This is a genomic window from Alsobacter ponti (assembly GCF_024294805.1).
In the GTDB taxonomy this organism is placed as follows: domain Bacteria; phylum Pseudomonadota; class Alphaproteobacteria; order Rhizobiales; family Beijerinckiaceae; genus Alsobacter; species Alsobacter ponti.
In genome coordinates, this window is sequence record NZ_JANCLU010000030.1 from 1 (window position 1) to 42,259 (window position 42,259).

Annotated in this window: 40 protein-coding genes and 1 tRNA gene; 14 read left to right on the top strand and 27 right to left on the bottom strand. The window is 70.5% G+C overall.

The genetic code is table 11. From position 1 onward, the window contains the following. Window positions 1-155 precede the first annotated feature (155 nt). The 9 genes from NK718_RS20470 to NK718_RS20510 all read right to left on the bottom strand — a co-directional run bounded on the left by NK718_RS20470 (window position 156) and on the right by NK718_RS20510 (window position 9,346). Window positions 156-1,484, bottom strand: a complete 1,329-nt coding sequence (locus NK718_RS20470) for a sensor histidine kinase (RefSeq protein WP_254746200.1) — start codon at window positions 1,482-1,484, stop codon at window positions 156-158. A 404-nt stretch (window positions 1,485-1,888) separates the two neighbouring features. Beyond that, window positions 1,889-2,212, bottom strand: coding sequence for a hypothetical protein (locus NK718_RS20475; protein WP_254746202.1), 324 nt, complete (start codon window positions 2,210-2,212; stop codon window positions 1,889-1,891). Window positions 2,213-2,222: 10 nt separating this feature from the next. Continuing rightward, window positions 2,223-2,687, bottom strand: coding sequence for a GNAT family N-acetyltransferase (locus NK718_RS20480; RefSeq protein ID WP_254746204.1), 465 nt, complete (start codon window positions 2,685-2,687; stop codon window positions 2,223-2,225). A 59-nt stretch (window positions 2,688-2,746) separates the two neighbouring features. Next, on the bottom strand, window positions 2,747-5,170 hold the full coding sequence (locus NK718_RS20485; RefSeq protein WP_254746206.1) for a PAS domain-containing protein: 2,424 nt from the start codon (window positions 5,168-5,170) through the stop codon (window positions 2,747-2,749). Window positions 5,171-5,172: 2 nt separating this feature from the next. Then, entirely contained in the window at window positions 5,173-6,735 is a 1,563-nt protein-coding gene (locus NK718_RS20490) for an ATPase domain-containing protein (RefSeq protein ID WP_254746208.1), read from the bottom strand. 72 nt (window positions 6,736-6,807) lie between these two features. Beyond that, window positions 6,808-7,548 carry a phosphoglycolate phosphatase gene (gene gph, locus NK718_RS20495; protein WP_254746210.1) on the bottom strand — a complete coding sequence of 247 codons (741 nt, stop codon included), beginning with the start codon at window positions 7,546-7,548 and terminating at the stop codon, window positions 6,808-6,810. A 156-nt stretch (window positions 7,549-7,704) separates the two neighbouring features. After that, window positions 7,705-8,337 (bottom strand): cysteine hydrolase family protein, encoded by a 633-nt coding sequence (locus tag NK718_RS20500; protein WP_254746268.1) that lies wholly within the window; start codon window positions 8,335-8,337, stop codon window positions 7,705-7,707. A gap of 91 nt (window positions 8,338-8,428) precedes the next feature. After that, a complete protein-coding gene (locus NK718_RS20505; protein ID WP_254746212.1) occupies window positions 8,429-8,914 on the bottom strand; it encodes a DUF421 domain-containing protein in 486 nt (161 codons plus the stop codon). Window positions 8,915-8,953: 39 nt separating this feature from the next. Next, the gene (locus tag NK718_RS20510; RefSeq protein WP_254746214.1) at window positions 8,954-9,346 is read right to left on the bottom strand and encodes a DUF1622 domain-containing protein; all 393 of its coding nucleotides are present in this window, start codon (window positions 9,344-9,346) and stop codon (window positions 8,954-8,956) included. A gap of 391 nt (window positions 9,347-9,737) precedes the next feature. On the opposite strand from NK718_RS20510, the gene NK718_RS20515 reads away from it, so the two are divergent. Beyond that, complete coding sequence (locus tag NK718_RS20515; protein ID WP_254746216.1) at window positions 9,738-10,844, top strand: FRG domain-containing protein; 1,107 nt, start codon at window positions 9,738-9,740, stop codon at window positions 10,842-10,844. A 198-nt stretch (window positions 10,845-11,042) separates the two neighbouring features. Here the strand turns inward: NK718_RS20515 and NK718_RS20520 are convergent. Together NK718_RS20520 and NK718_RS20525 are read right to left on the bottom strand one after the other, a co-directional pair. Then, window positions 11,043-11,118: transfer RNA gene (locus tag NK718_RS20520), tRNA-Glu, on the bottom strand. A gap of 110 nt (window positions 11,119-11,228) precedes the next feature. Continuing rightward, entirely contained in the window at window positions 11,229-11,615 is a 387-nt protein-coding gene (locus tag NK718_RS20525) for a DUF6476 family protein (RefSeq protein ID WP_254746218.1), read from the bottom strand. Window positions 11,616-11,630: 15 nt separating this feature from the next. On the opposite strand from NK718_RS20525, the gene NK718_RS20530 reads away from it, so the two are divergent. Both NK718_RS20530 and rpoH read left to right on the top strand, forming a co-directional pair. After that, window positions 11,631-12,647: an RluA family pseudouridine synthase gene (locus NK718_RS20530; protein ID WP_371877337.1), complete on the top strand. Its 1,017-nt coding sequence runs from the start codon at window positions 11,631-11,633 to the stop codon at window positions 12,645-12,647. A 145-nt stretch (window positions 12,648-12,792) separates the two neighbouring features. Then, window positions 12,793-13,704, top strand: a complete 912-nt coding sequence (rpoH, locus tag NK718_RS20535) for an RNA polymerase sigma factor RpoH (protein WP_254746220.1) — start codon at window positions 12,793-12,795, stop codon at window positions 13,702-13,704. Between the two features lie 24 nt (window positions 13,705-13,728). Here rpoH and NK718_RS20540 read toward each other — a convergent pair whose 3' ends face one another. From NK718_RS20540 to NK718_RS20550, 3 genes are all read right to left on the bottom strand, one after another. Further along, window positions 13,729-15,048 carry a histidine kinase gene (locus tag NK718_RS20540; protein WP_254746222.1) on the bottom strand — a complete coding sequence of 440 codons (1,320 nt, stop codon included), beginning with the start codon at window positions 15,046-15,048 and terminating at the stop codon, window positions 13,729-13,731. A 75-nt stretch (window positions 15,049-15,123) separates the two neighbouring features. Then, window positions 15,124-16,416, bottom strand: a complete 1,293-nt coding sequence (locus NK718_RS20545; RefSeq protein WP_254746224.1) for an adenylosuccinate synthase — start codon at window positions 16,414-16,416, stop codon at window positions 15,124-15,126. Window positions 16,417-16,558: 142 nt separating this feature from the next. Further along, a complete protein-coding gene (locus tag NK718_RS20550; protein ID WP_254746226.1) occupies window positions 16,559-18,232 on the bottom strand; it encodes a mucoidy inhibitor MuiA family protein in 1,674 nt (557 codons plus the stop codon). Window positions 18,233-18,532: 300 nt separating this feature from the next. On the opposite strand from NK718_RS20550, the gene NK718_RS20555 reads away from it, so the two are divergent. The 3 genes from NK718_RS20555 (at window position 18,533) to NK718_RS20565 (ending at window position 20,617) form a co-directional block, all read left to right on the top strand. After that, window positions 18,533-19,177, top strand: a complete 645-nt coding sequence (locus NK718_RS20555) for a DUF47 domain-containing protein (protein WP_254746228.1) — start codon at window positions 18,533-18,535, stop codon at window positions 19,175-19,177. 12 nt (window positions 19,178-19,189) lie between these two features. Beyond that, complete coding sequence (locus tag NK718_RS20560; RefSeq protein ID WP_254746229.1) at window positions 19,190-20,194, top strand: inorganic phosphate transporter; 1,005 nt, start codon at window positions 19,190-19,192, stop codon at window positions 20,192-20,194. 219 nt (window positions 20,195-20,413) lie between these two features. Then, complete coding sequence (locus tag NK718_RS20565) at window positions 20,414-20,617, top strand: YgaP family membrane protein (RefSeq protein WP_254746230.1); 204 nt, start codon at window positions 20,414-20,416, stop codon at window positions 20,615-20,617. Here NK718_RS20565 and NK718_RS20570 read toward each other — a convergent pair. Continuing rightward, window positions 20,614-21,756, bottom strand: a complete 1,143-nt coding sequence (locus NK718_RS20570) for a coiled-coil domain-containing protein (RefSeq protein WP_254746231.1) — start codon at window positions 21,754-21,756, stop codon at window positions 20,614-20,616. The two genes, NK718_RS20565 and NK718_RS20570, sit on opposite strands and share 4 nt — an antisense overlap. Before the next feature lie 113 nt (window positions 21,757-21,869). Next, window positions 21,870-22,526 (bottom strand): DUF1134 domain-containing protein, encoded by a 657-nt coding sequence (locus NK718_RS20575; RefSeq protein WP_254746232.1) that lies wholly within the window; start codon window positions 22,524-22,526, stop codon window positions 21,870-21,872. A gap of 182 nt (window positions 22,527-22,708) precedes the next feature. On the opposite strand from NK718_RS20575, the gene NK718_RS20580 reads away from it, so the two are divergent. From NK718_RS20580 to NK718_RS20595, 4 genes are all read left to right on the top strand, one after another. Further along, window positions 22,709-23,140 (top strand): YHS domain-containing (seleno)protein, encoded by a 432-nt coding sequence (locus tag NK718_RS20580; protein WP_254746234.1) that lies wholly within the window; start codon window positions 22,709-22,711, stop codon window positions 23,138-23,140. Window positions 23,141-23,230: 90 nt separating this feature from the next. Continuing rightward, window positions 23,231-23,884: a histidine phosphotransferase ChpT gene (gene chpT, locus NK718_RS20585; protein WP_254746236.1), complete on the top strand. Its 654-nt coding sequence runs from the start codon at window positions 23,231-23,233 to the stop codon at window positions 23,882-23,884. A 108-nt stretch (window positions 23,885-23,992) separates the two neighbouring features. Then, window positions 23,993-26,551: a hybrid sensor histidine kinase/response regulator gene (locus NK718_RS20590; protein ID WP_254746238.1), complete on the top strand. Its 2,559-nt coding sequence runs from the start codon at window positions 23,993-23,995 to the stop codon at window positions 26,549-26,551. Then, window positions 26,548-27,045: a chemotaxis protein CheW gene (locus tag NK718_RS20595; protein ID WP_254746240.1), complete on the top strand. Its 498-nt coding sequence runs from the start codon at window positions 26,548-26,550 to the stop codon at window positions 27,043-27,045. The genes NK718_RS20590 and NK718_RS20595 overlap by 4 nt, the downstream gene beginning before the upstream one ends. A gap of 64 nt (window positions 27,046-27,109) precedes the next feature. Here NK718_RS20595 and ctrA read toward each other — a convergent pair whose 3' ends face one another. After that, entirely contained in the window at window positions 27,110-27,811 is a 702-nt protein-coding gene (gene ctrA, locus NK718_RS20600) for a response regulator transcription factor CtrA (RefSeq protein WP_254746242.1), read from the bottom strand. 498 nt (window positions 27,812-28,309) lie between these two features. Here ctrA and fliI point away from each other — a divergent pair, with 498 nt between their 5' ends. After that, a complete protein-coding gene (gene fliI, locus NK718_RS20605) occupies window positions 28,310-29,650 on the top strand; it encodes a flagellar protein export ATPase FliI (protein WP_371877339.1) in 1,341 nt (446 codons plus the stop codon). Between the two features lie 68 nt (window positions 29,651-29,718). After that, window positions 29,719-30,135, top strand: coding sequence for a flagellar export protein FliJ (gene fliJ / locus NK718_RS20610; protein WP_254746243.1), 417 nt, complete (start codon window positions 29,719-29,721; stop codon window positions 30,133-30,135). An 88-nt stretch (window positions 30,136-30,223) separates the two neighbouring features. On the opposite strand, the gene NK718_RS20615 is transcribed toward fliJ, so the two are convergent. Beyond that, window positions 30,224-30,844: a GNAT family N-acetyltransferase gene (locus NK718_RS20615; protein ID WP_254746244.1), complete on the bottom strand. Its 621-nt coding sequence runs from the start codon at window positions 30,842-30,844 to the stop codon at window positions 30,224-30,226. Between the two features lie 133 nt (window positions 30,845-30,977). Here NK718_RS20615 and NK718_RS20620 point away from each other — a divergent pair, with 133 nt between their 5' ends. Together NK718_RS20620 and NK718_RS20625 are read left to right on the top strand one after the other, a co-directional pair. Next, complete coding sequence (locus NK718_RS20620; protein WP_254746246.1) at window positions 30,978-32,039, top strand: lysylphosphatidylglycerol synthase transmembrane domain-containing protein; 1,062 nt, start codon at window positions 30,978-30,980, stop codon at window positions 32,037-32,039. Then, window positions 32,036-32,860, top strand: coding sequence for a class I SAM-dependent methyltransferase (locus tag NK718_RS20625; protein WP_254746248.1), 825 nt, complete (start codon window positions 32,036-32,038; stop codon window positions 32,858-32,860). Before NK718_RS20620 ends, NK718_RS20625 begins: the two co-directional genes overlap by 4 nt. A 4-nt stretch (window positions 32,861-32,864) precedes the next feature. Here NK718_RS20625 and flhA read toward each other — a convergent pair whose 3' ends face one another. The 9 genes from flhA to NK718_RS20670 all read right to left on the bottom strand — a co-directional run. Then, window positions 32,865-35,003 (bottom strand): flagellar biosynthesis protein FlhA, encoded by a 2,139-nt coding sequence (flhA, locus tag NK718_RS20630; RefSeq protein WP_254746250.1) that lies wholly within the window; start codon window positions 35,001-35,003, stop codon window positions 32,865-32,867. 234 nt (window positions 35,004-35,237) lie between these two features. Next, window positions 35,238-36,599: a sigma-54-dependent transcriptional regulator FlbD gene (gene flbD / locus NK718_RS20635; protein ID WP_254746252.1), complete on the bottom strand. Its 1,362-nt coding sequence runs from the start codon at window positions 36,597-36,599 to the stop codon at window positions 35,238-35,240. 17 nt (window positions 36,600-36,616) lie between these two features. After that, on the bottom strand, window positions 36,617-36,970 hold the full coding sequence (fliN, locus tag NK718_RS20640; protein ID WP_254746254.1) for a flagellar motor switch protein FliN: 354 nt from the start codon (window positions 36,968-36,970) through the stop codon (window positions 36,617-36,619). Between the two features lie 2 nt (window positions 36,971-36,972). Next, a complete protein-coding gene (locus NK718_RS20645; protein WP_254746256.1) occupies window positions 36,973-37,599 on the bottom strand; it encodes a FliH/SctL family protein in 627 nt (208 codons plus the stop codon). After that, complete coding sequence (locus tag NK718_RS20650; protein WP_254746258.1) at window positions 37,596-38,603, bottom strand: flagellar motor switch protein FliG; 1,008 nt, start codon at window positions 38,601-38,603, stop codon at window positions 37,596-37,598. The genes NK718_RS20645 and NK718_RS20650 overlap by 4 nt, the downstream gene beginning before the upstream one ends. 4 nt (window positions 38,604-38,607) lie before the next feature. Continuing rightward, window positions 38,608-40,221: a flagellar basal-body MS-ring/collar protein FliF gene (gene fliF / locus NK718_RS20655; protein WP_254746260.1), complete on the bottom strand. Its 1,614-nt coding sequence runs from the start codon at window positions 40,219-40,221 to the stop codon at window positions 38,608-38,610. A 179-nt stretch (window positions 40,222-40,400) separates the two neighbouring features. After that, window positions 40,401-40,676, bottom strand: coding sequence for a CtrA inhibitor SciP (gene sciP / locus NK718_RS20660; RefSeq protein WP_254746262.1), 276 nt, complete (start codon window positions 40,674-40,676; stop codon window positions 40,401-40,403). Between the two features lie 115 nt (window positions 40,677-40,791). After that, complete coding sequence (locus NK718_RS20665; protein ID WP_254746264.1) at window positions 40,792-41,460, bottom strand: flagellar hook assembly protein FlgD; 669 nt, start codon at window positions 41,458-41,460, stop codon at window positions 40,792-40,794. A gap of 11 nt (window positions 41,461-41,471) precedes the next feature. Then, the coding region (locus NK718_RS20670) for a flagellar hook-length control protein FliK (protein ID WP_254746266.1) at window positions 41,472-42,259 on the bottom strand (788 nt) is incomplete at its 5' end.

A 42,259-nucleotide genomic window follows, 5' to 3' on the forward strand; every position in this document is an offset into this window, starting at 1 on the left:
TGCTGGCGTGAAGTTGGTGCTTCGCAACCCCAGCCTCTCAGCCCAGTCCCGGATGAACAACCTCTATAGCTTCGACAGCTAGGCCCCGGACACCCCTCCGCTCACGCTCCGGGGTTCCGGCGACGGGGTGCGGCTTGCGCCGCACCGGGTTGGGGCTAACCCTGGCTCCGCGCCTCGGGTTGGGCGGTGACGAAGCTGATGTCGCACTCGACGCCGTCGGGGAGGTAGCGCAGGTCGGTGCGGGTGGGGCTGCCGGACATGCCGCTCTTGAGCAGGCGGGAGCCGAGTCCGTGGCGCTCCGGCTGGGTAACGGGCGGGCCGCCGCGCTCGCGCCAGCACAGCAGCGCCTCGCCCTCCGCGGGCTGAGTCCAGGTGATCTCGACGCGCCCTTCCGGCGACGACAGCGCGCCGTACTTGGCCGCGTTGGTGGCCAGCTCGTAGAGCATCATGTTGAGGCTGATGGCCGATTCCGGCGAGATGGTGAGGCGCGGCCCCGACCATGTCACCCGCCGGTAGGGCTCCAGCGTCTGCGCCACGAGGTCCTCCAGCAGCGCGCCCTCCCAGCTCTCCGTCATCAGCAGGTCGTGCGCGCGGCCGAGCGCGCCGATGCGCGCCATCAGCGCGTCGCGGTACTCGCGCGCCGTGCCCTGCGTGGAGGTGAGGCGGGCCAGCGACATCGCCATCATCAGCACGTTCTTGACGCGGTGGTTCAGCTCGCGCAGCAGAAGGTTCTGCTGGCCGATGATCTGCTTGGCGGCGGTGATGTCGCGGAAGGTGATGGCGATGCGCTCGGCATCGATCCGGGCTGCGACGTTGTAGACCCAGAGCCCGCCGTTCTCGAACAGGAACTCGTCCTCGGCGCGCACGCCGGTCTCCAGCACGCGGAGATAGTTCTGGAACAGCTGCTCGCGGTGCGCGGTGGGGGAGGTCGCGAGATAGGTCCGGCCGACCATCTCCTCGGCGGGGCCGATCATCTTCTCGGCCGCCCGGTTCATGAAAATGCGCTCGAAGTCGATCACCCGGCCCGCCTGGTCGCGCATGGCGCGGTAGATGACGAAGCCGTCCAGCGCCAGCGCGTGAACCACGCCGAACAGGCGCTCGGCTTCGGCCCGCTCCGCCCGCGCACCCCGCATCGCCGCGCCCAGCAGCGCGACGCAGCCGCCGGAGAGGAGGAAGACGCCGAAATTGACAAGGCTTTTCAGCGGGATCGGCGTCGCCGCCATGTCCGGAACGAACAGCAGCGCGGAGACGACCGCGCTCGACAGCAGGGCGAACAGGCCGGGCCCGAGCCCGCCGGCGGTGGCGCTGAACAGCACGGCGATGAAGAACGTTCCGAACGGCACGATGTCGGCGAGGAACGCACCGAGCGCCAGCCGCACGAGCGTCATCGCGGCGACGCTGGCCGCGGCAAGAAGATAGGCGTCGCGGGCGGACCGCGGCGCGAGCAGCCACCTGCCCACGTCCAGTCCCCGTTCGGTCGGCATGGGCAGTCCCGGCTATGCCCGCCACAAGCGGGGCTTCCCTCGAGGGAGGGTCAATCTAGCAAAGGCCGGCGGCGAATCGCCAGTCTGTTCACAACCAGACGGTGCGGAACTGACGGAGTCTCGGGCGCTGCGAGCGCCCGTCCGCGGGCTGGTGCGGCGAAGCGCACCAAGTGGACTGGCGTCCGCCCTTTGGGATTGCGGGCCTCCGGCCCGCCCGTCCCCGGACTGGCGCAGCGAAGCGGAACCAGATCCGGGGCCCAGCGCAACAATGTCGCGCGCAGCGCGTCCTGATGAAAAGGCTTATGAAGCGCCGCTTCGCGGCAGCATCCATGCGCTAGGCCCCGGACATGCCTCCGCTCACGCTCCGGCATTCCGGGGACGGGGCGGGGAGGCCAAGCGGACCCTCAGCGCGGGCGGTTGATGATGACCTTGCGGCGCGGGGCGCGCTCGACGACCACGACCTGCGCGGCGCGACGGCCCGAGACGGAGATGGTCTCCGGACGGCCCCTTGTCTGCAGGCGGCGCATTTCCTTGCGGACGTCGTCCACCGGCACGCCCATCAGGCTGGCGGCCAGCTCGGCCTGCTGCTCGGGGTCCGAGGTCAGGTCGCGCGCGGCCTCCAGCGCCTCGGCGAGGTCCGGCGGCGCCTGCCTCACGCGCCGCTTGCCGTACTTCGTGTCCCAGACCGGCCCCATGGCCTGCTCCCGATCGCTTTTCGTCTTCGTCATGAAAGAAATCTTACCACATTTTGTTGCACTGCAACATAGAATGATCGTTCCGGGACGCCGGAGCGCCTGGAACGGAGCGGCCGGTCGTCCGCGCGGCGGGCCGAATCATCACCGGCTGCCCGGTGGGGGAAAACGCTCCGCTCATCCGAAACCCCAGCCTTTCGTACCAGCGCTCCAGCTCCGCCTGGCCGGGGCCGCCGAGATCCGCCGCCAGGGCGTAGACCTGGAGGCGCACCGGCTTGCCGAAGCGGTCGGCGAGGGCCAACAGCGCGCGCACGAGCATCGTGCCACGGCCGCGCCGGCGCAAGGGGGCCGCGACCTTGACGAGGTCGAGATGGATGGCGCCCTCGACATAAATCGCCACCAGCATCGCATCCTCGCCGGCCGAGGCGCGCAGCGCGCGCAGCGCCGCCGCGATGTCGTCGTCGTCCGCCGCCGTCGTGGCGGCGCGCGGCAAGGGCTCCGGCGCGTCCATGCGCTCTCCTTCACCCCCGGTCGGCAACGCGCCGCGGGCGGAGTCGTTCGTCGCCGGATTTAGCTATCAGCACGGCTGGCGCGCACGTCGGCCAGCCGCACCACGGTCTCCTCGCGTGCCAGCAGGCGGGCCATCTCGCGGGCGAAATCGGCCTCGCGGAAGGGCTTGGCGAGGCGCGGAACGCCCGTCGCCTCGCCCTCGCCCAGCTCGGCGTAGCCGGTGACGAGCAGGGCCGGCAGGTCCGGCACGATGCCGCGGGCCTCGGCGATCAGCGCCGAGCCGCGCATCTGCGGCATCAGATAGTCGGTGACGAGCGCGTCGACCCTGGCCTCGCTGCGCAGCACGGCGAGCGCCGCGGCGGCCGAGCCCGCCTCGATGACGCGGTGCCCCATGTCCTGGAGCATGGCGGCGGCGGCGGAGCGCACCAGCTCCTCGTCGTCGACCAGCAGGATGGTCGCCTGCCGGGGCTGCGCCGGCGCCTCGCCGGCGGCGTGGGAAAGCCGGATCGCGGCGGCCTCGGTGGCCGGCAGCCACAGCTCCGCCGTGGTGCCCTGGCCGGGTGTGCTGCGGAGCCGCAGCTCGCCGCCGAGCTGGGCGACGAGGCCGTGCACCATCGACAGGCCGAGCCCGGTGCCCTTGCCCAGGCCCTTGGTCGTGAAGAACGGCTCGACGGCGCGCTTCAGCGTCGCCTCGTCCATGCCCGCGCCGGTGTCGCGGACGGCGAGGCGCACGTAGCGGCCGGGCTCCAGCCCGCCGGCGCGCCGCTCCAGCGTCGCCTCGTTGACGTCGACGACGAGGCGGCCGCCGCCGCTCATGGCGTCGCGCGCGTTGACCGCGAGGTTGAGCACGGCCAGCTCGAGCTGGTTGGGGTCGACGCGCGCCGCCGGCAGGCCGGGCTGGATGCGCAGGTCGACCGGGATGTGCGGGCCGATGGAGCGCTGCACCATGTCGCGCATGCCCGCCACCAGCGCGCCGACGTCGATGGCGTGCGGCTCCAGGTGCTGCCGCCGCGCGAAGGTGAGCAGGCGCTGCACCAGCAGCGCGGCGCGCTCCGCCCCCTGCAGCGCGCCGGAGATCAGGCGCTCCGAGCGCGGGTCCGCGCTGTGGTTGCGGCGCAGCAGGTCGAGCGCGCCGACGATGGGGGTCAGCAAATTGTTGAAGTCGTGCGCGACGCCGCCGGTCAGCTGGCCCAGCGTCTCCATCTTGGCCATCTCGTGCATGCGGGCGGTCGCCTCGGCGAGCCGCTGCTGGTCGCGCAGCCGCTCGGTGACGTCATGGACGAACTGGTAGGCGGCGACGGGCCGGCCCTCGGCGTCGCGCAGCACGTTGAACTTCATTTCGTAGTGGCGGCGGTCGCGCGCCGGGTCGCCCAGCTCGGCGACGTGGGTGAACTCCTCGCCGGCGAGCGCGCGCGCCCACACGGCCCGCAGCGCCTCGCGCTGGGCCGGAAGGCCGTCCAGCATGTCGAGCATCGACGCGCCGGGGCGCGGACGGACGCCAAAGATGCGCTCGAACTCGTCGCGCGAGGCCTTGTTGACCGCGAGCCAGCGATAGCTCCGGTCGAGGACCTGCACCAGCGCGTCCGTGCCGTCGACGATGTCGGCGAGGATCTTGCGCTCGGCCATGGTCTCGGCGACGCGCCGCTCCAGCGTCTCGTTCAGCTCGCGCAGGCTCGCCTCGGCCCGCTTGCGCGGCGTCACGTCCTGGAACAGCACCGCCACCTGCCGGCGGCTCGGCGGCTCGATGCGGAAGGCGGCGAGCTCGAGGTGGCGGCTGGTGGCGACCAGCTCGCGCTCGAAGCGGATCGGCTTGCCGGTGCGCAGCACCTCGCCGTAGAGCTCGATCCACCCGTCGGCCTCGTCGGGCACCATGTCGCGCACCTTGCGGCCGACGACGTTCTCGATGCCGGCGTGGCGCGCATAAGCCTCGTTGGCCTCGACATGGACGTAGTCGCTCAAGGGCCCGTGCGGTCCGTCGAGGAACTCGATGACGCAGAAGCCCTCGTCCATCGAGGAGAACAGGGTGCGGTAGCGCGCCTCGCTGTCGCGCAGCGCGCCGCGCTCGCGCGCCAGCTCCTCGACGTGCAGCTCCGCCAGATGCTGGCGGGCGCGGGCGCGCAGGGCGGCGCGCACGGAGGAGACGAGCGTCGAGGGGTGGATCGGCCGTTCCAGCACGGTGACGTTGCCGAGCCGCGTCATCAGCCGCGCGTGCGATGGCGACAGGCCCTGCCGGCGCGCCAGCAGCATGATCGGCAGGTCGGACCACGGCGGCTGGCGTTCCAGCCAGGCCTCCAGCACCGCGAGCTCGGACTCCGGCAGGGATTCCTCGGTGACGACCAGCGCGCCGACCTCGCCCGCGCCCAGCCCCGCCACCACCGACGCCACGCCCCGGTGCTCGGCGCAGGCGACCGCGGCGCTGGCGAGAATTCCGGCGATGACGCGCGCGTCGCGGCCCGCGGGGGCGAGGATTGCGACGCCCTCCATGATCAGGCCGTCGCGTCCTGGCCTGTTGCGTCCTGGCTCCGCATCAGGTCGGCGTCGCGCCCCGCGAAGCGCGGCACGCCGGTGAGCACCCCCGTGAACTGCCGCAGCGGCTCGCCGACCCGGATGCCGGACGTGTCGATGCGGTATTCGCGGATGCTGGCCTCGTGGCCGCCGGTGCGCTTCTTGAGCACGGAGATGGCGCGCTTCAGCTCGCCGCCCGCCTCGAAGAAGCGCAGCAGCAGCACCGTGTCGGAGAGGTAGGTGAGGTCGACGGGCGACTGCATCTGCCCGACGAGGCCGTGCTGGGCCAGCACCAGGATGGTGAGCACGCCCTGCTGGTTCAGGTAGGTCAGCATCTCGTGCATCTGGAGCAGCATGAACTGCTCCTCCGGCATGGCGTTCTGGTAGCCCGAGAGGCTGTCCAGCACCACCATCCGCGCGCCCTTGTCCTCGACGCAGCGGCGCACGATGCTCGCCAGCTCGCCCGGCGACAATTCCGCCGGGTCGACCTGCTGGAACTCGAACAGATCGCCGTAGCGGTCGAGATCGAGCCCCAGGCCTCGCGCGCGCTTGAAGAAATTGCGCCGCGTCTCGTCGAAGCTGATCGACAGCACGCGCTCGCCCCGCTTCAGCGCGGCGACGGCGTATTGCAGCGCCAGGGTCGACTTGCCGGAGCCCGCGGGCCCGAGGATCAGCGAGCTGGTGCCGCGGTCGAGCCCGCCGCCGAGCATGCGGTCGATCTCCGGCACGCCGCTCGGCGCAGGGCCGGCGTCGACGAAGCCGTCATTGTGCTCGGCCGCCACCAGGCGGGGGAAGATGTCGAGCCCGCCGGTGCGGATCACGTAGTCGTGGAAGCCGCCCCGGAAGGCGCGCCCGCGCATCTTGAACACCTGGAGCCGCCGCCGCTCGGCCCCGTAGGCGATGGTCAGCGCCTCGAGGCGCACCACGCCGTGGACGAGGCTGTGCAGGTTGGCGTCGTCCATCGCCTCGGTGAGGTCGTCGACGAAGACGGTGGTGCAGCCGTGGCGGTTGAAGAAGTGCTTGAGCGCCAGAACCTGGCGGCGATAGCGCAGCGAGCCGCCGGCCAGCAGCCTGATGTCGGACAGCGAGTCGAACACCACGCAGGTGGCGTGGGACTCCTCCACCGCGCTGGTCACCAGCTTCACCGTCTCGCCGAGCTCGAGGTCGGACGAATAGACGACCGACTGCTCGAACGAGGGGTCGAGGCTCAGCTCCGGCGGCACCAGCTCGTAGATGCCGACGCCGTCGAGCGACCAGCCATGCGTGGCCGCCGCCTGGATCAGCTCGTCGCGGCCTTCGGAGAGCGTGATGTAGAGCGTGGGCTCGCCGCGGTCGCGCGCCGCCATCAGGAATTGCAGGGCCAGCGTCGTCTTGCCCGAGCCCGGCCGTCCCTCGATCAGGTGGACGCGCGAGCGCGCCCATCCACCCGCAAGGATGTCGTCGAGCGCTGCCACGCCCGTCGGTATCCCCTCTTTCTCCAATTGTCCGCTCCCGCACACTTCCGGTCGTTGCCGAAAATGTCCGGCGCGTCGAAAAAGTTGCATCGACGCGAATCATTTTTGCGCGCCGCATCGGTCAAGCGGAGGCGCGGCCTTGGCGGGCGCCTTGCGGCGGGTTCAGGCCCGGGCGGCGGGGAGCAGCAGGCCCGGCAGCTCCAGCATGGCGTCGATCAGCGCGTCGGCGCCGAGTTCGCCGTGCGGGCGGTGGCTGTAGCCGTAGGTGACGACGACGGCGGCGAGCCCGGCGGCGTGGGCGGCCTCGACGTCGTGGAAGTTGTCGCCCACCATCAGCGCGTCGCCGGGCGCGACGCCCATCGCCGCCAGCGCGGCCAGCAGCGGGTCGGGATGCGGCTTGCGGCGCGGCGCGCTGTCGCCGCCGACCACCGCCTCGAACAGCGGCGCGAGGCCGAGGCTCTCCAGGATGTGCAACGTCACGGCGCGCGGCTTGTTGGTGACGACCGCGAGGCGCAGGCCCCGCCCCGCCAGCTCGCGCAGCGTCTCGGTCACGCCGGGGTATGGGCGCGTGAAGCGCACCGCGTCGCGCGTATAGATGGCCATGAAGCGCTCGACCGCGCGCGGCAGGTCGGCGGCGTCGCCGCCCGTCGCCGCCAGCGCCCGCTCGACCAGTCTGGCGACGCCGTCGCCAATCATGCCGCGCGCCTCGTCGAGGGACAGCTTCCGCAACCCCCGCTCGCCCAGCGTCGCGTTCGCCGCCTCCAGCAGGTCGCGCGCGCTGTCGACGAGCGTGCCGTCGAGGTCGAAGACGACCGCCCGGACGGCGATGCCAGGGGTGCGGGGCCGCCGCTCGGCCAATGGCCCGACCGCGTCCATCGCCCCGGGATCGTTCGCGCGCGCCATGGTACGTTCCCTGTTTCGTATTCCGTGGAGGTGCGGCCATCGCGCCGTCTCGGGCGCCATGTCCGCGTGCTCGCGTCCAGCCCGGAAGATCGCGCCTCGCGCGGCCCGACGCAAACGCCCTCTGCGCATGTGCGGGCGCTTTCCTGACCGCCGCGCCTACAGCGCCGTTCGGGCGCTCCCCCGCCATTGCCGTAGAAGCTCGTCGGTCGCCACGGTCTCCACCTGCTCGCCGAACCGGTTGGCGTAGAGGCTCATGGTCGCGTCGTGGGTCTCGTCGGCGGAGCTGCATAGCGCATCGGTGACGATGATGACGCGGAAGCCCCAGTCGATCGCCCCCAAAGCGGTGGCGAGCACGCAGACATCCGTCTCGCCGCCCGTGACGATCACGGTGTCGACGCCCGCGCCGCGCAGCCGCTCGCTCAGGTCCGTCCCGGTCCACGGCGAATAGACCGGCTTGTCGAACACGCGGGCCGGCGGGACGAAGACGGCGAGCTCCGGAACGATCTCCAGCATCTCCCGCCCCAGCCGGTCGACGGTCATGGAGGCCCAGCGCTCGTAGTAGTGCTTCCACATGCCGAAACCCTGGCCAGGGCTTTGCGCGGGAATGAAGCGGGTGAAGATGGTGCGCTCGGGATGGGCGGCGGCGATGGCGGCGATGTTGGGCACGACGCGCGGCAGCCACGGCACGGCCCATTCCGTGCCCCCGGCGAACATGCGCTGCATGTCGACGCACACATGCACCGCGCTTTCGCCCGGAGGCCCCCGGCGCAAGCCGCCATTCTTGTCCATCGACATTCCGCACTCCCCGAAAGCCGAGCTTCAACGGCGGCCGGGGCGGCTTTGTTTCCAGCGCGGGAGGAGGACGGCGCGGGCCGGAAACTCAGCGGGTCCGGATCACGCCGATCTTGCCGCTGGGCTCGAGCGTGACGAGGCGGGTCTGGCCGATTTCCGTGACGCCCGCTTGCCGCAAGGCCTCGTTCAGGTCGGCCTCGGACACGCCGAACCGCCGCAGCCGATCCGTGTCGAGCCGGCCGTCTTCGGCGAGCGTCGCGGGCCGGCCTTCCACCACGCGAGAGACGAGCGCGGACCTCGCCGCGGCGTGCGCGAACAGCCAGTGCAGCAGCATCAGCACGGTGGTGGCGGCGAGCGTGCCGAACAAAGGCGCGCCGCCGGTCAGCGCCCGGCTCAAATTAGAGCCGGCCACGATCGACACGATGATGTCGAGCGCCGCCCATCGCCCGAACACCCGCCGGCCGAGCAGGCGCACGAGCGCCAGCCCGTACGCGAAGACAACGACCGCCCGGGCGCATTCCTGCAACGCCGAGATGTCGTTCGTCCGGCCGAAAATCGTCGTGAGCCAGTCCATGCGAGTTGAACCGGCCGGGGCCGGCGTCGTTCCGGGCGCTCAGAGCTCGCCCGTCTTGGCCGGCGCGTCTTCCGCCTTGCGCCACGGCCAGCGCCCCTCGATCTCGATCTCCAGCGAGAAGCTGAGGAAGGTGCGGATGAGCACGATGAGGCCCAGCACCTGGAGGTTTTCGAGCGACGGCGTGACCGCCACCGTGCCGATGATATCCGCCGCGACGAGAAGCTCCAGCCCGAGAAGAATGGCGCGGCCCAGATTGGCCCGGTAGCGCCGGAACGCGTCCGGCCAGCCCACCGTGACCCCCGCCCGCACGAACGCCGCCGACGCAATCACCGCGCCCAGCACCATCACCGCCACCCCGGCCGTCTCGATGCACGCCGCCACCCCGTGCAGCCACGGATCGATGAGCGTGCGCAGCCCCGACAGGTCCTGCATCACCGCACCGGGCCGGGGTTGCCGAGGCCGGCCGGGGGCTCGGCGAGCGGTCGTCCGTCAACAGGGTGACATGCGTGGCCCATCATGCGTTCCGAACGCGACATTGCTGCGGGAAACGGGCGGGGGCGGTGGGGTGTTCCGGGGGGGGGGGGACGCCGGCTCACGCGGCGAGATTGCGGCCGGCGTCCGCGCCCCGAGGCCGTGTCGCCGTGGGCGCAGCGCATGTCGAGCGGGTATCAGGAGCACTATCGCGCTTGAGCATGATCCGACGCGGGACTTGTTCCGCCAAGTATAGAGATTTTCGCAACGAGGGACCATCCTATCGCATTCGCACTTGTCGCGATCGCAAGTTTCTATCAAATTTCGGATAGTAAATTTGCAGGAGTGGGGCATGGAAGGGCAGTGGTTTGCCAACTTAACAGGCGAAATAAATGAAATAATAATAACTGACATCGATGAGTTAGACGATAAATATGAAGGTCACTTATATTTATTTAATTCTAATCTCACATATGCGATCATAGCACATCTCAAATTTCCGTCTAAGGATAAAAGGCAGCGTATTGAGGTGCGACCTCAACCCCTAAATCCATCGACCGGAAACGCATTCAGCATTGAGCAATTTCGGAGAATTTATCCGCATGACTATTTTCCTGAAATAGTTAATATGCATTTTGAGAAAAGAACTAGGTTCTTGCAAGTTAAGATTAGATCACATGAGTCAGAAAAAAATATAACGTTCGAACGCAGTCGAGCAGATCGAAAAACACAAATTCGCCCGGAGCGCAACGCAAGAACATGGGACAAATTTAATTCATTTGCGGTGAGATTAGAGCCAAATCGATTCATATTCCGTGGACAATCTGAGCCTTTCAAATTGCGCACTGCGTTTCACAGAACGAAAAGAAAAGATCTTACGCGTTTCTGGCAATTTGACATACCATTTCTACATAGGGAGGTATGCGCAAGAACCAGTCATTATTTCGATATAAGCAATTCCCTTCAGAATGGGGCATTTTGGAACCTAATACAACATCACGGCTATCCGACACCACTATTAGATTGGTCGCACTCGCCGTTCGTCGCGGCTTTCTTCGCATTCCATAATCCAAGATATAGCCGTGATGGAGACGTGCCTGTTCGAATATTCATGTTCGACAGGAAGCAGTGGACCGAGGACTTCCCGCAGATAGAATCTACCTCTGGAGTGCCCTTCCACTTCTCAATTTCGGAGACTTTAGCCCTCGAGAATGAACGAGCGATCCCGCAACAAGCGATCTTTACTCTTACCAATGTTGATGACATTGAGAGATTCATCGGGGAGAAGGAAAAAGCAGCAAAAAGACGCTACCTATGGGCGTTTGACCTACCGTACTCAGATCGTGAAAAGGTCTTGCAACAACTTCGCTTGATGGGAATCACGGCTGCGTCGATGTTCCCAGGCCTCGACGGTATTTGCAAAGACTTTCGAGATCGGCATTTCGGGATACAGAATTAGAAAATATAATAGCAGATCTGTTTGGGAGCGATCTATCTTCAATAGCTTCAGAAGTGATCGCATCAGGAACATAAAACTGCAACATCGAGGCGGAGCGCTATCCAATTTCACCTGAGCTATACGACGCCACACGGATGGGAAGCCAGTGAACTCGCTTAAAAGCGGCAAGCCCAAAAATGTTGCATAGCTTTTTGAGCTTGGCGCTCCCAAGGGGACTCGAACCCCTGTTTTCGCCGTGAGAGGGCGACGTCCTAGACCGCTAGACGATGGGAGCGGAGGGCGGACCTTCGGGAGGGCCGCCGCTGCGGTTCCTATAGACAAAGGGGCGGGCGGGGGCAAGGCCCCGGAGCGGACTTTTTCGGGCCGCGTGTCCGGCGCGCCGGCTCAGGGGCCGGGGGCGAGGACGACGCGGCCGGTCTCGGCGAGGGTGGCGGGGTCGATGAGCAGGACGGTGAAGCGGCCCTCGGCCTCCACCGTCACCGCAAGGCGGCCCTCGGCCAAAGCGGTCGAGACCACGCGCGAGCCCGGCGGGATGGCGATCTGGCGCGGGGCCTGGCCGGGCGCGGCGGAAGCCGCCGGGGCCGGCTTTCCGCCGAAGCCCTTGACGGCGCGGACGATCAGCGTGGAAAAGACCACCAGCGCCAGCGCCGCCAGCACGACGCCGAGGCCGAGCACCACGAGCTTCAGCACGCGCACGCGGTTCTCCTCGCGCGCCCTCGCCTCGTCGGAGAGGGCGGCCGGCTCGGTCCCGGGTTGCTCGCTGGCGCTCATGTGGAAAGGAATTCCGTGAACGAGGACGCGCCCATCCAGGGCAGGATCGAGCTTGTAGCCCGCCCCGAGGACAAAGGCGAGCGGCTGGACCGCTTTCTCGCCCGCGAGCTGGCGGGCCTGTCGCGCACGCGGCTGAAGGCGCTGGTGCTGGACGGGCAGGTGACGCTCGACGGCAAGGCGGAGCGCGATCCCGGCCGCAAGCTGCCCGCCGGCGCGGCGCTGGCCGTGGAGGTGCCGCCGCCCGCCCCGGCCGAGCCGGAGGCGCAAACGATCCCGCTCGCCATCGTTCACGAGGACGCCGACGTGGTGGTGATCGACAAGCCGGCCGGGCTCGTCGTGCATCCGGCGGCGGGCCACGAGAGCGGCACGCTCGTCAACGCGCTGATCGCCCACTGCGGCGACAGCCTGTCCGGCATCGGCGGCGTGCGCCGGCCGGGCATCGTCCACCGCCTCGACAAGGACACCAGCGGCCTGCTCGTCGTCGCCAAGAACGACCGCGCCCACAAGCACCTCGCCGCCCAGTTCGCCGACCACGGCCGCACCGGCGCGCTGGAGCGCGCCTATCGCGCGGTGGTGTGGGGCGTGCCGCCGCGCAAGCACGGCGTCATCTCGGCCAATCTCGACCGCTCGACGCGCCATCGCGACCGCATGGCCGTCGTGCCGGCCGACCGGGGCCGCGAGGCGGTGACGCACTATTCGGTCGACGAGGTGTTCGCCGGCGCCAATGGCGAGCGGGTGGCGAGCCTCGTCACCTGCCGGCTGGAAACCGGGCGCACCCACCAGATCCGCGTCCACATGTCCCATCTCGGCCATCCGCTGATCGGCGACCGCACCTACGGCATGCACTTCAAGACCAAGGCGGCGCTGCTGGCCCCCAACGCCCGCGCGGCGGTGGAGGCGTTCGGCCGGCAGGCGCTGCACGCCGCGGTGCTCGGCTTCGAGCATCCCGCGACGGGCGAGGAGATGGCGTTCGAGAGCGAGCTGCCGGACGACCTCGCGGCGCTGCTGGAGGCGCTGCGCGCCGGAAACTGAGGCGCTGACGCTGAAACCGGACGGCGCGCGGCGCGTTGCCCGCCCTCTTTCGGTCAACATGTGGCCGATGATATTGTCCCGTTCGCGGTCGGCGCTTCGCGGCCGCGCGTCGGCCCGCTCGATCGAGGGGCCTTAGGAGGAAGGAATGGCGTCCGCCGCTCTACCCATCGTCGCCTCGGAAGGCGGCCTGTCACGGTATCTCAACGAGATCCGCAAGTTCCCGATGCTGCAGCCGCAGGAGGAATACATGCTCGCCAAGCGCTGGCGCGAGCATGAGGACTCCGACGCCGCTCACAAGCTCGTCACCTCGCATCTGCGCCTCGTGGCCAAGATCGCCATGGGCTATCGCGGCTACGGCCTGCCGATCGGCGAGGTCATCTCGGAAGGCAATGTCGGCCTGATGCAGGCGGTCAAGCGCTTCGAGCCCGACAAGGGATTCCGCCTGGCCACCTACGCCATGTGGTGGATCAAGGCGTCGATCCAGGAATACATCCTGCGCTCGTGGTCGCTCGTGAAGATGGGCACCACCGCCAACCAGAAGAAGCTGTTCTTCAACCTCCGCAAGGCCAAGAGCCAGATCTCGGCCTTCGAGGAGGGCGACCTGCGGCCCGAGCAGGTGGCCGCCATCGCCACCAAGCTCGGCGTGCACGAGCAGGAGGTGGTGGAGATGAACCGCCGCCTCGGCGGCGACAGCTCGCTCAACGCGCCCATCCGCACCGACGGCGACGGCGAGGGCGGCGAGTGGCAGGACTGGCTGGCCGACGACAGCGCCAGCCAGGAGAGCGTGCTCGTGCAGCAGGAGGAGGCGGACAACCGCCACGCCGCGCTGACCGAGGCGCTGCAGGTGCTCAACGCGCGCGAGCGGCGTATCTTCGAGGCGCGCCGCCTCTCCGAGGACCCGGTGACGCTGGAAGACCTCTCGGAGGAGTTCGGCGTGTCGCGCGAGCGCGTGCGGCAGATCGAGGTGCGCGCCTTCGAGAAGGTGCAGAAGGCCGTCCGCGAGGCCGTCGCCCGGCGCGAGGCGGGGGCGCTGTCCCTCGAAGCGCCGGCGCGCTGAGCCGGCGCGGCCCGCCGCTTCGCCCTATTGCTGCCAGGCCTGCAGGGCGTCCGCGATGGTGCGGTCGCCGGCCTGTCCCTTCTCGAACAGCAGGATGGCGCGCCTTCCGTTGGCGTAGCGGAAGGCGATCACCCACCAGTTGCGGTTGCGGATCAGCTCGAGATTGCGCTGCACGTCCTGTGGCAGGTTCGACAGGCCGATCAGGAACAGGTTCTCCTTGACCGGCACCGCGATGCCGCCCAGCGGCGTGCCCCGCACGCCCTCGTCCTGGCGCATCTCGGGAACCGCCACGTCCTTCACCGGCCCGTTGGGCAGGCCGGAGGGCGGCATGAACGTCATCTCCACGGTGTGCGAGGCGGGCAGCGCGCCGTCGCGGTTCTTGCGGATGAGCACCGCCACCTTGAGCCCGGCTTCCGGGATGTCGATGTCGGCGCGGATGCCGGCGTCCAGCGGCTCGCCTGGGCCGCCGACCACGTTGTCGAGACGCCAGATCGCCCGGCCGCCGACCGGCTTCAGCTCCTGCGTGCCCTCGGGCGGCTGCTCCACCAGCACGGCGCGCTGCGCGGCCGGGATGGCGGGGCCCTGGGCAGGGGCGGCGGGCGGCTGCCCCGCGGCGGGCGCCGACGGGGCCGGCGCGGCCGGCGCGGGGGAGGGGGACGGCTGGCCGGCTGGAGCGGGGGCCTGCGCGGTGACGGCGGGCGGCGGCTCGCCGCCGAGCCGCTCCTGCGCCTTGCCCTCGGTCTCGGTGGGACGGGCGGCCTGCGGCTGCGGCGCGAAATCGGACGCCGGACGCTTCAGCATGATCGCGGCGGCGGCGGTGAGGCCGACCACCACGGCCACCGCGCCGGCGATGACGGCGGCGCGCACCCAGCGGCGGTCCTGCGCCTCCACCCGCGGGGCGGGCGGGCGCAGGCGTTCGCCGGTGGGCGGGGCGGGCGGCTCGTCGAACCGCTCGGGCTGGTAGGTGAACTCGTCCCGGTAGGCCGCGCCGGCGTCCGCCGGCTCGGGCGCGGGGGCCTGCTCCGGGGCGGCGGCGCGCGTCTCCTGCCAGGCGCGCAGCGAGGTCTGCGGCTCCGGCGGGGCGGCGGCCTGGGGCGGGGCCTCGTCGCGCTCCAGCAGGTCGCGGCCGACACCGCCGGCGATCTCCGTCTCGACGCGGCGGATGGCGTCCTCGAGCGAGAGCTGCTCCTGCTCGATCTCGGCTTCCGGGATCGGCGGCTCGGAGGAGCGCAGTTGCGCGACCAAAGCGTGCGTCGCCCGCGCGTACAGGGCCTTGCGCTGGTCCGGCGTGCTGTCGCCGAGATTGGCGACGGCGCGCGAAATGAGCGGGTAATATTCGGCCATGGCCCCTCGGTGACTGGCTTCGCGGACCGCCGCGCACGCCCCTGGCCCGCCCCCGGCCGGAGGCGGGCTTCCGGTTTACGCCTGGAACGGGTTGCGCACCAGAATCGTATCCTCGCGTTCCGGGCTGGTGGAGACCAGCGCCACGGGCGCGCCGATCAGCTCCTCGATGCGCCGCACGTACTTGATGGCCTGCGCCGGCAGGTCGGCCCAGGACCGCGCGCCGGCGGTCGAGCCCTTCCAGCCCTCGATGGTCTCGTAGACCGGCTCCACCCGCGCCTGCGCCCCCTGGCTGGCCGGGAGGTAGTCGATCTCGCGCCCGTCGAGGCGGTAGCGCACGCACACCTTGATCTCGTCGAAGCCGTCGAGGATGTCGAGCTTGGTCAGCGCGATGCCGTCGATGCCGGAGGTGCGCACCGTCTGGCTCACCAGCACGGCGTCGAACCACCCGCAGCGGCGCTTGCGCCCCGTCACGGTGCCGAACTCGCGTCCGCGCTCGCCGATGAGCTGGCCTGTGGCGTCGTGCAGCTCGCTGGGGAACGGCCCCTCGCCGACGCGCGTCGTGTAGGCCTTGGCGATGCCGAGCACGTAGTTGACCGCGCCCGGGCCGAGGCCGGAGCCGGTGGCGGCCTGCCCGGCGACGGTGTTGGACGAGGTGACGAAGGGATAGGTGCCGTGGTCGATGTCGAGCAGAGCGCCCTGCGCGCCCTCGAACAGGATGCGCTTGCCGGCCCGGCGCTCCTCGTCCATCAGCTTCCAGACCGTGTCCATGTAGGGCAGCACCTTGGGCGCCACCGAGGCCAGCTCGTCGAAGATGGTCTGGGGATCGATCTCCTCCAGCCCCAGGCCGCGCCGCAGAGCGTTGTGGTGGGTGAGCAGGCGGTCGATCTTCTCGGGCAGGGTGGCGAGGTCGGCGAGGTCCATCAGGCGGATGGCGCGGCGGCCCACCTTGTCCTCGTAGGCCGGGCCGATGCCGCGCTTGGTGGTGCCGACCTTGGTGCCGGCCCCGCCCGACTCGCGCAGCGCGTCCAGCTCGCGGTGGATGGAGAGGATGAGCGGCACGTTCTCGGCCACGCGCAGATTGTCGCGGGAGATGGCGACGCCCTGCGCCTGCAGCTTCTCCACCTCGGCGGCCAGCGCGTGCGGGTCGAGCACCACGCCGTTGCCGATGACGGCGAGCTTGCCGGGGCGCACGACGCCGGAGGGCAGCAGCGAGAGCTTGTAGACGTTCTCGCCGATGACGAGCGTGTGGCCGGCGTTGTGTCCGCCCTGGAAGCGCACCACGGTGTCGGCCTGCTCGGACAGCCAGTCCACCAGCTTGCCCTTGCCCTCGTCGCCCCACTGGGCGCCCACAACCACGACATTCGCCATTTCGACACTCTCCACGTCGCCGGCTGGCCCCGGCGAAAAACCCCGGTCTATCCGCAAGTCGGACAGCCGGGGCTTGCGCCGGAGTGTTAGCCAATCGCGCGCGGACCGTAAAGCCGGATGGCGCGCGAGGGTTGTCCCGGACTCAGCGCTGGACCGGCTGCGGCCAGCCCGGCCGCGTGACGATCTCCTTGTCGCCGGGCCATTTCAGCCGCCAGGCGAGACGGATCTCCTTCTGCTCGCCCGGCTGGTAGTCCCACGCCCATTCCAGCACGCCGCGCTTGCCGTCGACGTCGCGCGCGGTGGGCGCGGTCGTCTGCGGCAGCGTCTCGACGGCGATGGCGGCGTCCTCCGACACCGGAAGGCGGTCGGTGACGACGATGCGCAGCGGCCGGTCGTGCATGTTGCGGACCGTGGTGCGGAAGTCGCTGAGGTCGCTGCGGGTGGTGCCGATCCAGCCGGACTCGGCGGCCTCGCGCCGCACCGGCGCGCGCTTCACCCGCACGCGGTCGTCGGCGCCCAGGCCCAGCGACACCTTCTCGCCCGGCGCGGTGAGCTTGATGCGGCCGCGCCCGACATGCACGCCGTCGCGGGTCAGCGAGGCCTCGCCGGGCAGCAGGGCGGCCTCCTCCTCGTTGACGAAGGCGGCTTCCAGATAGGCGGTCTCGTCGACCGCCGGGGCGGCGCGCACGGTCAGCTCCGGCGCGAGGGTGCGGCGGGAGAGCATCACCAGCTTCGGCGTGCCGTCGCGCCCCACGTCGACCCGGCCGGGCACGGCGAAGCTCGCCTGGAACTCGCCGGCCTCGATGGTCGTCGCGATCTCCTCGATGGGAGCGGGGGGAGGCGCGGCCGCGTTGATGGCGCGCTCGGACTCGGCCGCCTTGCGGGCGACGACGGCGGACTGCATGGCCTGCGCCATCGGGCGCGGCGGCTCGGCGAAGCTGACGAGCAGCGGGTCGAGCTCCGGCGCGGCGGTGCCGCGCGCGGCGCGAACCGTCGACACGGAAAGCGCCACGCCGGTCCAGTCCTCGCCGCTGCGCTGGACGATGCGGGCCCGCCGCACCAGGTCGAGCGAGGGCTTGCGCTCCTTCGAGCCGGTGTCGAGGCGCACGTCGTAGACGGGCTGCCAGCTCGCCTGGGCGACCCGGTAGGCGACGCGAAGCGTCAAGTCCGCGCCCTTCATGGCCTCGATGGAGATCGCGATGTCGCGGCGCGGCGCGCCGCCGGGCGGAGTCGTCGGGCGGGCCTTCTCCAGCGCCTCGATGTCGGCGTCGACGCGCCCGGCCCGCAGGTTCAGCTCGGCGAGGGCGGCGTTGACCTTGACGAGGCCCTGGCCCACGGCCTCCCAGGCGCTCGCCCATTTCTCCACGGGAAGCGGGGCGGACTCGGGCGACAGCTTTTCCGGGCTCGCCTCGGCGAACTTGCGGATCGCGGCCTTCTGCGTCTCCGCCGCCTCGATGGCGCCTGCGAGCGACTCGCGCTCCGCCTTCAACGCCTCCAGCCTCGCCTCCAGCGCGGCGTTGACGGCCGGCCTTGGGTCGCCCGGCGTGGCGCGCACGTCGACCGAGGCGATGGCGACGCCGGCTTCGGACTCGCCGGTGACGCGCACGGACGAGGGGTCGATGAAGGGCGAGAGGCCCCGCAGCACGATGGTCGACGCGCCCTGCGGCACGGTGACCTTCGCCGTGCGGCCGAGACTCGCCCCGTCCGGGAAGACGGTGACGGTGTCGAGCGACGACGTCGCCTCCAGGTCGGCGGCGAGCGCCGCCGGAGCGCTGGCCGCCGCCAGCGCCACGCCAAAGGCCAAGCGGTGAATCATGATGTCCCTCCCGCGGCGATGCGCCGCCTTGCGAGCGCCAGCACGCCCGCAAAAAGCGGAGCCATTGCGGCGGGCCGATGACGAAAAGCGGAAACGTGGCCGTGGCCCGCCCTTGATCCGAATCATGGAAAACGGCCCGGCGGCGTCCTACTCAGCGGGGATGGCGACGCTCTTCTCCTTCCTCGCCGCGTCCTCGGCGCCGCCGGTCCTGCCGGGGCCGAACGTGGCGGGTGGGTTGAAACAATGCTAGGTCGCAAGCGCCCGCCGCCCGGCGAGCGCCGCACGAAAGAGGTTCTGGCCATGGCGAACTGGTTCCGACGCCTTCTGCCCCGCGAGGACAAGTTCTTCGACATGTTCGAGCGCCACGCGCAGACGCTGATCGCGGGCTCGGACGCGCTGGCCCGCCTGCTCGAGGGCGGCGACGACGTGCCGCGCTGGTGCAAGGAGATCGAGAAGCACGAGGACGCCGCCGACCACATCGCCAGCGAGGTGATGGTATCGGTGCGGCGCACCTTCATCACCCCGTTCGACCGCGGCGACATCAAGGACCTGATCCAGTCGATGGACGACGCAATCGACCAGATGCACCAGACCGCCAAGGCGATCACTTTGTTCGACGTCCGCAGCTTCGATCCGCCGATGGTCGAGATGGCCGCGCTCGCCGGCGAGGCCGCGCGGCTCACCGCCGAGGCGCTGCCCAAGATGCGCAACATCGGCCAGAACGCGGGCTTCATCGCCGCCTACGCCGAGAAGGTGACCGTGCTGGAAGGCCGCGCCGACCATCTGCACGACACCGGCCTGCGCGACCTGTTCGTGCGCCACGGCAAGACCGACCCGATGGCCTTCATCGTCGGCACCGAGATCTACAGCCACCTCGAGAAGGTCGTCGACCGGTTCGAGGACATCGCGAACGAAATCCACGCGATCGTCATCGAACACGTCTGACCGGAGGCCGAGGTGGACGCTCCCCTGATCTTCCCCTTGCTCGTGGCGCTGATCGGCGTCGCGCTTCTGTTCGACTTCCTGAACGGGCTTCACGACGCGGCGAACTCCATCGCCACCATCGTGTCGACGCGCGTGCTGCCCCCCTCCTACGCGGTGTTCTGGGCGGCGTTCTTCAACTTCATCGCCTTCCTGTTCTTCGGCCTGCACGTCGCGGAAACGGTGGGCAAGGGGATCATCGAGCCGTCCATCGTCAATTCGGGCGTCATCTTCGCCGCGCTGGTCGGGGCCATCGCCTGGAATGTCATCACCTGGGTGCTCGGCATCCCCTCCAGCAGCTCGCACGCGCTGATCGGCGGGCTGATCGGCGCCGGCGTGGCGCGCGCCGGCCTCGACGCGGTGGTGTGGTCGGGCTTCCTCAAGACCGCGGCCGCCATCGTGGTGTCGCCGCTGGTGGGCTTCGTGCTGGCGCTGGTGCTGGTCGCGGCGGTGTCGTGGCTGTTCGTGCGCTCGTCGCCCTTCGCGGTGGACCGCACGTTCCGCGTCATGCAGTTCTTCTCGGCCGCGCTGTACTCGCTGGGGCACGGCGGCAACGACGCGCAGAAGACGATGGGCATCATCGCCGTGCTGCTGTTCTCGCAGGGCTACATGCCGGAGGGCTTCCACGTGCCGCTCTGGGTCGTGCTGTCGTGCCAGGCGGCGATGGCGTTCGGCACGCTGTTCGGCGGCTGGCGCATCGTCCACACGATGGGCTCGAAGATCACGCGGCTGACGCCGATGCAGGGGTTCTGCGCCGAGACCGGCGGCGCGCTGACGCTGTTCATGGCGACCGGGCTCGGCGTGCCGGTGTCGACCACGCACACCATCACCGGCGCCATCGTCGGCGTCGGCGCGGCGCGGCGCGTCTCGGCGGTGCGCTGGGGCGTCGCCGGCAACATCGTCATCGCCTGGGGCGTCACCATGCCGGCCAGCGCGGCCATCGCCGCCGCCACGCTCGAACTCCTCAAGCTGTTCGGCTGATCGGCTTCGGACTCCGTTCATCAATAAGTCTGAAACGCCGCCGCCGGGGATGGCGCGGAGGCGGCGGAAGGGTTATCTCGCATGTGCGAAGCGACTGCCGCACTGCGGCATCGCCCGTGGCCGGAGCCCCCGTCCGGCGGAGCCCTTCAGGGTGACCGCCCGCCCGTCGTCCGCGAGGACCCCGGGCCGACTTTCGCCCGCAGCCTCGGACGCTGACCCATGCCTCGCAACCTCGGCGGCATCGACCGTCTCTTCCGCTTCTATCTCGGCCTGGCGATGATCGCCTACGCGCTGCCGTTCTGGGCCCCGCAGACCGGCTGGAACTGGGTCGGCTGGCTCGGCCTCGTGCCGCTGGCCTCCGCCGTGGTCGGCGCCTGCGGCGTCTACCGGCTGGTCGGCCTCTCGACCCGCCCGGCGAGCTAAGCGCGCTCCCGCGCGGCTGAGCGGGCCCGCTTCGCCGGCTGCGAGGCCGGGGCGGGCGCTTCGCCCGGAGTCGACACGCGGATCACGTCCTCGGCAAGGCGAAGCATCGCCGCGCGCAGCGCCTCGTCCTCGTCGCGGCGCGCCTGGCGGTCGGCGTCTTTCGCCGCGCGCAGCTCCGCCAGTTCCTGCTGCAGGGCCTTGCGCTCGGCGCGGGCGGCGACCAGCGCGCCCTCGGCCGACGCCTTTTCGCTGCGCAGCGTCTCGATCTCGCCGGCGAGCGCGCCCGCCGCGGCGTGGCTCTCGCGCCCGTCCAGCTCCACCCGCCGTTCGAGCTCCGTCACGCGCGCCTCGGCCGTCAGCGCGCGGGCCTCGGCGGCCGCATGCTTGTCGTGCGCCGCCGTAAGCCTCGCGGCGAGGGTGGCGCGCTCGTCGCGCAGCGCCTCGATCTGCCGGTCGCGGTCCTCGCGGTCCTGCTGCAGGCCGGCGAGCCGGTGCTCGAGCAGCGACTTGTCGGTCGCCAGCGCCGCCATCGCGCGCTCGCGCTGTTCCGCCAGCTCGCGCTGTTCCGCCAGCCCGCGCTCCAGGTCGGCGGCGCGTGCCCGCTGGCCCTCCAGCGTGGTCTCCAGCGAGGCGATCATCAGCCGGCGGTCTTCCGAGACGCCGCCCAGCGCCTCGTGCTGCCGCTGCAAGGCGGACAGCTCCGCCTGCCGCGCGGCGAGCGCGGTCGAGGTCTCGTTCAGCTCGGCTTGGGTGCGGGCGAGGATGTCGCTCGTGGTCGCCAGTACGGCCCGCGTGTCGGCGAGGTCGGCGGAGGTGGCGGTGAGCTCGTCGGTGCGCTCGGCGAGCTGGCGCTGGAGCTCGGCGATCTCGACGGTGCGGTGGCCGATGACGCTCAGGTCGGCCGCGTGGCGCGCCTCCAGCGCCTCCAGCCGGCGCTCGACCCTGCGGGCCTCCACGGCGAGTTCGGCGCGCAGCTGGTCGCGCTCGGCGGCCACCTCGGCAAGCGAGCGGGGAAAGCGCGCCTCGACACGCGCCCGCGCCAGGCGTTCGGCGCGGGAGGAGAGGGCGGGAAGCACGAGGAGGGCGAGGAGAGCGGCCGCCAGGAATCCCATGGCGAAAACCATCACCATGTCGATCACGGCGGAAACACCTCGCGTTCAGGCGCGGCCGGCCGGTCCGGCGCTCTCGAGCGGACTTTGGCATGGCGGCCCGCGCCGCGCAAAGGGGCGCGCGGGCCGGGGCGGGCCCGAAATCAGAAGGGGTTCCAGGTCGATTGCGGCGTGAACTTCAGGTACCCGACGCTCACCCCCAGCCGCGCGCCGACGCCGGAGCTGATCGGCACCAGCAGGATGTCGTTGGCGACCAGCGCGGTCATGCTGAACCCGCCGATCACATAGGCGGAGCCGTCGACGCCGCCGAAGCGCTGGTAGATCGAATCCACCGACGGCAGGCGGTAGACCAGCATCATGGTGCGCGAGCCGTCGCCGCCGAAGTCGAAGCCGACAGACGGGCCCTGCCAGAACACGCGCCGGTCGCCGGCGTTGCGGGTGTAGAGCTTGCCCTCGCCGTAGCGCAGGCCGCCGACGAACGCCGCGCCGCCCTCCTGGCCCAGGATGTAGCCGTTGGGCTGGCCCCATTTGCGCGTCGCGTCCTCGATCGCCGTGGCGAGCCCGCGCGACACGTTGCCGAAGAAGCGGTGGCCGGAGTTGATCAGCTCGTCGCTGGAGAACTGCTCGGGCGCCCCCGGCGGCTGGGCGGCCTTGCGCGACGGCAGCTGCGAGCCCGTGCCGGCCGGCGGCGCGGATTGCGCCAGCGCCGCTCCCGCGCCGACGAGGGCGCCGAGGAAAACGACACTCCGGGCGACGCCGAGTACCGCCGCGACGAGCTTGCGAGTGCTGGTCCCACCCATGCGCATTTTCGCTGTCTCCCTCCCGCCGCACGCGCGGCGTCGTCAACACAATGGAAGGCGTCCGGCCCTTAGAAACCCTGCGCCGGCTGTCGCCCCGTTCCGGGTCGAATCACCCGGTGCGATTGTGAAAAAGATCCGGTTCAAAAGTGACGCTTGCAAGGCGAACTCTTCTCGGCGGGGCGATGGCGGGCGCGGCATGGCTGGCCGGGGCCGGCGCGCGCGCCCAGCAGGGCGGGACGATCTGCACGGATCCGTTCTCCGGCCTCGCCATCGGCGGCTTCGATCCCGTGGCGTATTGGCTCGACGGCGCGCCACGCGGCGGCCGGCCCGGCTGCGAGCGCCGCTGGTCGGGCGCGTGGTGGCGGTTCGCCCACGAAGGCAACCTCGCCGCCTTCGCGCGCGACCCCGTCGCCTTCGCGCCCGCCTATGGCGGGTATGACGCGCAGGCCGTGGCGCGCGGCCAGCTCGTGGCGTCCGATCCGGGCCTGTTCCTCATCGGCGGCGACCGCCTGTTCCTGTTTCGGAGCGCCGCGGGGCGCGACGCCTTCGTCGCGGCGGGCGGGATCGAGGCGGCGGACGCGGCCTGGCCGGCGCTCGCCGGGGCGACGGGGTGACGGCCCGGCTTCCGCCTCGCGCCCGCGCGGTGTAATCCCGAACGACAACCGGCAGGCGCGATTCGCCGCCTGCGCCCGCGGAGGCCCGCAATGACCGCCATCACGCTCGACTCCCTCGACCTCGCGGCGCTTCTGTGCAGCCGCGTCTGCCACGACGTGATCAGCCCGGTGGGCGCGATCGTCAACGGACTGGAGGTTCTGGAGGACGAGAAGGACGAGTCGATGCGCGGCTTCGCGCAGGACTTGATCCGCAAGAGCGCCCGGCAGGCCTCGGCGCGGCTCCAGTTCGCCCGGCTCGCCTTCGGCGCGGCCGGCTCGGCGGGCGCGGCCATCGACACCGGCGACGCCGAGCAGGTGGCGCGCGGCTTCATCCAGGACGACCGCACCACGCTGACGTGGAACGCCCCCCGCGTGCTGCTGCCGAAGAACCAGGTGAAGCTGCTGCTCAACCTGCTGCTCATCGCCGGCGCGACCATCCCGCGTGGCGGCACGATCGACGTGACGCTGACGGTCGAGAACGACATGGGCTCGTTCAAGGTGATCACAAAGGGCGTAAGCGCCCGCATCCCGGCGGCGGTGCCGGGCCTCCTGGCCGGCAGCCCGGACTCCGGCACGGTCGACGCGCACGGCATCCAGCCCTACTACACCGGCCTCATCGCCCGCGCCGCCGGCCTCGACGTCAGCCTGACGCTGGACGGCGATTCCGTGACGATCCTCGCGACGCCGAAGCCCGAGGACGCGTAACGCCGAGGTTTTTCCCGGGCCGGCGCACGTTTTCGCGCCATGTTCGGTGCGTTCAACTGAAAAATAAGGGTTCTCGGCGTCAATGGAGCGTGTGTTCCAGGCGGGCCGATGGACGATATCCTGCGCGAATTCGTGACCGAGACGAGCGAGTCGATCGAGAACGTCGACCGCGAACTCGTGCGCCTCGAGCAGGAACCCAATAACGAGCAGGTGCTTCGGCACATTTTTCGGCTCGTCCACACCATCAAGGGCACGTGCGGCTTCCTCGGGCTCAGCCGGCTGGAGACGCTGGCGCACGCCGCCGAGGACCTGATGTCGCGCTTCCGCGAGGGCGCGCCCGTGACGAGCGAGGCGGTGACGGTCATCCTCGCCACCATCGACCGCGTGAAGCTGATCCTGAAGGGGCTGGAAGAGGCCGAGCGCGAGCCGGAGGGGTCCGACGAGGCGCTCGTCGAGGCGCTGGAGCGCCTGGCCCGCGGCGCGGCGGCCGGGCCGCCGGTGATCGCCGTCGAGAGCCCGCCCGCCGCCGCACCTGAGCCTCCGGACCCCACGGCGCGCGAAAGGCCGGAGCCGGCCCGCGCCCCGCCGGCGCGGCGCACGGACCCCGTGTCGCGGCTCCCGGTGACGCCCGGCGTGCAGTCCGTGCGTGTCGGGCTCGACGCGCTGGAAGGCCTGATGACCATGGTCTCGGAGCTGGTGCTGACGCGCAACCAGCTCATCGACATCAGCCGCCGGTCCGAGCTGACCGAATTCAACGCCCCCCTGCAGCGCCTCTCGACCGTCACGGCCGAACTGCAGGCGCGCGTGATGAAGACGCGCATGCAGCCGATCAGCACGGCCTGGCAGAAGCTGCCCCGGCTGGCGCGCGACCTCAGCGCCGAACTGGGCAAGGACATCGAGCTGGTGATGTCCGGCGCCGAGACCGAGCTGGATCGGCAGGTGCTCGAACTCATCAAGGACCCGCTGACCCACCTGATCCGCAACGCCGCCGACCACGGCATCGAGACCCCGCTGGAGCGCATGCGCGTGGGCAAGCCCGGGCGCGGCGTCATCCGCGTCTCGGCCGCGCACGAGAGCGGCACCATCTCCATCGAGATCGCCGACGACGGACGCGGCCTCGACATCCCCCGCATCGCCGCTTTGGCGGTGGAGCGCGAACTCGCCACCGCCGCCGAGGTGGAGACGATGAGCGAGGCGCAGATCGCGCGCTTCATCTTCGCGCCGGGGTTCTCGACCGTGCGCGAAGTGTCGCACGTGTCCGGGCGCGGCGTCGGCATGGACGTGGTGCGCACCAATATCGAGCTGATCGGCGGCTCCGTCGACGTGAGCTGGACGCCGGGCGCGGGCTCGGTCTTCACCCTGAAGATCCCGCTGACGCTCGCCATTCTCGCGGCGCTCATCATCGAGACGGGCGGCCAGCGCTTCGCCATTCCGCAGGTGGTGGTGGTGGAGCTGGTGCAGCCGCGCAACTCGTCCGAGCACAGGCTGGCGACGATCAACGGGCAGGCCGTTCTTCTGCTGCGCGACATGACGCTGCCGGTGCTTCGGCTCTCGCGCCTGCTCGGCCTGCCGGGCGAGGACCGTCCCGTCGACGACAGCTTCATCGTCATCATGCGCGTCGGCAAGCGCAGCTTCGGCGTCATCGTCGACGCGGTGTTCCACACCGAGGAGATCGTCGTGAAGCCGATGTCGGCGCTGCTCAAGGGCCTGACCTTCTTCAGCGGCAACACCATCCTGGGCGACGGGCGGGTGATCCTGATCCTCGACCCGAACGGGGTGGCCGCGGCGGCCGGGGACGCGCCTGCGGCGGCCGGGCGGGAGAGCGGGGAGGCCGACGCGGCCCTGGGCCCGCTGCGGCAGGAGCGCACGGCTTTCCTGGTGTTCCGGGCCGGCGACGGCGAGCCGAGGGCGGTGCCGCTCGCCTCCGTGACGCGGCTGGAGGAATTCGACGCGTCGCGCATCGAAACGCTGGGCGGACGGCGCGTGGTGCAGTATCGCGGCGACCTGCTGCCGCTGGTGGGGCTCGGCCCGGACGGCGCCGTCCCCGCGAGCGGCGTGCAGCCGGTGCTCGTGTTCTCCGAGCGCGGCCGTATCGCCGGGCTCGCCGTGGACGAAGTGGTCGACATCATCGAGGACCATCTGGACGTGCGCCCGGTCGGCCAGTCGCCCGGCGTGGTGGGCACGGCGGTGATCCACGGCAGGGCGACCGAGATCGTCGACGTCGCCCATTACCTCCCGCTCGCCTGCCCCGACTGGTTCGAGCCGAACGAGCAGTCCCGCGCCAGCGGCGCGCGCCGCGTGCTGCTGCTGGAAAGCACGCCATTCTTCCGCGGGCTGCTGGGGCCGGTGCTGAAGGCGGCCGGCTACGACGTGGTGGCCATGGCCGACGGGCAGGAGGCGCTGGAGCTGCTGGAGTCCGACCGCCGCTTCGACGCGCTGGTGCTCGACGTGGAGGCCCCGGGCGTCGGAGGCTTCGAGATCGCCGAGGCGTTGCTCGGCGACCGCCGCGCGCCCCTGCCAATCATCGGGCTCGCCACGCGGCCCTCGCGGGAGACGCTGGACCGGGCGCAGCGCCTCGGCCTGTTCGAGTTCGTCGCCAAGTTCGACCGCGAGGGCCTGCTGGCCGCGCTGGCCGACGGGCTGCAGGCCAGGGAGGCAGCGGCATGAGCGTCGCCCCCACTTCGACGCGGGAGCCCGGCGGCGAGCGGGTCGCTGTCACCGATTACGTGACCGTGTTCGTCGACGGCCAGCTCTTCGGCCTGCCGATCGCCAGCGTGCAGGACGTCTTCATGCGCGGTCAGATGACGCCGGTGCCCGGCGCGCCGCCGGAGATCCTGGGGCTCATCAACCTGCGCGGCCGCGTGCTCACCGCGCTGTCGCTGCGCCGCCTGCTCGGCCTCGCCGATCCGCTGGCGCAGGGCGCGATGGTGGTCGGCGTCGAGCACGGGGGCGAGTCGTTCGGCCTCCTGGTCGACCGCGTCGGCGAGGTGTTGAGCCTGCCGGTGTCGGACCGCCGCGCGAACCCCGGCAATCTCGACCCCGCGTGGGCGCGCTTCGCCCGGGGCATCTACTGGCTGCCGGAAGGGCTTCTCGTGGTGCTCGACATCGACGCCGCGCTGGGGCTGGGCGGCGCGCCTGCCGAACCCGACGGCGCCATCTGAACCCCCTCAAAACGAAAACCCCGCCGGGCGAGGGCGGGGCTTTTGATGGGCCGGGAGGTCCGCGTCAGGCCGAGGCGCGATCCTCGCCTTCGCTGGGCTCGCGCAGCACGTAGCCGCGGCCCCACACCGTCTCGATGTAGTTGCGGCCCTGCGACGCGTTGGCGAGCTTCTTGCGCAGCTTGCAGATGAACACGTCGATGATCTTCAGCTCGGGCTCGTCCATGCCGCCGTAGAGATGGTTGAGGAACATCTCCTTGGTCAGCGTGGTGCCCTTGCGCAGGCTCAGGAGCTCCAGCATCTGGTACTCCTTGCCGGTGAGGTGCACGCGGGCGCCGCTGACCTCGACCGTCTTCTGGTCGAGATTGACGATGAGGTCGCCCGTGGTGATGACCGACTGGGCGTGGCCCTTGGAGCGGCGGACGATGGCGTGGATGCGCGCGACCAGCTCGTCCTTGTGGAAGGGCTTGGTGAGGTAGTCGTCGGCGCCGAAGCCGAGGCCGCGCACCTTGTCCTCGATGCCGGCGAGGCCGGAGAGGATCAGGATCGGCGTCTTCACCTTGGCGACGCGCAGGCTGCGCAGAACCTCGTAGCCGGACATGTCCGGGAGGTTCAGGTCGAGCAGGATGATGTCGTAATCATAGAGCTTGCCGAGGTCGATGCCTTCCTCGCCCAGATCTGTGGTGTAGACGTTGAAGTTCTCGGACTTCAGCATCAACTCGATGCTCTGCGCTGTAGCGCTGTCGTCTTCGATGAGCAGTACGCGCATTTCAGGTCTCCAAGCTCGCCCCTTGGTCCGCGACCGCGGCTTCCGCCGGTGGGACCCGGAGGAGCCCCCCGGATGCCCTTTCGGGCATCCTCATCGTCCCGACTCGCAACGTTAACGTCCAATGGTTAACAAAACCTGATTCCGTTCGGCAAGGCCTCTGGCGCGGAATATCCGCGAATCGGCATAAATCGCTGTTTTCGCCGTCAAAAATCAGATCAGCCCCGTTCAGATTTCAGATGAACAAATTTCCTTAAGCGACTCTCCCGACTCGCAGTTGCCAGGCTGGGGGACGGCATTGCGGCGGGAGCCTCGGGGGCATTCTTAACCGGACCGGTAAATGAAGCGTAAAGCGTCAGCCGAAGCGTGTGAAAATGATGTCGCGCACGCGACGCGGGTGACCGCGGACGACGGTCCCGCCCGGCCGTTCGCGCCTACAGACGCGGGACGTCGGGGCTCCCCGTTGGTTTCACGCCCGCCGCGAATCGCTATGATCCCGCCATGATCGAGCATGACCGCGGACTTCTGGCCGGCCTCGCGAACGAGGTCGAACGGCTCGACGGCGTCGTCACCTATGGCCGCGTCGCGAGCCTGCGCGGACTGATGATCGAGATCGCCGGCCCCATCCACGCCATGCAGGTCGGCGGCCTGGTGGACGTCGAGATCGCGCCCGGGCGCTCGATCGGGGCGGAGGTCGTCGGTTTCTCGGGCGACCGCGCGCTGGTGATGCCGTTCGGCGTCGTCGAGGGCATCAGGCGCGGCGCGCGGGCGGTGGTGCGCGCGGCGCGTGGCGGCGTGCGGCCGAGCGCCGGCTGGCTGGGGCGCGTCGTCAACGCGCTGGGCGAGCCGATCGACGGGCGTGGCCCGCTGCCGGTGGGGCCGAGCGTCGCGATGTTGCGCAACGACCCGCCTCCAGCTCACGCGCGGATGCGTGTCGGCGCGCCGCTCGACCTCGGCGTGCGCGTGCTCAACACCTTTACAACGTGCTGCCGGGGCCAGCGCATCGGCATCTTCGCCGGCTCGGGCGTCGGCAAGTCGGTGCTGCTCTCCATGCTGGCGCGCAACGCCGCCTCCGACGTGGCGGTGATCGGCCTCGTCGGCGAGCGCGGACGCGAGGTGCAGGAGTTCCTGCAGGAGGACCTCGGCCCGGAGGGGCTGGCGCGCTCCATCGTCGTCGTGGCGACTTCCGACGAGCCCGCGCTGATGCGCCGGCAGGCGGCCTATCTCACGCTGGCGCTGGCCGAGCATTTCCGCGACGAGGGCCGCGAGGTGCTGTGCATGATCGACAGCGTCACGCGCTTCGCGATGGCGCAGCGCGAGATCGGGCTGGCGGCCGGCGAGCCGCCGACGACGCGCGGCTACACGCCGACCGTGTTCACCGAGCTGCCGCGCCTGCTGGAGCGCGCCGGGCCGGGCGAGGCGGGGCAGGGCAACATCACCGGCCTGTTCACGGTGCTGGTCGACGGCGACGACCACAACGAGCCGGTCGCCGACGCGGTGCGCGGCATCCTCGACGGCCACGTGGTGATGGAGCGCGCCATCGCCGAGCGCGGGCGCTACCCGGCGGTCAACGTGCTGAAATCGGTGTCGCGCACCATGCCGCGCTCCTGCGACCCGGCCTACTGGCCGACGGTGCAGGCGGCGCGGCAGGCCATGGCGACCTTCGCCGACATGGAGGAGCTGATCCGGCTCGGCGCCTACCGCGCCGGGTCGTCGGCGGAAGTGGACGGGGCCATCCGCCTGAACGGGCCGCTCGAAGAATTCCTGCGACAAGGTAAGGAAGAGTCAACCTCATTGGGCGATGGTTATCGCCGTCTCGCGGAGATCATGGCCTCAACCTGAGGTTGCGATCGAGTTCCGTCCTTGCGCCAAGGTCGTCCCGACCCGACCTCCAAGTGTGAGTAGAGCCCATGAAGTCGCGTGAAACCGTCATGCGCCTGAAGCGCTTCCAGGTCGACGAAAAGCGTCGGCGGGTGGCGCAGATTGAGATGATGATCGCCGATTTCGAACGCATGGCCGCCGATCTCGACCGCGAAATCGCCATCGAGGAGCAGCGCGCCGGCATCTCGGACAAGGCTCACTTCGCCTACCCGACCTATGCGCGCGCCGCCATGCAGCGCAAGGAGAACCTCGTGCGCTCGGCGGACGAGCTGAAGGGCCAGCTGGTCGATGCCCGCGCCGAGCTGGAGGACGCGTTCGAGGACCTCAAGAAGTTCGAGATCCTCGAGGACCGTGAGCAGGCCCGCGAGCGCGCCGCCGAGAGCGCCCGCGAGCAGTCGGAGATGGACCGCGTCGCCATGTCGATGCGCGGCTTCGCCCGCGCCTGAGCCGTTTCGGATCGCGCGCGCACGCCGCGCGCGGCGGACCCTCGGGTCCCAGGAAGAGCCCGGCGCCGGCACGCCGGGCTTTTTTCGTTCAGGCCGGCGGCGGCAGGTCGGGCCTGATGTCCGCCGGCAGCGCGCCGGCGGCGCGCGGGTCGTCGATCACCTCGACGGCGAGCTTGTAAGGGACAAGCCCGGCGCGCCGGTAGAAGGCCACCGCGCCGGGGTGGTCGAGCGTGCAGGTGTGCAGCCAGAATCGCCGGATCGGCCGCGACCAGGCGATTTCCAGCGCGCGCGCCATCATCCACCGCCCGGCCCCCGAGCCGATCAGGCTGTCCGTCACGCCGAAATACACCAGCTCCGCCTCGCCCGGCTGGCGGAAGTCCAGTTCCAGCAGGCCCTCGGCGCGGCCGTCGCGCATCAGCGCGTGGGCCTCGACGCCGGGATCGGCCAGCACGGCCTCGATGTCGGAGAGTGGCGCGGAGAGCCGTGACACCCACAGCCAGCGCGCGCCGACGCGCCGGTAGACGTCGCGGTAGAGCTCCGCGTCCCCCGCCCCCAGCCGGCGCAGCGACAGCCCGTCCGGGGCCGGCCCGGGCGCGGCCGGAAGCGGGCGCGTGGCCTCCAGGTAGGTCACGACCGAGGCGAGCTTGCCCGGCGGCAGGTCGTGATACCCGTCCGCGATCGCCAGAACCCGCGCCGTGTCCCCCGTCATGCCGCCGCGCCTCTCGCCGTGCTCCCGCCGGCGGCGCGAGCCCAAGTTGCAAACATCTTGCCCTTGTCACGGGCCTCATGCACTGATGCCCGGAAATTCGGCGGGCACAAGGAGGCGGCGCGGTCCGTCCTGCATGAAGCGCATCATGGATTATGTGTGGCCGCTCGTCGGTCTCGTCGCGGTGGTCCTCTCCGTCCATGCGCTCTATGCCAAGCTGAAGGCCGAGGCCGCGGTGGAGCCCGGCGTCGGCGCGCTCCTGGAGCAGGGGACGGTCTGGTCGAACATCGGGACGATCGCCCACGTCATCGCTCAGAAGATCGCGGCGATTCCGCCCCAGGGCTATGCTCTCGCCGGGCTGTCGACGCTGGTCGCCTACGCCGCGCTCGCCTGGTACGACCGCATCGCGCTGCTGCACCTGGGCAAGGCGCGCGGCATCTCGTGGATCTACGTCGCGGTCTGCTCGTTCGTCACCTACGCGCTGTCGCACAATATCGGCGCATCGGTGTTCTCGGGCGGCATGGTGCGCTACCGCGCCTACCGGGCGAAGGGCCTGTCGCCCTCCGAGGTGGCGCTTCTGGTGGCGCTGTGCTCCTTCACCTTCGCCTTCGGCACCCTGCTGCTGCTCGGGCTGGTGCTGGTCGGCGAGCCGCAGATCCTGCGCCCGCTCGCCAGCCTGTCGCCGTGGTTCGCCATCCACGAGACGGCGGCGCGGCTGGCGGGGCTGGCGATGCTGGCCTTCGTGGCGCTCTACACGCTGGGCTCGTGGCTGCACTTCAAGCCGCTGACCATCAAGCATTTCCACCTCGTCTATCCCCGCCTGAACATCGTGGCGCGGCAATACGTGGCGGCGCCGCTCGAGCTGGTCGGCGCGGCGGGCATCATCTATTTCGCCCTTCCCGAGACCGGAAACCCCGGCTTCTTCGTGGTGCTGGGCGCGTTCCTGCTGTCGTTCTCGGCCGGGCTGCTGTCGCAGGTTCCCGGCGGGGTGGGCGTGATGGAGGCGGTGTTCCTGGCCATCATGCCGGGCATCCCGGCCCCGGCCGTGTTCGCGGCCCTGCTGGTCTGGCGGCTGTTCTACCTGATCCTGCCGCTCGTGATGTCCATTCCGGTGGTGCTCGGCTTCGAGCGCTGGCGGCTGGCCGAGCTGGCGCGCGAGAAGCACCGCCACGCGCCCCCGGAGGGCGGCGGGGAATGACCGCCGCGCGCGGCCGGGCGATGGGCCTCGCCACCGCTCTCGGCTGGGCGCGGCGCGGCTTCGTCATTCCCTATCGCTACGCGGCCTCGGCGACGCCCGCCGCCTATCCGGCGCTGGAGCCTTTGTTCGCCGCCGCGACGCCGTCCTTCCGCGCCGTGCTGGCCTGCATCGAGGACCACGCGGCGGAGCTCTCCGCCATCGGCGGGGGCGAGGGTCAGGCGCGCTTCGACCAGGACTGGTTCCCGCGGCTCGACGCGGCGGCCGCCTACGCGCTGGTGCGGCGCGAGCGGCCGGCGCGCATCGTCGAGATCGGCTCCGGGCACTCGACCCGCTTCCTGGCGCGCGCCGTGCGCGACGGGGGGCTCGCCACGCGGATCGCTTGCGTCGATCCGGCCCCGCGCGCCTCGCTGGCGGCGCTCGACGTGACCCACCACGCGGTGACGCTCGACGCCGCCGATCCCGCCCTGACTTCGTCGCTCGGCGCGGGCGACGTGCTGTTCATCGACTCCAGCCACATCGCCATGCCGGGCACCGACGTCGACCGCCTCGTGCTCGACGTCCTGCCCCGCCTCGGCGCGGGGGCGCTGGTCCACATCCACGACATCCTGCTGCCCGACGCCTATCCCGACGACTGGGCGTGGCGCGGCTACAACGAGCAGATCGTCATCGGCGCGCTGCTGCAGGGCGGCGGCTACGAGCTGGTGTTCGCCTCGCACTACGTCGCGGCGCGCCTGCGCGACGAGGCGAGGGCCGGCGTGCTCGGCCGGTTGGCGCTGGCGCGGGGCGCGCGCGAAACGAGCCTCTGGCTGCGCAAGCGCTGAGGCGTCACACGCTGCCGACGGTGCGCAGCCGCGCGCGCGGATGGATCTCGGCCTGCGAGAACACCGGCGTCTCCCGCCGGAAGCGCTCGATGATGGTGCGCGCGAAGGGCCGCACCGCGGCGGAGGTGACGAGCACCGGCATCTCCCCCTGGCGCGCCGCGTCCTCGAAGCGGTCGCGCACCTGCGTCACGAAGTCGTGCAGGCGCGAGGGCGCCATGGCGAGGTGGCGCTCGTCGCCCTGGCCGAGGATCGACTCCGCGAAGATCGTCTCCCAGTGCGGCGAGAGGGTGATGATGGGCAGCTGGCCGCCCGGCGCGGTGTACTGCGCGCAGAGCTGGCGGGCGAGGCGCTGGCGCACGATCTCGGTGATGTCGCGCGTGTTGCGCGTCACGGCCACCGCCTCGGCGATGCCCTCCAGGATGGTGCCGAGATCCCGGATCGACACACGCTCGGCCAGCAGCGTCTGCAGCACGCGCTGGATGCCGGTCATGGCGATCTGCGAGGGCACGATATCCTTCACCAGCTCGGCGTGCTCCCTCGGCAGCTCGCGAATGAGCTTCTGCACCTCGACGTAGGACAGGAGCTCGCCGACATTCGCCTTGAGGATCTCGGTGAGGTGCGTGGAGACGACGGTGGCGGCGTCGACCACGGTGTAGCCGCGCAATTGGGCCTCCTCGCGCAGCGTGCCGTCGAGCCAGGTCGCCGGCAGGCCGAAGGTCGGCTCGATGGTGTGGTGGCCGGGCAGCTGGATCGCGCCGCCCTGCGGGTCGATGGCCATGAACTGACCGGGGAAGACCTGGCCCTGGCCGGCCTCGACCTCCTTCACCTTGATGACGTAGGCGTTGGCCTCGAGCTGGACGTTGTCGAGGATGCGCACCGAGGGCATCACGAAGCCCATCTCGCCGGCCAGCGTGCGCCGCAACGCCTTGATCTGCTCGGTCAGTCGGTCTGAGCCGTCATGGCTGTTGACCAGCGGCAGCAGTCCGTAGCCGATCTCGATCTTGAGGTCGTCGATGTGGAGGATTTCCGCCATCGTCTCCTCGCGCGGGCCTTCCGCTCCGGCGGCCGCACCCGCCGTCGCCCCGGCCGCGGTTGCGGCGGCGGCTTCGGCCTGGGTCTGGGAGAGGCGGCGCGCCATCCAGGCCGCGCCGCCGGCGAGGCCCAGGAATGGCAGCATCGGGATGCCGGGCAGCAGGCCGATCGCCGCCATCACCGCCGAGGCCATGGCGAGCGCCTTCGGCATGGTGGCGAGCTGGCGCGCGATGGCCTTGTCCGCCGAGCCCCTGACGCCGGCCTTGGAGACAAGCAGTCCGGCGGCGGTCGACACGATCAGCGCCGGGATCTGGGTGACGAGGCCGTCGCCGACGGTAAGCAGCGTGTAGCTGCGCGCCGCGGCGGAGAAGGTGAGGCCCTGCTGGGCCACGCCGATGATGATGCCGCCCACCACGTTGATGAAGGTGATGAGCAGGCCCGCGATGGCGTCGCCGCGCACGAACTTCGACGCGCCGTCCATCGCGCCGAAGAAGCTCGATTCGTCCTCCAGCGCCTTGCGCCGCGCCTTGGCGATCTGCTCGTCGATGAGCCCGGCGTTGAGGTCGGCGTCGATGGCCATCTGCTTGCCGGGCATGGCGTCGAGCGTGAAGCGCGCCGCGACTTCGGCGATGCGCCCCGAGCCCTTGGTGATGACGACGAAGTTCACCACCAGCAGGATGAAGAACACCACCAGCCCGATGACGAAATTGCCGCCCATCACGAAGCTGCCGAACGCCTCGATGACGTGGCCCGCCGCGCCCGGGCCGGTGTGGCCGTGCGCCAGGATCAGGCGGGTCGAGGCGAGATTCAGCGACAGGCGCAGCATCGTCGCGATGAGCAGCACGGTCGGGAACGAGGAGAACTCCAGCGGCTCGTCGATGAACAGCGACGTCATCAGGATGAGCACGGAGAGGATGATCGACAGCGCCAGGAACAGGTCGAGCAGGAACGACGGGAGCGGAACGATAAGCACCACGAGGATGCCCATGACCGCGACGGCGAGGCCGATGTCGGAGCGTTGGAGCAGAACTGCGAGGCCGCCGATGGAGGGCATCGCGGCTGGCTTCCGGCCGACGGCGGATTGCCCCTGGGCGAGCGCAATGTCGCTCATTCTCGAAAAACCCCTGGCTGAAAAAGGCCGGCCGGAAACACCGGCGAGACAGTCTGAACTCGTGACTGCAATAGGCACAATCTGCCGGGCTTATGGTGAACGACCCGTTAACGCGGCAAGCTTCGCGCTAACAATTCGTTCACGCCGAAGGCGGCTTCGTGGCGGCGCGCCAAGAGGATGCGGGCGCCGCTCCCGAAGGGGAGGGCGCCCGCCGAAACGACACGGAAGGAACGCTCAGAGGCTGGCGACGCGCGCGTCGCCAGGCGGCGGCACGGCCATGCCCTCCGCGCTGTACTCGTTGAGCTTGTTGCGCAGCGTGCGGATCGAGATGCCGAGGATCTTGGCCGCGTGCGTGCGGTTGCCGAGGCAGTGGTCCAGCGTGTCGAGGATCAGCCCGCGCTCGACCTCCGCGACGGTGCGTCCCACCAGCGCGCGGCCCACCATCTCGGCCGTCTCGGCGGCGCGCGACGCCTGGTCGCGGGCGGCCGGGGCGAGCGCCTCGCCCTCCGGCGTCATGATCGCGTCGACGCCGATCTCCGGGCCGGTGGCGAGCAGCACGGCGCGGTGCATGGTGTTCTCCAGCTCGCGCACATTGCCGCGCCAGGGGTTGGCCAGCAAAGCGCGCCGCGCGTCGGCCGAGATGGCGCGCGCCGGCACGCCGTTCAGCTCCGAATACTTCCGCACGAAATGGTTGGAGAGCTCGACGATGTCCTGCGTGCGCTCGCGCAGCGCCGGCACGCGCAGGTGCACGACGTTGAGCCGATAGAACAGGTCCTCGCGGAAGGCCCCGCGCCGCACTTCCTCGGCGAGGTTGCGGTTGGAGGTGGCGATGACGCGGATGTCGACGGGAACCGGCTTGCCGCCGCCCACGCGATCGATGACGCGCTCCTGCAACGCGCGCAGCAGCTTGGCCTGCAGGCGCACGTCCATCTCGGAAATCTCGTCGAGCAGCAGCGTGCCGCCGGAGGCTTCCTCGAACTTGCCGATGCGCCGCGCCACCGCGCCGGTGAACGCGCCCTTCTCGTGTCCGAACAGCTCGGATTCCAGCAGGTTGTCGGGAATGGCCGCGCAGTTGACCGACACGAACGGCTTGTCGCGGCGCGCGGAGCGCGCGTGGACGAAGCGGGCGATGACCTCCTTGCCGACGCCGCTCTCGCCCGTGACGAGGATCGAGGCGTCGGACCGCGCCACCTGCTCGGCGAGCCGCGCCACGCGCGCCATCGCCTCGTCGCGGAACACGAAGGCGCGCGCGTCGCGCGACACCGCTTCGAGCACCGCGGCGATCAGTTCGGGGTCCGGCGGCAGCGGGATGTATTCGCGCGCGCCGGCCTGGATGGCCTGCACGGCGGCGCGGGTGTCGGAACCGGTGCCGCAGGCGACGACGGGCGCGCGGATGCGCTCGGCCTCGAACTGCGCGACGAGGCCGCGAATATCGAGCAGCACGTCGACCATGACGAGGTCGGCGCCCTTGCCGCGCATGACGGCGAGCGCCTGCTCGACGGACTCGGCGTTGGTGACCGACGCGCCCCGGTCCATGGCGATGCGCGTGGCGACGGAGAGCTGGCCCTTGAGCGCGCCGACGATGAGAAGCCGCATGGTTCCTGTCCTCCCTGTCAGCGATCGGCCTTGATGATCTCGGTCATGGTCACGCCCAGCCGCTCGTCGACGAGCACGACCTCGCCGCGCGCGACCAGACGGTCATTGACCATGATGTCGATCGCCTCGCCGACCTTGCGGTCCAGCTCCAGCACGGTGCCGGGACCGAGCTTGAGGAGTTCGCCGACTTCCAGCCTCGTGCGGCCGAGCACGGCCGACACGTTCACCGGCACGTCGAACACGTGTTCGAGGTCGTGCGCGCCCTTGGGGGTGAACGCCGCCTCGGCCGGAACGCCGGTCGACTGGGCGAAGTCGAGGTCGAGGTCGCCGCCGCCCTTGAGGTGGGGAAGGGGAACGTCGTCGGCTGCCATGGTCAGGGCTCCCTGTGCGGCGTGGTGTCGGCGGGCGCGCGTCCGTGGCGCGCCAACGCCTCGTCGATCAGTCGATTCAGTTCGGTCCCGTCGCGGGCGACGCCCCCGTCGGCCCATTCGAAGCGGAAGTCGCCCGGGCCCATCGTGGGCTCGCCGAGAACGATGATCCGCCCCGCGAAGCCGCGTTCCGCCGCGAGCTTGCCGAGCTGCGTCTTGGCGGCGTCGATAAGGTCGTCGGGCACGCGCACCGCCACGTGCGGCACGCCGTTGAGCTCCCGGAAGCACTCGGCCGCCGCCGCCTGGAGCTGCGCCAGCGGCGCGTGCTCGATGGCCGCGCCCGCGAGCTTGCGGGCGAAGGCGATGGTGAGCGCGGCGGCGCGCGCCTCGAGGCGGTCGGTCTCCGCCGCGAGCCGCGCCAGAGCCTGCGCGGCGGCCTCGACGAGCCGTTCGAGGGCGACGGCGAGGCGATGCGCGTCGGCGCGCTCGGCCTCGGTCCGCCCGTCGGCGACGCCGCGCGCATAGCCCGACGCCTCGGCGGCGCGCAGCGCCTCCTCGTCGGCGCGGCGACCGCCCGGGCGGCGATCCTCGCTGAAATCCGCGCCGAAGTTGAATTTCCGCGCCTCGCTCATTCCACCAGCACCGCGTCGTCGTCCTCGGTCTTGCGCAGGATGATGCGCCCATCGTCGGCCATCGCTTCCGCCATGGCGATGACGGTCTGCTGGGCCTTGTCAACGTCGCGCAGGCGTTGCGGCCCGAGCATGCTGATTTCGTCGAGCAGCATGGCGCGCGCGCGCTCCGACATGGTGCCGAGGACCGCCTCCTTCACGGGCGCGGCCGCGCCCTTCAGCGCCAAAGCGAGGTCCTGCGACTTCACCGCGCGGACGACGAGCTGGAGATCCTGCCGCGACAGTTTCGCGAGGTCGTCGAACACGAACATCAGGGAGCGGATGCGCGCCGCCGCCTCGGCGTCGGCCTGGTGCATGGCGTTCATGACGCGCGCCTCGGTGCCGCTGTCGAACTGGTTGAAGATGCGCGCCACCTTCTCAAAGGAATCGTGCTTCACCCGCGTCGCCAGCGCCGAGACGAAGTCGGAGCGCAGCGTCTGCTCCAGTCGCTGCAGCACCTCGCGGGGGATCGTGCCGAGCACCAGGACGCGGTGGACGACCTCGACCGCGACGGCGTCCGGCAGGTTGGCGAGCACGCGCGCGGCCTGGCTCTCATCGAGCTTCGTGAGGATCACGGCCGCCGTCTGGGGGTGCTCGTTCTTGAGATAGGTGGCGAGCGTCTGGTCGGGAACGTTGGAGAGCTTCTGCCAGATGTCGCGGCCGGCCGGGCCGCGAATCTCCTCCATGATCAGCTCGGCGCGGTCCTTCGGCATCAGCTGCAGCAGCAGCCGCTCGGTGCGCTCGTAGTCGCCCATCACGGCCGCGCTGCCGACGCGGGACGAGAAGTCCGTCAACAGATCCTCGACCGTCGCCGGATCGACGCTGCCGAGCCGGGCCATCGCCTCGGACACGATGCGGATCTCGTCGTCGTCGAGCTGCTCCCAGACCTCCTTGCCCTTCTCGTGGCCCAGCGTCAGCAGCAGCGTCGCCGCGCGCTCGGGGCCGGACATGCGCTTGAGCTGGCTCATCGCGTCACGCCCCCTCGTGGATCCACTGGCGGACGATGGTCGCCGTGGCGGTGGGGTTCTCGCGCACGATGTCGCCGATCTTCTCGATCGACTTCGCCTGCACCGCCCCGTTGACGCGGGCGATCTCCATCATCTTGCCGGTTTCCGACTCGGGCAGGGCGAGCGTGGGCGAAGGCCCGCCGAGCTGGTCCGGCGCGGCGCCGCCGGCGGCGAGGCGGTCGGCGCGTGCGGCGAGCGGCGCGAGAATGGTGCGCACCATCGGCCGGACGACCACGAGCACGACGATCAGCGTCAGGCCGGCGAGCACGACAAGCTCGATGGCGCGCATGATGTCGTCGCGCGTCGGCGCGAGGCTGGCGAGCAGGCCGCCCTCGGGCGCGCCCTCCACCGCGACTGGCGCCTCGGCGAAGCGCAGGTTGACGACCTCGACCTGGTCGCCGCGCTTGGCGTCGAAGCCCATCGAGGAGCGCACCAGGGCGGCGATGCGGTCCAGCTCCTGCTGCGGGCGCGGCTGGTACACCGTCTCGCCGCCATTGCCCTTGGCGTAGACGCCGTCGACGAGCACGGCCACCGAGAGCCGCTTGACGCGGCCGCCCTCGACGACCTCGGTGCGGGTCGTCTTCGAGATCTCGTAGTTGATGACTTCCTCGGTCTTGGCGGAGGCGTCGCGCGGGCCGCCCTGGGCCTGCGCCCCGTTCTGCGCGGCCGGCAGCTCGTTGCCCACCGTCACCTGGCCGCCGGCTTCCGTCGTCGCCTGGTTCTCGTTGCGCGACTGCGTGGAGCGGACGACGCGGCTTTCCGGGTCGAACGTCTCGGAGGTCTGCTGGACGCGGTTGGCGTCGAGCTCGGCGGCGACCTGGATGCGGGCGCGGCCCTGGCCGACCACGCTGGCGACGAGCTCCTCCACCTGCGCGCGCAGGCGACGCTCGTAGGCGACCTGCTTCTCGTCGAGGGCGATGGCGGCGCTGTCGCCCTGCGCGCCGTCGGCGAGAAGGCGGCCGCGCTCGTCGACGATGGAGATGCGGTCGGGCTTCAGCCCGTCGACGGCGGAGGCGACGAGGTGGCGGATGGCGCGCACCTGCCCGGCGTCGAGGTCGCCGGCGACCTTGAGCGCGATGGAGGCGCGCGGCGGCTCCCGGTCGCGCTCGAACAGGCGGCGTTCCGGCAGCACGAGATGGACGCGCGCCGACTGCACGCGGGACAGCGAGCGGATGGTGCGGGCCAGCTCGCCTTCCAGCGCGCGCAGCGCGTTGACGCCCTGCACGAAGCTGGTGGCGGAGAAGCTGTCGCCCTTGTCGAAAATCTCGTAGCCGACGCTGCCGCCGGCGGGCATGCCCTTGCCGGCGAGGTCCATGCGCAGGCGCGGAATGTCGGACTTCGGCGCGGCGATGGAGCGCCCGTCGTCGCGCAATTCGAATCGGACCGCGCGGGTCTCCAGCTCCCGGACGATGGCCGACGAATCCTCGGGCGCGAGGTCGCTGTAGAGCACCCCCATGGCGGGCTGGCTGACGCGCATCGCGACGAGCGCGAAAAAGCCGACGAGGGCGAGGGTGACGGCCCCCATCGCCGCGATCCGCGCCGGCCCCAGCTTCGTGAAGAGTTCGATGAGCCCGTTCACTGCCCAACCCCAGCCCTGACGCTTCCGCCGCGAGTGCGCGGATCGCCGTAGGCAAGAATTGCCGGCCTTACGGTTAGCGAAGGGTTAACGGTGCGGGCGCCGGGGCCCAAAAAGCGGAAAAGCGCCGGGATTTCCGGCGCTTTTCAATTCCTGCGTGCGATTTTCGAAGCGTTTGCGCGTCAGTGGCGGTATTGCTGGATGCGCGTCGTGCGCAGGCCCGCGAGACCGTGCTGGTCGATCGAAGCCTGCCAGGAGAGGAATTCCTCGACGGTCAGCGTGTAGCGGCTGCAGGCCTCTTCCAGGCTCAGCAGGCCGCCGCGAACCGCGGCCACCACCTCCGCCTTGCGGCGGATCACCCACCGGCGCGTATCCGCGGGCGGAAGGTCGGCGATCGTCAGGGGACTGCCATCAGGGCCGATCACGTATTTCGCCCTTGGACGGTAGGGTTCGGTCATTTGTACGCTCACACACACTCTGCTGACCTTTATTGTCCCGACCATAAGAGGGCCCGCTTAAGAATTGCCTAAACGGAATTGTCAAATTTGGCCCCTTCGCCAGCGATTGGCGCTTTTATATAGAGGGTTTGCGCATCGACTTGACGTTTTCAACCGGAACGCGGACCGATCCGATCGCCAGGAGGGGCGACGAACCTGTGAGGTCGACCGCGTCGACCGTCCCGACGATCTCGGTGCTGACGTTGACGGCCGCCCCGGCGAGGTCGGACGCGGTCACCGACAGCGTGTAGTCCCCGACCGGCGCGGTCGCGCCGGAGCTCGTCCTGCCGTCCCAGACGAAGGACTGGCTGCCCGCCGCGAGGCTGCGCGTCTCGCTGTAGACCGTCGCGCCAGACGCGTCGCGCACCGCCAGGGTCGCCCGCGACGCGGCCTTGGGCGCCGACAGGTTCCACTCGGCCCGTCCTCCGCTCAGCCTTGTGGTGGCCCCGTCGGCGCGGATCTCGGCCCCGACGAAGCCGAGCGCGTTGGTGGCCGTCGACGCCTTGGTGGCGGTGAGCAGCGAACCCAGCGTGTCGTTGGACTTGATCTGCTGCTCCACCGAGGCGAACTGCACGAGCTGCTGGGTGAACTCGTTGGTGTTCAGCGGCTCCAGCGGGTTCTGGTTCTTGAGCTGGGTGGTCAGCAGCAGCAGGAACTCGTCGAAATTATTGGCGAGCATCTTGCGGTCCGTGCCGGCGCTCGAGGCGGCGCTCGACGGGCTGCTGGCGGCGGCGGTGACGGCCATGGTCGCGTCTCCTAGATGCTGATATCGAGGCCGGACGCGCCGACCCGCACCCCGCGCAGGGCGGCGTTGAGGCGGGCCTCGGGCGAGGGCTCGGCGCGAAGGTCGGGCCGGGCGAAGGCGCGGCGCGCCGCGTCCGGGTGATGGGGCTGGCCCTGCTGTCCCTGCTGCCCCTGCTGGCCGAGCGAGAATTGCAGCGCGCCGTCGCCGGTCTTCAGGCCGGCCTGCTCGAAGGCGCGCTCCAGCGTGCGCGCATCGCGCTGCAGGAGCGCGAGCGTCTCGACCCGGTCGACGACGAGGTGCGCCTTCACCCGCCCGTCGCCGTCGAGGTCCAGCTTCACGTCGACCCGGCCATATTCCTCCGGGTGCAGCCGAATCTGGAACTGCCGCGCCCCCTCGAGCGCGCGCATGCCGATCTCGATGGGGACCATGGCGACCGGCGTCGCCGGCGGGGCGGGGGCCGCCGGGCCGGGCTGCGCCGCGTCGGCGGCCTCGACGCGTGGCGCGCCGGGCGTGGCGGGCGGCAGCTCGAACACCCGCGCGGTGAACGTCTGCCCGCCCGGGGCGGCGGGCTCGGCGGGAGCCGCCTTGCGGCGCTCGTCGGGGTGGGACACGGCCTCGGCGTTGGCGGCGGACGGCGCAGGCGTCGGGCTCTCGCCGGGAGCGGGCGTGGGCCCGGGCCCCAAGGAGCCTGCGCTCGACGACTGCGCAACCGCGAGGCCGATCGCCGCCCAGACGAGAAGATCGTCCAGCACCTCGGGGGAGGGGCGGGGGCGTCCGCCCCACAGCGGCTCGGCGGCGG

Excerpts from the sequence above, each read along its gene's own strand:
- NK718_RS20470 (WP_254746200.1), bottom strand. The coding sequence starts at position 1,484 with ATGCCGACCGAACGGGGACTGGACGTGGGCAGGTGGCTGCTCGCGCCG.
- NK718_RS20475 (WP_254746202.1), bottom strand. The coding sequence starts at position 2,212 with ATGACGAAGACGAAAAGCGATCGGGAGCAGGCCATGGGGCCGGTCTGG.
- NK718_RS20480 (WP_254746204.1), bottom strand. The coding sequence starts at position 2,687 with ATGGACGCGCCGGAGCCCTTGCCGCGCGCCGCCACGACGGCGGCGGAC.
- NK718_RS20485 (WP_254746206.1), bottom strand. The coding sequence starts at position 5,170 with ATGGAGGGCGTCGCAATCCTCGCCCCCGCGGGCCGCGACGCGCGCGTC.
- NK718_RS20490 (WP_254746208.1), bottom strand. The coding sequence starts at position 6,735 with ATGCAACTTTTTCGACGCGCCGGACATTTTCGGCAACGACCGGAAGTG.
- gph (WP_254746210.1), bottom strand. The coding sequence starts at position 7,548 with ATGGCGCGCGCGAACGATCCCGGGGCGATGGACGCGGTCGGGCCATTG.
- NK718_RS20500 (WP_254746268.1), bottom strand. The coding sequence starts at position 8,337 with ATGGACAAGAATGGCGGCTTGCGCCGGGGGCCTCCGGGCGAAAGCGCG.
- NK718_RS20505 (WP_254746212.1), bottom strand. The coding sequence starts at position 8,914 with ATGGACTGGCTCACGACGATTTTCGGCCGGACGAACGACATCTCGGCG.
- NK718_RS20510 (WP_254746214.1), bottom strand. The coding sequence starts at position 9,346 with ATGCAGGACCTGTCGGGGCTGCGCACGCTCATCGATCCGTGGCTGCAC.
- NK718_RS20515 (WP_254746216.1), top strand. The coding sequence starts at position 9,738 with ATGGAAGGGCAGTGGTTTGCCAACTTAACAGGCGAAATAAATGAAATA.
- NK718_RS20525 (WP_254746218.1), bottom strand. The coding sequence starts at position 11,615 with ATGAGCGCCAGCGAGCAACCCGGGACCGAGCCGGCCGCCCTCTCCGAC.
- rpoH (WP_254746220.1), top strand. The coding sequence starts at position 12,793 with ATGGCGTCCGCCGCTCTACCCATCGTCGCCTCGGAAGGCGGCCTGTCA.
- NK718_RS20540 (WP_254746222.1), bottom strand. The coding sequence starts at position 15,048 with ATGGCCGAATATTACCCGCTCATTTCGCGCGCCGTCGCCAATCTCGGC.
- NK718_RS20545 (WP_254746224.1), bottom strand. The coding sequence starts at position 16,416 with ATGGCGAATGTCGTGGTTGTGGGCGCCCAGTGGGGCGACGAGGGCAAG.
- NK718_RS20550 (WP_254746226.1), bottom strand. The coding sequence starts at position 18,232 with ATGATTCACCGCTTGGCCTTTGGCGTGGCGCTGGCGGCGGCCAGCGCT.
- NK718_RS20555 (WP_254746228.1), top strand. The coding sequence starts at position 18,533 with ATGGCGAACTGGTTCCGACGCCTTCTGCCCCGCGAGGACAAGTTCTTC.
- NK718_RS20565 (WP_254746230.1), top strand. The coding sequence starts at position 20,414 with ATGCCTCGCAACCTCGGCGGCATCGACCGTCTCTTCCGCTTCTATCTC.
- NK718_RS20575 (WP_254746232.1), bottom strand. The coding sequence starts at position 22,526 with ATGGGTGGGACCAGCACTCGCAAGCTCGTCGCGGCGGTACTCGGCGTC.
- NK718_RS20580 (WP_254746234.1), top strand. The coding sequence starts at position 22,709 with ATGGCGGGCGCGGCATGGCTGGCCGGGGCCGGCGCGCGCGCCCAGCAG.
- chpT (WP_254746236.1), top strand. The coding sequence starts at position 23,231 with ATGACCGCCATCACGCTCGACTCCCTCGACCTCGCGGCGCTTCTGTGC.
- NK718_RS20590 (WP_254746238.1), top strand. The coding sequence starts at position 23,993 with ATGGACGATATCCTGCGCGAATTCGTGACCGAGACGAGCGAGTCGATC.
- NK718_RS20595 (WP_254746240.1), top strand. The coding sequence starts at position 26,548 with ATGAGCGTCGCCCCCACTTCGACGCGGGAGCCCGGCGGCGAGCGGGTC.
- ctrA (WP_254746242.1), bottom strand. The coding sequence starts at position 27,811 with ATGCGCGTACTGCTCATCGAAGACGACAGCGCTACAGCGCAGAGCATC.
- fliI (WP_371877339.1), top strand. The coding sequence starts at position 28,310 with ATGATCGAGCATGACCGCGGACTTCTGGCCGGCCTCGCGAACGAGGTC.
- fliJ (WP_254746243.1), top strand. The coding sequence starts at position 29,719 with ATGAAGTCGCGTGAAACCGTCATGCGCCTGAAGCGCTTCCAGGTCGAC.
- NK718_RS20615 (WP_254746244.1), bottom strand. The coding sequence starts at position 30,844 with ATGACGGGGGACACGGCGCGGGTTCTGGCGATCGCGGACGGGTATCAC.
- NK718_RS20620 (WP_254746246.1), top strand. The coding sequence starts at position 30,978 with ATGAAGCGCATCATGGATTATGTGTGGCCGCTCGTCGGTCTCGTCGCG.
- NK718_RS20625 (WP_254746248.1), top strand. The coding sequence starts at position 32,036 with ATGACCGCCGCGCGCGGCCGGGCGATGGGCCTCGCCACCGCTCTCGGC.
- flhA (WP_254746250.1), bottom strand. The coding sequence starts at position 35,003 with ATGAGCGACATTGCGCTCGCCCAGGGGCAATCCGCCGTCGGCCGGAAG.
- flbD (WP_254746252.1), bottom strand. The coding sequence starts at position 36,599 with ATGCGGCTTCTCATCGTCGGCGCGCTCAAGGGCCAGCTCTCCGTCGCC.
- fliN (WP_254746254.1), bottom strand. The coding sequence starts at position 36,970 with ATGGCAGCCGACGACGTTCCCCTTCCCCACCTCAAGGGCGGCGGCGAC.
- NK718_RS20645 (WP_254746256.1), bottom strand. The coding sequence starts at position 37,599 with ATGAGCGAGGCGCGGAAATTCAACTTCGGCGCGGATTTCAGCGAGGAT.
- NK718_RS20650 (WP_254746258.1), bottom strand. The coding sequence starts at position 38,603 with ATGAGCCAGCTCAAGCGCATGTCCGGCCCCGAGCGCGCGGCGACGCTG.
- sciP (WP_254746262.1), bottom strand. The coding sequence starts at position 40,676 with ATGACCGAACCCTACCGTCCAAGGGCGAAATACGTGATCGGCCCTGAT.
- NK718_RS20665 (WP_254746264.1), bottom strand. The coding sequence starts at position 41,460 with ATGGCCGTCACCGCCGCCGCCAGCAGCCCGTCGAGCGCCGCCTCGAGC.